Genomic DNA, 54,957 nt, shown 5'->3' with positions numbered 1-54,957 from the left:
GCAGTACCTGATGGTGGCGGGCATCCCGATGGCCGTGGCGACGCTGCTGGCCGGCTGGTTCATGTCGGGCCGCATCCAGAAAAAGACCGAGGCCAGCCACCAATACGAGGAAGCCGGCGCCGGCACGGCCGCCTTCGACCTCGATGCCGCGCCTTCGCGCAGCGCCATGCGGGCGGCGTGGGCGTTCTGCCTGACCATCATCCTCCTTGCGATCGTCGGCGTGCTCGCCAAGGCGGGTTATGCCTTCGCCATCATCGTCATGGTGGCGCTGGCCACCACCACCGGACTGGCCGGCGGCATGGGTCCGCGCGCGATCCTGCAGGCGATGTACGCGGGCGCCGGCAAGCTGATCTGGATCTTCTTCCTGTTCTGGCTGTTCAATCCGGTGCTGGTGCTGGTGGACCAGCTCAACGCCTACCACGCCGTGCTGGACCTCGCGACGCCTTACCTCGCCGGGATCAGCGGCGCCATGCTGTGCGTCATCGTGCTGTGGTTCAACGTGATCGGCCACATCCCCGGCGCCGCGGTCGCGCAGATGACCTTCACCGCCAAGATCTTCGGCCCGCTGCTGGCGGCCGCCGGCGTCGGCCCCGCGGCCACCACGGCCGTCATCCTCGGCAGCTCGCAGATCGACTGGTTCGGCCCGTTCCCCACCTCGGACATGTTCGGCCAGATGGGCCTGGCGCGCTCGGGTGAGCTCAAATACATGCTCTACAACGGATGGGCGGTGATCCTGGTGAACCTCTGCCTGTTCTCGTCCCTGTTCTTCTTCCTGGTTTGAGGAGATCGACCATGTTCCCCTTGGGATCGCAGCCGCTGGACCGCGACGCCTTGCGCCAGTACGTCGACGCGGCGCTGGCGCCTCTGCTGGCGGCCACGCCCGCGCGGGTCTCGCTGAGCCTGCGCGACCTGGATGGCGGCATCGTGCTGGCCCGCCAGGCCGACCGGCAGCAACCGTCGGCCAGCATCATCAAGATCCCCATCCTGCTGGCGCTGCTCGAGGTGGTGGCCGGCGGCCGTTACGCACTCGAACAGCCGCTGGTGCTGCCCGCGTGCGGCGACCGCGCCGGCGGCACCGGCATCCTGGCCCAGCTGCCCAGCGTCGCCACCCTGTCGCTGGCCGAACTGGCGCGGCTGATGATCGTGCTCAGCGACAACGTCGCCACCAACGCGCTGATCGAGCTGCTGGGATTCGACGAGATCAACCAATGGAGCCAGCGCGCCGGACTGACGGCGAGCCGCCTGCAACGCCGCATGATGGACGCCGCCGCGCGCGAGGCCGGCCGCGACAACTTCACCAGCGCCGACGACGCCACGGCCGCGCTCTGCTGGCTGCTGCGCGACGGCGCGCTGCCCGCGCCCCTGCGGACCTTCGCGCTCGACCTGCTGGCGGACCAGCGCGAACGCGCCCACTTCGGCGCCGCGCTGCCGGCGCCGGCCCACCTGGCCAGCAAAGCCGGCCAGTTGCCGGGCCTGCGCCATGATGCCGGCATCCTCACCGTGGCCGACCGCAGCGTGGTGCTGGCGGTGCTGGCCGACGGTTTCACCGACTGGCAGACCGCGCAGACTCTCCAGGGCGGCGAAGGCGCCGCGCTGCTGGGGCAGATCGCGCGCGCGGTCGCGCTGGGCCTGAAGGCCCAGTCGCGGGAACACTGAAAAGGAACCCACATGTCCATCAGAGTGGCAGCCATCCAGCTCGACAGCCGCCGGGACCGCGACGCCAACCTGGCCGCGCTGGAACACTGGATCACCGCCGCGGCCGACGACGGCGCGAAACTGATCGTCACGCCCGAGTACAGCGACGTGCGCGGCGAACCGTCGACGCTGCGCGCCGCCGCCAGCCCGATCCCCGGCGAGGTCACGGCGCGCCTGGCCGCGCTGGCGCAGCGCCATGAGTGCTGGATCCACCTGGGCTCGATGCATGAGCGGCTGGCGGACCAGGACCGGCTCGGCAACACCGGCGTCACCTTCGCCCCAAATGGCAGCATCGCCGCCACCTACCGCAAGGTGCACCTGTACGACGCGGTGGTCGACGGCACGCCCTACCGGGAATCCGCCGACTTCGCGCCGGGCGCGCACCTGCAGGCAGTCGAGGCCGCGGGCCTGACGCTGGGCCTGAGCATCTGCTACGACCTGCGCTTCGCCGAGCTCTACCGCACGCTGCGCGGGCGCGGCGCCAACGTGCTGGTGGTGCCCGCGGCCTTCAACCTGCACACCGGGCGCGACCATTGGGAAACCCTGCTGCGCGCCCGCGCCATCGAAAACCAGTGCTACGTGATCGCCGCCGCGCAGATCGGCGGCGACGGACCCGGCCTGCCTTGCCTCGGCCGCAGCATGATCGTCGACCCCTGGGGCACGGTGCTGGCCTGCATGCCGGACCGCACCGGCTACCTCCTGGCCGACCTCGACCCGGAACGGGTGGCCACGCTGCGCGCCGGACTGCCGGCCTGGGAACATCGCCGCACGGATCTCTATGACGGCGGCGCCATGACGGGCTGACCTTCGCGCCGCCGGGACTCGCGCCATCGGGTGCCATGTCGGGAAAACACGGTTGACTGTACTTGTATAGGCAAGTACAAAAGACTCCCTCCGACATTGCACTTTCTGGAACGAGTCCATGAATGCAACGCAGTGCGCTACGCCATCGTTTTCCCGTGCCCTTGCCGGGCCGCGCTCCCTCAGGAGCTTCCGACGAAAGCTGAGCCGGGTCTCGCGCAGGCTGGCGGGACCGCTGCTGCTGGCCCTGGCGGCAGCCTTGTCCGCCACGCCCGCCGCGGCCGCCGCGCCGCCCGGGGCGCAAGCGCGCGCCGCCGATAGCCAAAGCTCCCTGGCGCTGGACGGCGGGTCGCTCACCCCGTCGGACGTGATCGCGGTGGCCCGGGGCGGCCAGGCCGTGGCGCCCACCGATGCCGCCTGGCAGCGCGTGGCCCGCTCGCATGACCTGCTGCTGGCCTACGGTCGCCTGGGGCAGCCCGTCTACGGCCTGAACCGCGGCGTCGGCCAGAACAAGGACCAGACGATTTTCTCGGGCGACACGCTGTCCGACGAGGCCCGGGCGGCGTCGGCAGCCTTCAATCACCGCATGCTGCTGTCGCACACCGTCGCCTACGGCGAGCCGGCGAAGCCCGAAACCGTGCGCGCCGCCATGTTGATCCGGCTGAATACCGCGCTGTTCGGCGGCACCGGCATGAGCCCGCCCCTGGTGCGCCAATACGTCGACTTCCTCAACAAGGGCCTGACGCCCGTGGTGCTCGGGCAGGGGTCGGTCGGCCAGGCCGACATCACCATCCTGCCGCAGATCGGCCTGGCCATGATGGGCGAAGGCATGATCGAGCTCGACGGCAAAGCGCTGCCCGCGGCCGACGCGATGCGCCAGGCCGGCCTGGCGCCGGTCAAGCCCTACGCCAAGGACTCGCTGTCCCTGCTCAGTTCCAATGCCTACGGCGCCGCGCTGGCCATCCTGGCCGCGGACGATGCCCGGCGCATGCTCGACCGCGCGGACGAAGTGGCGGCCCTGTCGCTCGAGGGCCTGAACGGCAACGTCGCGCCGCTGCTGGCCATCACCCAGGCGCAGCGCCCCTATCCGGCCCAGCAACAGGTAGCCCAACGCATCCTGTCCCTGCTCGACGGCAGCGCGCTGTGGCTGGCGGACGAGCAGCGCTCGCTGCAGGACCCGCTGAGCTTTCGCACCGTGAGCCAGGTACACGGCGCCGCGCGCGAAGCCTTGCGGCAGCTGGATATCCAGTTGCGGGTGCAGATCAACAGCTCCGACGACAACCCGACCGTGATCCTGGACGTGGCGCCGCCGCCCGGCGTCACCTCCCAGGAAGCCCGCTATTACGTGACCCAGGGCCCGCAGCGCGGCGCCGTGGTGCCCAGCGCCGGGTTCGACCCCACGGCCTGGGTGGTGCCCCTGCAGTCGGTCGGCGTCGCGCTGTCACAGGTGGCGCAATCCTCGGCGCAGCGCGTGCTGCGCATGGGCGACCCCACCTTCACACGGCTGCCGCGCTTCCTGTCGCCCAACGACACCACGCTGGCCTACACCACCATCCAGAAGCCCGTATCGCTGCTGGCCACCGAGATCCGCGCGTTGTCGCAGCCCGTCTCGTCCGACGCGCTGGCGGTCGCCGGCAACATCGAGGACGTCGCCACCAACGGCCCGCTGGCCGCGCAACGCCTGGGCCAGCAGGCCGTGCGCCTGCGCACCTTGCTGGGCATCGAACTGATCCACGCGGCGCAGGCGGTGGACCTGCGCACGCGCGCCGACGCCCAGCGCCCGGTGGGCAAGGGAACCGGCGCCGTGCTGGCCGCGTTCCGCCAGCAAGTGCCGTTTCTTTCACAAGACAGGAGACTGGCCGACGACATTGCGCGCGCCGAACGGTTTCTTGATGAAGAGCGCGTCGTCACACCGTAGGCGCCGCGCCGCAGCCAGATCTGCCACAAGGGGAATGATCATGAACAAGTATGTCGCGTTGTGCCTGAGTAGTACCCTGCTAGCCACTGCCTTGTCCGCGCCCGCCGGCGCGGCCGACGGCAAGTATCCCGCCCGTCCCGTCACCATCGTCGTCCCGTTCGGCGCCGGCGGCATCGCCGACGCGCTGCCGCGCATCGTCGGCCAGGAACTCAACAGCAAATGGGGCGTGCCGGTCATCATCGAGAACAAGGTCGGCGCGTCCGGCAATATCGGCATGGACTATGTCGCGCGCGCCAACCCGGACGGCTACACGCTGGCCCTGGCGCCGGCGGGCAACCTGACGGTCAACCCGCTGCTCTACACCAAGCTGCCCTTCAATACGGCCAGGGACTTCGCGCCGGTGACCATGCTGGCCACCTCGCCCAACGTGCTGGTGGTCAACGCGCGAGTGCCCGCCCAGACCTTCACCGAACTGGTGGCCTACGCCCGCCAGCATCCGGACAAGCTCAACTACTCTTCCCCGGGGCCCGGCAGCGGCGCCCACCTGGCGGGTGAATTGCTCAACCAGTCGGCCGGCATCGTCACGCGCCACATCCCGTACAACGCCATGGCCGCGGCGGTCAACGACGTGGTGGCGGGCAACGTCGACATGATGTTCGCCGGCGTGTCCACCGTGCTGCCGCACATCCAGTCCGGCAAGCTGCGCGCGCTGGCCGTGGCCGGGCCGCAGCGCCTGCCGCAACTGAAGGACGTGCCCACCGTGGCCGAAAGCGGCTACCCGGGCTTTGACGTGACCTCCTGGTACGGCATCGTCGCGCCGGCCAAGGTGCCGCCCGAGATCCTCGACCAGTTGCAGGCCGATATCGCCGCCGTGCTGCAAAAGGAATCCGTGCGCCAGAAGTTCGCCGGCCTGGGCGTGGATCCGGCCGGGTCCAACCGCGCCGACTTCGGCCGCGCGATCAAGCAGGAAACCGACAAATGGGCGGCCATCGTCAAGCAGGCCGGCATCCAGCCAATTCAATAAACAAGGGAGAGACCATGCAATCCATCGACATCACCTACCTGAACGGCCCCGACGTGCGCGCGCTGGGCCTGACCGACGCCGAGATCCTGGCCGCCGTGCAAAGCGCGCTGGACGCCCAGGGCCGCGGCCAGACCGTCATCGAGCCGCGCGTGCACCTGGTGCCGGAATCCTCCGACAAGGGGCACTTCAACGTGCTGCGCGGCTACATCGCGCCGCTGCATGTGGCGGGCGTGAAGGTCGTCAGCGATTTCGTCGACAACTACAAGGTCGACCTGCCTTCCGAAATGGCCTTGCTCAACCTGTTCGACCCGGTCAACGGCAAACCGCTGGCCGTGGTGGACGCGACCGCCATCACCGACATGCGCACCGGCGCGGTCACCGCGCTGGGCGCCAAGTACCTGGCCCGCAAGGACAGCAAAGTGCTGGGCCACATCGGCGCGCGCGGCACGTCCTACTGGAACGTGCGGCTGCTCGACAGCCTCTACGACTTCGACGAGATCCGCGTGCATTCGCGCCGCCCCGAAAGCCAGCAGGCCTTCGGCGAACGCCTGTCGCGCGACCTGGGCAAGCCCGTGAAGGTCGTCAACGACTGGGAATCGTGCGTGCGCGGCGCCGACATCGTGGTGGAGGCCTCGCGCCTGCCCCAGCCCACGCCGCTGCTCAAGACCGAATGGATCAAGCCCGGCGCCCTGGTCATGCCCTACGGCACCATGAGCGCGGTCGAACTGAGCCTGACCGACATCATGAGCAAAGTGGTGGTCGATGACTGGGGCCAATGCCGCAAGGGCCTGCCCTACGGCGCACTGCGCGCCCACGTCGACAGCGACCGCATCACCGAGGAAAACCTGCACGCCGAACTGGGCCAGATCGTCGCCGGCCTGAAGCCGGGTCGCGAGCGCGATGACGAGACCATCCTGTTCTGGCACCGCGGCCTGTCCACCACCGACATCGCGCTGGGCCACGCCATGCTGGAGAAGGCCCGCAAGATGGGCCTGGGCCAGACCCTCAAGTTCGCGTAGGAAGCCGGCCATGGATTTCATCACCTCGACGCGCATGTACGACGTCGCGCCCGCGGCGCGGGCCGCCTGGCATGCGCTGCTGCGGGCCGCCCATGCCCGCGCCGGCCTGCGCGTGCAATTCGTCGAACATGGCTGGCCGGCCCCGATCGGCGAGCTCTGGGAACGGCCCGGCCTGTGCGGCGTCTTCATGTGCGGCTGGCCCTACGTGAGGGCGCTGGAGGCCGGAAGGGCCTTCGGCGCCATGGCCGCGGTGGTGCCCGACTGGCCGGCCTACGAGGGCCTGCCGCGCTACCGCAGCGAATTCCTGGTCCGCGCCGACTGCCCCTGGTCGTCGCTGGCCGACGCGGCCGGCAGCCGCTATGGCTGGATGGTGCAGGACTCGCAATCCGGCTGGAACGCGCCGCGCGCGGCGCTCGCCAAGGTCGCTCCGCCCGGCGGCGCCCTGTTCGCGGCCTCCAAGGGGCCTTACGGCAACCCGCGCGGCCTGTTGCGCGCGCTGGCCGACGGCGAGATCGACCTGACCGCCGCGGACGCCTGGTACCTGGATCTGCTACGCGAGCATGATCCGGCCGTGCTGGCCGGTCTGCGCACGCTGGCCTACACGCCCTGGACCCCGAACCCGTTGCTGGTGGCCGGCCCCGACGTGGATCCGGCCGCTGCGCAGGCCCTCTCGGACGTACTGCTGGCCATGCACGAGGATCCGGCGCACGGGCCGCTGCTACGCGCCGCCCACGTGGCGCGTTTCACCCGGCCCGACCCGGCCGCATACACGGTGCTGGATGAAATGGCGCGGGCCGCAGAGGTCGCCGGCTACGCGGCGATCCGCTGACCCGGCGGCGCCGATTCCGCCAACCACAGGCCCCAGACGCAAAAAAGCCGGCGCCGCTTTCGCGGATCCGGCTATTGCTGACGGTGTCGGGAACACCACCAAGAATTCGACCACATGAGTGGTCGGGGCGAGAGGATTCGAACCTCCGACTCCTGCGTCCCGAACGCAGTACTCTACCAGGCTGAGCTACGCCCCGAGTCTGGATATGGGGGGTTTATGGCTTGCGCGACCCCACACCCTACAGCTACTGACTTCGTTGCGCTCAGTGCAACCAAATCAACTTCCCGCTTCGGCTTGAAGGCTTTCGCCTTCCCGCCTTGTGAACTTCGACCTTGCTAAAGCCTCGCTACGGCACTGCTTTGAAAACTGCTGCAGCGCTGTTTTTCAGCTAGCGATCTCTATTCACCGCGAAAGCGCAGAATTCTAACAGAGAATTTAGAAAAGGGGAAACGGGATACGAAGAAAGTGCTTCGCGGGCCCGATTCGCCTCGACCACGGCAGCCTCGCGGGCGTGTTCCAGCGCGTCCGTCGCCTGGATGGCGGCGGCCACGGCGGCGAAATCGGCGTCGCCCGTCTTGATGGCGTCGCGGATCAATTGCTGCTGTTCAGGCGTGCCCACTTCCATCACGCGGATCAGCGGCAGCGTCGGCTTGCCCTCGCGCAGGTCGTCGCCCACGTTCTTGCCCAGCGCGGCGGCGTCGCCGCTGTAGTCCAGCACGTCGTCGACCAGCTGGAAGGCGGTGCCCACGTGGCGGCCGTACGCGGCGGCGGCGGCCTCCTGTTCGGGCGTGGCGCCGGCCAGCACCGCGCCCACCTGGGCCGCGGCCTCGAACAGCTTGGCGGTCTTGTAGCGCACGACCTGCAGGTAGCGCTCCTGCGAGACGTCCGGATCGTGCACGTTCAGCAGCTGCAGCACCTCGCCTTCGGCGATCACCGTGGTGGCCTCGGACAGGATGCTCATGATGCGCATCGAGTCGGCCTCGACCATCATCTCGAACGAACGCGAATAGAGGTAGTCGCCCACCAGCACGCTGGCGGCGTTGCCGAACACCGCGTTGGCGGTCTCGCGGCCACGGCGCAGGTCGGACTCGTCGACCACGTCGTCATGCAGCAGCGTCGCCGTATGGATGAATTCCACGACGGCGGCCAGCAACTGGTGATGCGTCCCTTCGTAGCCCAGCGCGCGCGCCACCATCAGCACCATCGCCGGACGCATGCGCTTGCCGCCGGCGCCAATGATGTAGTCGCCGATCGTACGGATCAGCACCACATCGGAATTCAGCCGCTCGCGGATAACCGCATCGACGGCTTTCATATCGTCAACTATGGGAGCAATGAGCGCGGGGAGATTCAAGACGTATCCGGAGAGTGAAACGAGCCGTATGTAACAGCTCTTACCGCTGGGCCGCCGGGATGGCGGGGGATTCGACCAGCGATTATACGGGCTGTCAGGAACCAAAGCCGGACCCGACGACGCCCCGCGCCCCGGGGCGGGCCCGCCCTCGACGGCCGCCATCCGTGTCGATCGGCCCCCATTTTTTCACCATCCGGAACGGCCATCGCGGCGCCCAGGCGACACCTAAGCCCTTACCCCGCAAGCGCTTTTTGACTTTTCCCCAGGCCCACGCTAATATCCCGGATTCGGTCAGTGATGGCCGAATTACGTCGGTGAATTACGCACTACGCGCCCGGTGAACCGCAGGGAAGCAAAAGCGCGGATAGCGGATGGACTCAGCTCATACAGAGCACGGAGTCCACACACGCTTGATACGCGGCCTTCCCACATGCAACACGGCCCCGAACATCCAGGGTCGTTCCAACCGCCAGGCAAGTACCGCCAGCCCAGCAGGGCCGGCAAGCGAATAAGCCCATTTACCTATTTAAGGAATACCCCATGTACGCGGTCGTAAAAACCGGTGGCAAGCAGTACCGTGTTGCCATTGGCGAAAAACTCAAGGTAGAACAGATACCGGCTGACATTGGGCAAGAAATCACCCTGGATCAAGTGCTGTCCGTGGGCGAAGGCGACCAACTGAAAGTTGGTACGCCCCTCGTCGCCGGCGCCGTGATCAAGGCAACGGTTCTTGCGCAAGGCCGCCACGACAAGGTCAAGATCTTCAAGATGCGCCGTCGCAAGCACTATCAGAAGCGTCAGGGCCACCGTCAGAACTACACCGAAATCCGCATCGAAGCCATCACGGCTTAAGACGCGACTCGGTACCACATTAGCAGGAGCTAAACATGGCACAGAAAAAGGGCGGCGGCTCTACGCGAAACGGACGCGACTCAGAATCGAAGCGTCTGGGCGTCAAGGCTTTCGGCGGTGAACTGATTCCCGCTGGTTCGATCATCGTGCGTCAGCGCGGTACCCGTTTCCACGCTGGCGTGAACGTCGGCATGGGCAAGGACCACACCCTGTTCGCGCTGATCGACGGCAAGGTTCAATTCGGCTTCAAGGGCGCGTTGAACAAGCAAACCGTTTCGATCGTCGCCGCCGAGTAATCCTCGACGCAGCACGATCCGGCCAGCGGCGTGGTCGCCTCAGCGATCCGCCGCCGGCCAGAACGGCAAAGCCCTGTCGCACGCGGCAGGGCTTTTTTTCCTTCCGGCCACCGCAAATGCGCGGTGACCCTCGCCGCATCGCGGCGAAGCCCCCTATCTCATACACGCGCAGACACCATGAAATTCGTAGACGAAGCCACCATTGAAGTCGTCGCCGGCAAAGGCGGCAATGGCGTGGCGAGCTTTCGCCGCGAAAAATTCATCCCCAAGGGCGGCCCGGACGGCGGCGACGGCGGACGCGGCGGCACCATCTTCGCGGTGGCCGATCGCAACATCAACACGCTGATCGACTTCCGCTACGCGCGCCTGCACCGCGCCAAGAACGGCGAAAACGGCCGCGGCTCGGACCAGTACGGCGCCGCCGCCCCGGACATCACGCTGCGCGTGCCCGTCGGCACCATCATCCATGACGCCGACACCGGCGAAGTCCTGTTCGACCTGAACCGCCACGAGCAGAAAGTCGTGCTGGCCGCTGGCGGCCAGGGCGGCATGGGCAACATGCACTTCAAGTCCAGCGTCAACCGCGCCCCGCGCCAGTGGACGCCCGGCAAGGAAGGCGAACACCGCTACCTGCGCATGGAACTGAAGGTGCTGGCCGACGTCGGCTTGCTGGGCCTGCCCAACGCCGGCAAGTCCACGCTGATCACCCGCATCTCCAACGCCAAGCCGAAGATCGCCGACTACCCGTTCACGACGCTGCACCCGAACCTGGGCGTGGTGCGCACCTCGCCGTCGCGCAGCTTCGTCGTGGCCGACATTCCCGGCCTGATCGAAGGCGCCTCGGAAGGCGCCGGCCTGGGCCACCTGTTCCTGCGCCACCTGGCGCGCACCCGCGTGCTGCTGCACCTGGTGGACGTGTCCACCCCCGATCCCGACGCGGATCCCGTGGAACAAGCCGTGGTCGATGCCCGCGCCATCGTCGAGGAACTGCGCCGCTACGACCCCGAGCTGGCCGCCAAGCCGCGCTGGCTGGTGCTGAACAAGCTGGACATGGTGACCGATCCCGAGGACACCAAGCGCCGCTTCATCGAGCTGTACGACTGGAAGGGCCCGGTGTTCGGTATCTCGGGCCTGTCGGGCGACGGCACCCAGGACCTGATCTACGCGCTGCAGGACTACCTCGACGCCGAACGCGAAAAGGAACAGCTGGCGCAGGACCAGGCCGACGGCACCTACGTCGCCGAAGACCCGCGCTTCGACGACACCCGCACCGACGCCGACAAGAAGCCGGCCGCGCCGCGTGGCGACGAATAAGCCATAATCGCAATCTCGTTCGATTACGCCTTTTTCGCGCCGCAGCCCGCCGCCATCATGTCTGCCGAATCACCCGCCGTTTCCGTCGTCACCAACGCCCAGCGCCTTGTCGCCAAGGTGGGCTCGTCGCTGGTCACCAATGAAGGCCGCGGCCTGGATCGCGCCGCCGTGGCGCACTGGGCCGCCCAGATCGCCGCGCTGCACAAGCAGGGCAAGCAGGTCGTGCTGGTCTCCAGCGGCGCCATCGCCGAAGGCATGGCCCGCCTGGGCTGGCGCAAGCGCCCGTCGGTGATGCACGAACTGCAAGCCGCCGCGGCCGTGGGCCAGATGGGCCTGTGCCAGGCCTACGAAGCGGCCTTCGCCGAATACGGCCTGCGCACCGCGCAGATCCTGCTGACCCACGAAGACCTGGCCGACCGCCACCGCTACCTGAATGCGCGCAGCACGCTGTTCGCGCTGCTGCGCCTGGGCGTGGTGCCGATCGTCAACGAAAACGACACGGTGGTCACCGACGAGATCCGGCTGGGCGACAACGACACACTGGGCGCGCTGGTCACCAACCTGATCGAAGCCGACACGCTCATCATCCTGACCGACCAGCGCGGCCTGTACGACTCCGATCCCCGCAAGAATCCCGACGCCAAGTTCATGGCGCACGCCCAGGCCGGCGATCCGGCGCTGGAAGCCATGGCTGGCGGCGCCGGCAGCGGCATCGGCACCGGCGGCATGCTGACCAAGGTGCTGGCGGCCAAGCGCGCCGCGCACAGCGGCGCACACACCGTGATCGCCTCGGGCCGCGAACGCAACGTGCTGACGCGCCTGGCGCAGGGCGAATGCATCGGCAGCGAATTGCGCGCCGTGCTGCCGGTCTGGTCGGCTCGCAAGCAATGGCTGGCCGACCACCTGCGCCTGCGTGGCCGCGTGGTGCTGGACGACGGCGCCGTGCAGGCGCTGCTGCGCGAAGGCAAGAGCCTGCTGCCGATCGGCGTGGTGGACGTGGAAGGCGAATTCGGCCGCGGCGACGTGGTCGCCTGCGTCGACGGCCAGGGCCGCGAATGCGCGCGCGGGCTGATCAATTATTCATCGGTGGATACGCGCCGCATCCTGCGCCAGCCGTCATCGCAGATCGCCCGCATCCTCGGCAGCATGACCGACCCCGAACTGATGCATCGCGACAACCTGGTCGTGCTCTGACGGACACCGCCGGCTGACAATCAAGAAGGCGCCCGCAGGGGCGCCTTTTTTTTGGCTGGGACCGCGCTTTCCCGCGACCGGAACAGCGTCATCGCAATGGCCGTTCGCACCGTGCCCCACGCCAGCCGGACCGCGCCGGCGGCAGGCCAGGCTACGGCTGTTCGGCCGGCACGCCCTGCGGCAACAGCATGTAGCCCCACCCTCGCACCGCCAGCACCGGCAGGTCGATATTGAGCCGGCGCGCCTTGGAACGCAGGCGCGATACCAGCACATCGACGCGCCGCGCGCCGTCCATGGGATCACGCGCGGCATCGGGGAAGAAGCCCTCGCGCGGCAGGCACTGGTGCGGCGCATTCAACAGGCTGACGAAAAAGGCGCGCTCCGTGTTGGTCAGGGGCAGCCGCTCACCAGCGGGCCCGGCCAGCATGCGGCCACGGCCATCGACCCGCCAGCGCGGCATGGCGTCGGCCGCGGGATGCTGGCAACGCATCAGGTTGCGCAGGACGGCGTCCCATTCGGGGATGTTCGCCTGCAGCGGCACGCACACATGGGCGCCCGCATCGAGCGCGGCAATACGGGCCGACGCGGAGTCTTCGGGCGACTGCCAGACCACGGCGCAACCCGGCGCGGCGCGACGCAGCGCGGCAATCAGCTGCGGCAGGTCGTCGACGGTGCCGCGTAGCACGACGGCATCGGCGGGCTCATTGCGCAGACGCGCCAACAGCCCTTCGGGCGATCGGCACAGACCGACCTCCCACTGAAATTGACGTAAGGTATGCACGAACTTGTTGCATGCCATTCCACCAAGTTGCACGACGAGGACGTAACCTCTTTCCTGCATGTGAGCGCCTCTTCGAACTTATCACTTAAGTAATATTTATATCCACCAAAGTGCCTACGGCGCAAGCTTCAATCGACGCGTGAAGACTTTTTCAGACCGACTGAAGCACGCCCGTCTTTTGCGTGGCCACACGCAGAAAACCTTGGCGCGCCTGACCCGCCTGTCGCAGAGCGCGATCGGCAGCTACGAGAGCGGGCTGCGGCATTCGAGCCGTTCCCTGCGCAAACTGGCGCAGGTGTTGAAGGTGGAACTCGAGTGGCTGGAGACCGGCAAGGGTCCCATGGAACTGCCCATGGAGAGCTACGACCTGAGCGATACGCTGCCGGCGACCGGCGTCTCGGAGCCCCTGCCCCGCGCCATCGCGCGGCGCGGGCGGCCGTTGGCGCCGTGGCCCTACGCCACGATCTCGCCCGCGATGCTCGACACGCTCACGGCCGAGGATCGGGTGGCGCTGGAAGCCGTGACGCTGGCCTTCATTGAAGCCATGACGGCGCGTCGCGGCGTCAAGCCACGCGGCCGCAAGGGCTGAGAAAACGCCCGAAGCAGGACAAAAAAAACCCGGCAGCGCCGGGTTTTTTTGTGCCTGGAAAGATCAGGGCTTGGCGGGAGCCGGGGCCGGCGCGGCGCCGGCAGCGGGCGCGCTTTCGCCACGGATCTTGGCGGCGATGTCGGAAGCGGCTTGCGCCGACGGCACGCCGAAGGCCAGCACGCCACGGTTCAGCGGTTCGCCGATGCGCGGCGCGGCGATCAGTTCACGATCGATCACCAGCGCCAGCATGTTGCCGACGTTCTGGGTGCTGATCTCGGTCAGCTTGCGCGTGCCGGCTTCCGAGAAACGCAGACCGACGAAATTGGCGCCTTGGCGATCGACCAGGGCGGCGGCTTCGGTCAGATCGGCGCGCGTCAGCACAGGCTGCTGCTGCATGTAGAGCTTGCCGTCGGGCAGGGCGACTTCGACCAGGCCAGGAGCGGACTGGGTCTGGGCCACGTAGAACTCGACCACCGAGGCGGTGGCGGGCTGCTGCTGCCCGGACGATTGCTGTTGGCCGGCCGCATCGGGCGTGGCGGCGGCGCCGGATTTGGTCGGGGCGGTCTTGCAACCCGCAAGCGCAAGGGTCATGACCACCAGGGCGGGTGCCAGTTTGCGTAGGGTAAGTTGCATGCTCGTTTCCTTCTTGAGTGGACTGAGCCGGGGGGCTGACCGCCGGCTGACGGAAAAAGTGTACAGAACCTATATGGCACTGTCTCCGCAGACTGATTCCAAATGTAAAGCGGTACTACGAGCATCCGCAACCGATCGGGGATCACGCTGCCGCAGCGCAGCATCGGCCGTCATTCGCGCCGGGGCCGGGCAGGCTCTATACTTCGCTTTCGCGCAGGGGTACTCGTCGCGCCGAATCGGCCCGACGTGTTGAGAGAGTCCCTTCGTACCAGTACGGATAATGCCGATGCTGGGAGCCGTATTCCCGCCATGCCCGCATGGCGGGAGTCCATTCCCGATCGGCTCCAAACCATTCGCTTGGAGCTTTCCATGAACGCCAATCCCAAATTCCTGGCCGCCACCGCCGAAGTCGACGCGGCCGCGGTCGCCCCGTTGCCCAAATCTCGCCGGGTCTACGAGGTCGGTTCCCGTCCCGACATCCGCGTCCCGTTCCGCGAGATCGAACAGGACGACACGCCCACCATGTTCGGTGGCGAAAAGAACCCGCCGCTGACCGTCTACGATTGCAGCGGCCCCTACACCGACCCCGATGCCAGGATCGACATCCGCCGCGGCCTGCCGGAAGTGCGCCGCGCCTGGATCGACGAGCGCGGCGACACGGAAGTGCTGTCGGGTCCGACCAGCGATTACGGCAAGGAACGCCTGACCGATCCCAAGCTGACGGCCATGCGCTTCGACCTGCAACGCCCGCCGCGCCGCGCCGTGGCCGGCGCCAACGTCTCGCAGATGCACTACGCGCGCCGCGGCATCATCACGCCCGAAATGGAATACGTGGCGATCCGCGAAAGCCTGCGCCGCGAGCACTACCTGCAGACGCTGCGCGACAGCGGTCCGGACGGCGAGAAGATGGTCAAGCGCCTGCTGCGCCAGCACCCGGGCCAATCGTTCGGCGCCGCCATCCCGGCCGCCATCACGCCGGAATTCGTGCGCGACGAGATCGCCCGCGGCCGCGCCATCATCCCCGCCAACATCAACCACCCGGAAGTCGAGCCGATGGCGATCGGCCGCAATTTCCTGGTCAAGATCAACGCCAACATCGGCAACTCGGCCGTCAGTTCGGGCATCGGCGAGGAAGTCGAGAAGATGACCTGGGCGATCCGCTGGGGCGGCGACACGGTCATGGACCTGTCGACGGGCAAGCACATCCACGAAACGCGTGAATGGATCATCCGCAATTCGCCGGTGCCGATCGGCACGGTGCCGATCTACCAGGCGCTGGAGAAGGTCGACGGCAAGGCCGAGGAACTGACCTGGGAGATCTTCCGCGACACGCTGATCGAGCAGGCCGAACAGGGCGTGGACTACTTCACGATCCACGCCGGCGTGCGCCTGCCGTTCATTCCGATGACGGCGGACCGCATGACGGGCATCGTCTCGCGCGGCGGCTCGATCATGGCCAAGTGGTGTCTGGCGCATCACAAGGAGAGCTTCCTGTACGAGCGCTTCGAGGAAATCTGCGAAATCATGAAGGCCTACGACGTCAGCTTCTCGCTGGGCGACGGCCTGCGCCCGGGCTCGGGCTACGACGCCAACGACGAAGCCCAGTTCGCCGAACTGAAGACGCTGGGCGAACTGACGCAGGTGGCCTGGAAGCACGATGTGCAGGTGATGATCGAAGGCCCCGGCCACGTGCCGATGCAGATGATCAAGGAAAACATGGAGTTGCAGCTGGAACACTGCCACGAGGCGCCGTTCTACACGCTGGGCCCCCTGACGACCGACATCGCGCCGGGCTACGACCACATCACCTCGGGCATCGGCGCGGCGCTGATCGGCTGGTACGGCACGGCGATGCTCTGTTACGTGACGCCCAAGGAGCACCTGGGGCTGCCGAACAAGAAGGACGTGAAGGACGGCATCATCACGTACAAGATCGCGGCGCACGCGGCGGACCTGGCCAAGGGCCATCCGGGCGCGGCGATCCGCGACAACGCGCTCTCGAAGGCGCGTTTCGAGTTCCGCTGGGACGACCAGTTCAATCTGGGCCTGGATCCGGACACGGCGAAGGAGTTCCACGACGAGACGCTGCCGAAGGACTCGATGAAGGTGGCGCACTTCTGCTCGATGTGCGGCCCGCATTTCTGCAGCATGAAGATCACGCAGGACGTGCGCGATTACGCGGCGTCGCAAGGCGTGAGCGAAAAAGACGCCCTCCAAAAAGGCATGCAGGAGAAGTCGATCGAGTTCGTGAAGAAGGGAGCCGAGGTTTATCACCGGCAGTGATCTTCTGAACGGATTTCGCCTTTGCCAGGCGGGTCGCTGATGGCGGCTGTTTGGTGGACTTGGGGCGGTATGAAAGGCCTGGATGCGTTGCTCCAGGCCTTTTTTGTTATTCGTGGTGTTTTTTTGCGGAGTTGGTCTGATCTTGGGTTGCGAGGGGTCGGTTCTTGGGCCGCCCGATGCGGCGGCCCTCGGGGGGAGGCGGGGCTACGATTGCGGTCCGGAGCGAACGCTCCGGACCGCAATCGTGGGCGCCCGCCATCGGGTCCGCCCGACCGAGGGGCGACCTACGAAGCAACCCCACACATCAACAAAACAAGCACCCCAAAAAACCTACAGCAACTTCCCAGGATTCATAATCCCCCTAGGATCCAAAACCCGCTTGATCTCCCGCATCAACCGCAACTCAACCGCATCCTTGCTATGCAGGAAATGCTCCCGCTTGAGCTGCCCGATCCCATGCTCCGCGCTGATGCTGCCCTCGTAGCGGTTGACCTCGTCCAGGACCGCGTCGGTGATCGCGGCGCCGTGTTCGGCGACCCAGCCGCGGTCCGCGCCCGCCGGGCGCGACAGGTTGTAGTGCAGGTTGCCGTCGCCGAAGTGGCCGAAGATGAAGGGGCGGATGTCCGGGTACAGCGCGCGCACGCGCGCCTCGGCCGACACCATGAAATCGGGAATGCTCTCGATCGGTAGCGACACATCGTGCTTGAGGTGCGGGCCGTCGGCGCGCTGGGCTTCGGAGATTTCCTCGCGCAGCTTCCACAGCGCCTGCAACTGCGCCAGCGACGCGGAGACCGCGGCGTCCAGGCACAGGCCGCGTTCCAGCGCCGTGCCGATCACGTTTTCCAGCAGCGCGGTCAGGGCCGCTTCATCGGTGGTGTCGGCCAGCTCGACCAGCACATAGGCGGGGTAGCGTTGCTCGAACGGCTCCTGCACGCCGGCGGCGTGCGTCAGGACCAGGTCGAGGCAGTCTCCCGAGAAATATTCGAAGGCCTGCAGGCGGGCGCCGCATTGCTCGAACAGGATCTCGAACAATTGCAGCGCCTGGGCCGGCGATTCGACCGCGGCCAGCACCACCGAGCGCACGTCGGTGCGCGGGTACAGGCGCAGCGCCACGGCGGTGATCACGCCAAGCGTACCTTCGGAGCCGATCAGCAGCTGCTTCAGGTCGTAGCCGGTGTTGTCCTTGCGCAGGGTGCGCAGGCCGTTGAAGATCTCGCCGCTGGGCAGCACCGCTTCCAGGCCCAGCACCAGTTCGCGCGCCATGCCGTAGCGCACGACGTTGACGCCGCCGGCGTTGGTCGCGACGTTGCCGCCGATCTGGCTGGAGTCTTCGGCGGCCAGGCTCAGGGGCAGCAGGCGGCCGGCGTCCTGCGCCGCGCGGCGCAGGTTGCCGAGGATGCAGCCGGCTTCGGCGACCAGGGTGTTGGCGACGGTGTCGATGGCGCGCACCGCGTTCATGCGGTCCAGGCTCAGGACGACATTGACGGGCGCGGCATCGGGCGTGGCGCCGCCGCACAGGCCGGTGTTGCCGCCGCGCGGCACCACCGGCACGCCGGCCTCGTTGCAGAGCGCCAGGCAGGTGGCGACCTCGGCGGTGGTGCGCGGACGGACCACCGCCTGCGCGTGGCCGTTGTACAGGCCGCGCCAGTCGGACAGCCAGGGCGCGATGTCCTCGCTGGCGGTGAAGACGGTGTCGGGGCCGAGGGCCTGGACCAGGCGCTGGGCGATGTCGGTTGTGCTCATGATGTCTGCCTGGAGGCGGGAAAGAGGGAATCGAGGCGCAGGCGGCTGGCCGCCTGCCGCAGGTGGCGTTCGGCCATCAGGCGCGCGCGCGGCGCATCGCGGTCGCGGATGGCCTCGAACACGGCGACGTGTTCGTGGTGCACGGCGTCCGTCATGCCCGCCAGCTGGCGGCTGTTGGCGCGCGCGGTGCTGACGGCCAGGCGCAATTGCAGGTTCAGGTACTGCAGCAGGTCCTGGTAGAACGGGTTGTGGGTCGCGGCCGCGATCGCCAGGTGGAAGGCGATGTCGTGCTCGACCCCGTGTTCGGGATGGTGCTGGTGATGTTCCAGGTCGGCCAGGGCGCGGGCCATGGCCTCCAGGTCGGCGGCGTTGCGGCGCTCGGCCGCGAGGGCGGCGGCGCCGCCTTCCAGTTCCATGCGCAATTCGTAGACGCTGGCCAGCTGCTCGCGGCTGACGGCGATGTCGGCGGGCACCTGGAAGCCCTGCGCGCCGGTGCGCGCCAGCACCACGCTGCCCGATCCCTGGCGGCTCTGCACCAGGCCCTGCGCGCGCAGACGCTCGGTGACCTCACGGATGACCGCGGCGCTGACGCCGTACTGCTCGGCCAGGATGCGGCCGGACGGCAGCTTGCCGCCCACGGGGTAGACGCCATGGGCGATGTCGTCCGCGATCTGGCGGGCGACCTGTTCGGTCAGGGTGAGGCTCTTGGTCAGCATAGCCACGCAGTATAGCGCGGACTTTTCAGGTTATCTGATAACTTTGGAGTGAAGTGAAGGAAATCCGCGATGCCGCGCACCCTCGGCTTGAGGCTTGAGGCTTGAGGCGTCAGGCCGTCGCGGCGGCGTCCCCGGTCTCCCGGACCACTTCCAGGTCTGGCGCCCCGGCGACCGCGCAGCGGCTACCGCCCTGCGCCTTGGCGCGGTACAGCGCCGCGTCGGCCGAATCCAGCACCGACTGGGCCTTGCGGTCGGCGCCGGAAATGATCGAGATGCCGATCGACAATCCCACGCTGACCCGCGTGCCATCGGCCAGCGTGATCGGCTGGATGGCGTCGCGCAGCAGGTGGTTGCCCAGGCGCAGCGCGGCGGTGGCGTCGATGCCGGTGGCCAGCACGATGAATTCGTCGCCGCCTATGCGGGCCGCGACGTCGTCCACCCGCAGCATGGCCCGCATGCGCTGGGCGATGGTCTTGAGCACGTGGTCGCCGGCGGCATGGCCGTGGGTGTCGTTGATGATCTTGAAGTCGTCCATGTCCATGTAGAACAGCGCGGCGGCGCTGTCCTGCCCGCGGGCGCTGGCGCAGATGCGTTCGAGCGCGGCTTCCAGCCCGGCGCGGTTGGCCAGGCCGGTCAGCGCGTCCTGGCTGGCGCGGCGTTCGTTCTCGCGCTCGGCCAGCATGGTGGACACCAGGATGCGCCGCAGCCGCTGCGAGGCGATGCTCATGCTGACCAGGTAGAACGGGATCTGGATGAAGACGATGGCGGTGACGTATTCGCCGGCGAACAGCGCGCCCAGGCACATCGGCCCCAGGCTCAGGAAGATCATCGCGGCCACCAGCCGCGGCGCGCCATAGTTGCGAAAGCAGATGCCGCCGGCCATGGCGCCGCAGGACACGCCGGCTAGCGTGGCCGCCAGCCAGTCATGGTTGAGGAAGGTGACGAAGACGCCGTAGCCGACGCTGAACGCCCACAGCAGCGCCAGCACGATGTAGATGTCGGTATGGGTGTTGCCGCCGCGGGTGGCGTTGCGCAAGGCCGAGCGCAGGATGGTGACCCGCACCACCGCCAGCACGATCTCCAGCACCAGCCAGGAGATATAGAGCGGCTCGGGACGGCGCCAGGCGACCACGCCCGAGATCATGAGGGTATTGATGACGCCGCCCGCGAAGATGGGCAGCGTGCCGAACAGGCTGGCAATCAACGCGGCGCGGATGTCCGCTGGCGTGTCCTGCCCGGAATCCGTCAACCATCGGGTCAGCCGCCACTTGGGCAGGCTGAAGCTCAATCCTGTTTCCACTCCGATACGTCCAAAGCTGCCCTGCCCTGAAAGGAGGGCTGGCTGGCGTTATAGCAGGTATTTCAAACCTTTAATATTGTTCGCACGGATCATGACATGCAGATTTTACGGGGACAGAATATCCACCGGGCGGACAGATCAATGCCCGCGGGTCCCGCAAACCGCGCACTCGGGATCGCGCTGCACATTGACGCTGCGCCACTGCATGGTGCGCACGTCGAGCCACAGCAGGCGTCCCGACAGGCTCTCGCCCACGCCCGAAAGCAGCTTGAGCGCCTCGGCCGCCTGCATGCTGCCGATGATGCCGACCACCGGCGCGAACACGCCCATGGTGGCGCAATTGGCCTCTTCGACGTCGTCCGCCTCGGGAAACAGGCAGTGGTAGCAAGGCGCCTCGGGGTCGCGCAGGTCGTAGACGCTGACCTGGCCGTCGAAGCGGATGGCCGCGCCCGACACCAGCGGCTTGCGATGCTGCACACAGGCGCGGTTGATGGCGTGGCGGGTGGTGAAGTTGTCGGTGCAGTCCAGCACCAGGTCGGCCTGCGCCACGGCGTCGGACAGCGCCTGGCCCTGCAGCCGCTCGACGCGGGCATGCACGCGGGTCTGGGGATTGAAAGCGGCCAACATGTCGCGGCCGGACTCGGCCTTGGGCCGGCCCACGCTCGCGGTGGTGTGGAGGATCTGGCGCTGCAGGTTGCTGAGCTCGACGACGTCGTCATCGGCCAGCGTGATCTCGCCGACGCCGGCGGTGGCCAGGTAGAGCGCGGCGGGCGAACCCAGTCCACCCGCCCCTACGATAAGCACACGCGCCGCCAGCAGTCTTTCCTGCCCTTCGATACCCAGCTCGTCGAGCAGGATATGGCGGGCGTAGCGCAGTAGTTGCTCGTCGTTCATTTGTCCTTGCTGGGCTCGACTCCGGTCGGCGTGATCTTCATGCGCTGGGCGGTGCCGGTGCCGGGCTTGGCATCCGCCTTGGCCTGGGCGCGGGCCGAGCCCTTCTGCACCGGCTTGCCGGCCAGCAGGTTGACCGCCTGCTGCAGCTGGAAGTCATCCTTGCCGCCGAACTCGAACACCTTGGTCGGCACGTCGACGTTGTCCTGGTCCGAGTTGGACTTCACTTCGTTGGCCGTGCCCGGGTTGGACAGGTGGCGTTGCAGGTCGGCTTCGCGCGGCAGGCGGAACAGGTCGCCGTCGGCGGTGTCGGCCACGACGTAGTCGGGCTCGATGCCGGTGGCCTGGATCGAACGGCCGCTGGGCGTGAAGTAGCGCGAGGTGGTGAGCTTGACCGCGGTGGTTTCCGACAGCGGCAGGATCACCTGCACCGAGCCCTTGCCGAAGGTGCGGTTGCCCAGCACCTTGGCGCGCTTGTGGTCCTGCAGCGCGCCGGCCACGATTTCCGAGGCCGAGGCCGAACCGACGTTGACCAGCACCACCATCGGCACGGTCTTGGTCCAGGCCGGCAGGCCCGACAGGTAGTTGCTTTCGCCGCGGGCGTATTCCGACGGGGTCGCCAGGTACTTGTGGCGGGCGTCCGGGGTACGGCCGTCGGTCGACACCACCAGGGCGTCGGCCGGCAGGAACGCGCCGGACACGCCGATGGCGCTGGTCAGCAGGCCGCCCGGGTCGTTGCGCAGGTCGAGCACCAGGCCCTTGGGGGCTTCCTTGGCGCCCAGGTCCTTGAGCTGCTTGGCCAGGTCGACGCCGGTCTTTTCCTGGAACTGGGCGATGCGCACGTAGGCCACGCCGTTGTCCAGCATCTTGCTGCGCACGCTGCGCACCTTGATGATGTCGCGCACGATCTTGAGCACGATCGGCTGCGGCCGGTCGGCGCGCATGATGGTCAGCGTGATGGGCGACTTGGGCGCGCCGCGCATGAGCTTGACGGCGTCGTTCAGCGACATGCCCTTGGTGGGCGTGTCGTCGATCTTGATGATGAGGTCGCCGGCCATGACGCCCGCGCGCGCGGCGGGGGTGTCCTCGATGGGCGAGATGACCTTGACGAAGCCGTCTTCGGCGCCGACTTCGATGCCCAGGCCGCCGAACTCACCCTGCGTGGCCGTCTGCATTTCGCGGAACGCGTCGGCATCCAGGTAGGCGGAGTGCGGGTCCAGGTTCGACACCATGCCGGAAATGGCATTGTCGATCAGCGTCTTGTCGTCCACCGACTCGACGTAGTTGTTCTTGATGGCGGCGAAGACGTTGCTCAGTTGCCTGAGTTCATCCAGCGGCAAGGGGCTGCCGCGCTGGGCGACAGCCGTCACGCCCACGCTGAGCAAGACACCTGCCACCGCACCGATGGCAATCAGACCGAAACCGCGAAACTTGCGAGTGCTCATGCACACTTCCCGAATGGTTTTCGCCCTTGAGGGTTTTTGGCTTTACTGGGCCAGCCACTGGGCTGGATCCACAGGAGCGCCGCGATGGCGAATTTCAAAGTATAGGCCGGATTCCACTTGGCCGCCGGTTGCGCCTACCGTAGCAATAGTATCTCCCGCCGCGACGGAATCGCCCACCCGTTTGAGCAGACTTTGGTTGTAAGCATAGACGGTCAAATATTGCTGGCCATGATCCACAATGATGAGATTGCCAAAACCCCTCAGCCAATCGGCATAGACCACCGTTCCGGGGGCCACCACCTTGACGGGCGTGCCTTCGGCCGCGCGCAGCACCACGCCGCGCCAGACGCCGCCATCCGGGCGGTCGACGCCGAAGCGTCCCTGCACCTGGCCCCGCACCGGCGCGGCCAGGCCATGGCGCAGGCCGTTGCCGCCGCCCACCGGGGCGGCGCGCGGGGTCTGCTGGGTCGACGCACTACGGGTTGGAGCGGCTTCCTCCTCGACAGGTTCCGCCTTTTTGGGGGGATCCGCGGGTTTTGTCGCGGGCGGCGTCTCGGCCGGGCCGGTCAGGCGCGGATGGCGCGTGTCGGCCGGGCGCAGGCCGGCGGCGTCCGGGTCGGCCACGACGACCGGGCCGCGGCCCTGGCGTGAGGCGGCCTCGACCTGTTCGCGTGCCTCGGCGGCCTCGCGGGCCTCGCGCGCGTTGCGGTCACGGCGGGCGTTGTCGGCCGTGGCCTTGTCGGCGGCCGCCTTGCGGTCGGCCTCGGCTTTCTTGCGGGCTTCCTCGGCGCGGCGATCGGCTTCGGCCTTCTTGCGCGCCTCTTCGGCGCGCCGGGCTTCCTCGGCCTTGCGCGCTTCCTCGGCGCGGCGTCGCGCCTCTTCGGCCTTGCGGGCCTCTTCGGCCTGCTTGACGATGGCCGCGTCCAGGTCGGTGATCAGGCGCGACAGGCGCTGGTCGTCGCGCCCCAGCTTGTTGGCCTCGGCGCGCTGGGCGGCGATCTGGCCTTCCAGCTGCGCCAGCAGGGTGCCGCGCTCTTTCTGCTGGGCGACCAGGGCGGTCTTCTGCTCGGAGGTTTCGGCCACCAGCTTCTCGATTTCGGCGCGACGGGCGTCGGCGCGGCCCTGCAGGGCCGCCAGGCGGTCGATATCGGCGCGCAGCGCCTCGACGGCGCGGGCGCGGGCCTGGGACACGTAATCGAGGTAGCCCAGGTTGCGGCCCAGCACCTGGGGATCATCGCCCGACAGCAGCGCGGTCCAGGGCGACAGGCCGCTGGTGTATTGCGTGCGCAACTGGTCGGCCAGTTCAACCCGGCGCTTGGCCAGCACGGCCTGCTGGGCCGTGATCTGCTTTTCCAGGCCGGACAGGTCGGTGCTTGCCTGGCGGCTGGACTCGGCCAGCTCCTTCAGGCGCAGGTTGATCCTGGAAATCGCCGATTCCGATTGCTTCAGGGCATCGGCGGCTTCCTTGCGGGCGGCTTCGCGCGTATCGATGTCCTTTTGCAGGTTCTCGATACGGTCGCGCAGCTGCGCCTGCTGCTTCTCGGCTTCGGACTGGCGGCCGGCGAGATCGTTGGGCGCGGCGCCCGCCGGCAGCACCCCGCCGGCCAGCATGACCGCCAACAACCACCCCGCCATGCGCACCATGGATATCAGTCCTTCTTAGCCTTGCCTTGAGCCGCGACCGCGGCCATGGCCGCCTCGATCTCGGCGGCATCGCCGAGATAATAGTGGCGGATCGGACGCAGGTCATCATCCAATTCATACACCAGCGGCTGGCCGGTGGGGATGTTCAGGTTGACGATATCGTCGTCCGAGACGTTGTCCAGGTGCTTGATGAGGGCGCGCAGGCTGTTGCCGTGGGCGGCGATCAGCACCTTGCGGCCGGCGCGGATGGCCGGGGCGATGGATTCGTTCCAGAACGGCAGCACGCGCGCCACGGTGTCCTTCAGGCACTCGGTGGCCGGCAGCTGGTCGGCCGGGATCTTGGCGTAGCGGCTGTCGAAACGCGGGTGGCGCTCGTCGTCCAGCGCCAGGGGTTCCGGGGCGATGGCGTAGGCGCGGCGCCAGACCAGCACCTGCTCGTCGCCGTACTTGGCGGCGGTCTCGGCCTTGTTCAGGCCCTGCAGGGCACCGTAGTGGCGCTCGTTCAGGCGCCAGTTCACGCCCACCGGGGTGTACATGGCGTCCATGGCGTCCAGGGCGATCCACAGGGTGCGGATGGCGCGCTTGAGCACCGACGAGTAGGCCAGATCGAAGGTGTAGCCTTCTTTCTTGAGCAGTTCGCCCGCCTTGCGGGCCTGTTCACGGCCGGTTTCGGTCAGGTCGACGTCAGTCCAGCCGGTGAAGCGGTTTTCCAGATTCCACTGGCTTTCGCCGTGGCGCATGAGAACGAGTTTGTGCATGGTTTGGCAGGCGTGTAACGCGGGTTAAAGTTGCGGAATGCGCTCATTTTATAATTGAGCGATTTTGCCCTTGATTTTGCCCCGGCGCACCCGTGAATTTCGCGGCGCGGCGCTTCAGGGTTCGCCCTTACCAGGCTAGACGCCGCACTTCAGGATGCCCCGTGGACCTTCTGCAATTCTTGCTCGATAAAAACAACATCTTCATTGTCGCCGTAACCGTCGTTTCCGGCGTCATGCTGGCCATTCCCGCCCTGCGCAAGGGCCGCACCGGCTCGGCCGTCAGCACCACGGAAGCCATCCAGATGGTCAACCAGCGCCAGGCCGTGTGGGTCGACGTGCGCCCCGCCGAGCAGTTCCAGGCCGGCCACATCGCCCAGGCCCGCAGCGTCCCGGCCGCCGATCTGGAACAGAAGGCCGCCTCACTGCCCAAGAACAAGCCGCTGGTCGTGGTTTGCGACAATGGACGTGATTCCGCCCGCGCCGCCGCCAAGCTGCGCGCGCAGGGCTTCGCCGACGTGGTGCCGCTCGACGGCGGCATGCGCGCCTGGCTGGCCGCCAGCCTGCCGGTCACCCAGAAGGGTTGAACGCGGGCGACGCGCCCCCATCTTATCGACAGAATCCGCCTGGAGCGCCTATGAATAAAGTTGTCATGTACAGCAAGGACTATTGTCCCTATTGCGCCCGCGCCAAGGCGCTGCTGGAGCAGCGCGGCGTGACCGACCTGGAGATCATCCAGATCGACCGCGAACCCGGCCAGCGCGATCGCATGATCGAACGCACCGGCCGGCGCACCGTACCGCAGATCTTCATCGGCGATACCCACGTCGGCGGTTGCGACGACCTGATGGCGCTGGACCGCTCGGGCGGCCTGACCCCATTGCTCAACGGCTAACGCCCCTTTTTGCCCCTCCCACCAACGGAAACACTCATGGCTGATCAAGACCAAAACACCCAGCAAGAAGGCGGCAACGACGCGCCCTCGTTCAATCTGCAACGCGTCTACCTGAAAGACCTTTCGCTGGAAATGCCGAACGCGCCCCACGTCTTCCTGGAGCAAGAAGCGCCCCAGGTTGAAGTGAGCATCACCGTGGGCGGCCAGCGCCTGGCCGAAACCGTGTTCGAGACCACGGTCACCGTCACCGTCACCACCCGCATCAACGACAAGGTCGTGTACCTGGTCGAGGGCACCCAGGCCGGCATCTTCGAAGCCGCCAATATCCCCGAAGAGCAGCTCGATCCGCTGCTGGGCATTGTCTGCCCGACGATGCTGTACCCGTACCTGCGCGCCAACATCGCCGACGCGATCACCCGCACCTCGATGCCGCCGCTGCACCTGACCGAAGTCAACTTCCAGGCCCTGTACGAACAACGCCTGGCGGAACTGCAACAGCAGCAAAGCAACGCCAACGGCAATGGCAGCGACTCGGGCATCATCCTGCCCGCCAGCGCCACCCGCCAATAAGGCAAACCGCGGCGCCCCATGAACCAGCCCACTCCGCCCAGCCTACGCGTCGCCGTCCTGGGCGCGGGCAGCTGGGGCACCGCGCTGGCGGCGGCCGCGAGCCGCCGCCACCCCACCGTACTCTGGGCGCGCGATCCGGCGCAGGCCGCCGACATGGCCGCCCGCCACGAAAACGCGCGCTACCTGCCTGACATCGCCCTGCCCCAGGCACTGACGATTGCCTCCGATCTCGACGCCACGCTGCGCAGCCTGCAACAGGACGGCGCGACGGGGCTGATCATCCTGGGCGTTCCGGTGGCCGGCCTGGCCGCCACCTGCGCCGAGCTCTCGCGCCGCCTGCCCGCCCTGGGCCTGCAAGACACCCCTATCGTCTGGACCTGCAAAGGCTTTGAAGCCGACACCGCCAGGCTGCCCCACGAAATCGTGCGCGAGGCCATGCCCGGCGCCGTCGGCGGCGTCCTGTCGGGTCCGTCGTTCGCCCGCGAAGTCGCCCAGGGCCTGCCCGTGGCGCTGACCGTCGCCAGTGAAAACGCCGCCCTGCGCGCCGCCACCACCCAGGCCCTGCACGGCGCCGCGCTGCGCGTCTACGCCAGCGCCGACCTGGTCGGCGTGGAAATGGGCGGCGCCCTCAAGAACGTCATCGCCGTGGCCTGCGGCATCGGCGACGGCCTGGCGCTGGGCACCAATGCCCGCGCCGCCCTGATCACCCGCGGCCTGGCCGAGATGACGCGCTTCGGCGTCGCGCTGGGCGCGCAGGCCGAGACCTTCGCCGGCCTGACCGGCCTGGGCGACCTGGTCCTGACCGCCACCGGCGAACTGTCGCGCAACCGCCGCGTCGGCCTGGAAATCGGCGCCGGCCGCAAGCTGGCCGACATCCTGGCCAGCGGCATCACCGCCGAAGGCGTGCGCTGCGCGCGCGCCGCGCTGGAACGCGCCCGCGCCATCGGCGTCGAACTGCCCATCACCGAAGCCGTGTGCGCCGTGCTGTTCGACGGCGTCGCGCCCATGACGGCCGTATCCGCCCTGCTGGCGCGCGACGCCCGCGACGAACACGGCAACGCGGGCTGACAGCGCCCGCGCCCCCCCGGCCCCCATCCCCGTCCTCATAACAACACGACGCACGACACCCAGGAGACATCCTTCATGACGCAAACCCGCACGTTCCGGGTCGGCCCCCTGCTGCGCGGCCTCTGCCTGAGCCTGGCGGCCATCCTGCCCGCCGCCGCCCACGCCGACTGGCCGGACCGCCCCATCCACATGGTGGTGCCGTTCCCGCCCGGCTCGTCGCCCGACATCCTGGCGCGCACCATCGCCGAGCCGCTGGGACAAGCGCTGGGACAGCCCATCGTCATCGATAACAAGACCGGCGCCGGCGGCAACATCGGCACCCGCATCGTCGCGCAGGCCAAGCCCGACGGCTACACCCTGCTCTATACGATCAACGGCCCGCTGGTCACCGCCCCCACGCTCTACAAGAAGACGCTGGGCTACGACCCGCTGCAAGACCTGGCGCCCGTGACGCTGGTCGGCACCAGCCCCAACGTGCTGACCGTGCCCGGCAACCTGAAGAACGTCAATTCCGTGCAGGACTTCGTCCGCATGGTGAAGGAACACGGCAGCTCGCTGAACTACGGCTCCGTCGGCCCCGGCAGCTCGGCCCACCTGGCCATGGAAATGTTCAAGGAACGCGCCGGCATCGACATGGCGCACATCCCCTACGCCGGCTTCCCGCAGGTCATCAGCGCCATCATCGGCGGCGACATCCAGGCCGGCTTCATGGTCCCCGCCATCGCCGTGCCCCAGACCCGCGACGGCAAGGTCAAGATCCTCGCCGTGACCAGCCTGCAGCCCAGCGACACCCTGCCCGGCGTGCCCACCATGGCCTCGCAGGGCTACCCCGACTTCGAAGCCATCTCCTGGAACGCCATCCTGGCCCCCGCCGAAACGCCGATGCCCATCATCGAGCGCCTGAACAGCGAACTGAACCGCATCATCAACAGCGACACGGTCCGCAAGCAGATGGCCCTGCAATACTTCACCCCCGCCGCCTCCACCCCCGAGGCCCTGACCGTCCGCATCCAGGACGAAAAGGCCCGCTGGGACCAGGTCATCCAAAAGCTGAACCTGTCACTGGACTAACTCTCCCCCCACCTGAGTATTGGCAAAAACGCCAAGCAACCGGCTGGCACCAACGGCCGCCGCCAAGCCTCATTGCGAGCGGGTGACGGGGCAGGCGGGGGATGGCGGGGCGTGTAGATGCGCCCGAGGGAAACCGAAGGGAGCCGCAGGCGGACGAGGTTGACGCAGGGGCAGTCCGGAGCGAACGCTCCGGACCGCAATCGTAGCCCCGCCATCCCCCGCCTGCCCCGTCACCCGCGCCTAAAGAACCCAACAGCACCCCCCAAAAAACTCACCCACCCCCCTCATACCCCAACTGCCGCCAAGCCTCAAACACCGTCACCGCCACGGCATTGGACAAATTCAAGCTCCGCTGCCCCGCCCGCATCGGCAACCGCAACCGCTGCTGCGGCGCGAACATCGCATGATGCTCCTCCGACAACCCGGCGCTCTCCCGCCCGAACACGAACACATCCCCCGCCTCGAACCGCACATCGCCCACGCTGCGCTGCGCATGCGTGGTCAGGGCATAGATGTGGGAAGCCCCCGCCCCCGTATCCGCCAGCGCCTCCTGCAGCGTGTCGTGCACGCGCACCGGCTGCCACTCGTGATAGTCCAGCCCCGCCCGCCGCATGCGGGCATCGTCCAGTTCGAAACCGAGCGGGCGCACCAGGTGCAATTGCGCGCCGGTATTGGCGCACAGGCGGATGGCATTGCCCGTGTTGGGCGGAATCTCGGGGCAGACGAGGATGACGTGGAACATGGTGAAGGGACGGAAAGACGTTGAATGACGGACGGCCGGCCGCGGCCGCGCAGCAGCGATTGTCGCCGATTTGGCCGGCTGCCCCGGCGCACGAGGCCGCATGGCGGGCCGCCCCGCGCCGGACATCAGGGCGCACGCGGCGTGCGCGCCGCCACCAGCACCGTCACGCTGACCGCCCCCGCGGCCAGCAACGCGCGCGCGGCCGCATCCGCGGTGCTGCCCGTGGTCATGACGTCATCCACCAGCCCGACATGGCGGCCGGACAGGTCACGCGCGCAATGGAACACGCCGCGGGCGCCGCTCAGCCTGGCGCGGCGTCCCAGGGCCGTCTGCCTGGGCGTTTCGCGCCGCCGCCGCAATGCCCCGCGCAGCAGCGGCCAACCCAGTCGCGCCGCCAGGCCGCGGGCGATCTCGGCCGCCGGGTTCATGCCGCGCCGGCGCAGCGATGCGCGGCTGGACGGCACCGGCACCAGCAGCAAGGACCCCGGCGGCGGCTCGGACCATACCGCATGCGCCAGCAGCCGCGCCAGGACCGGCGCCGCGCTGAGCCGCAGCTGGGTCTTGAGTTGGCGGATCAGCACCTCGGCGGGCGGCTCGTAGTCGAAGGCGGCGATCGTGCAGATGAAGGCCGGCGGCCGCGCCAGGCAGTCGGCGCAGTGCAGCGCATCCGGCGCCAGCCGCTGGGCGCAACGCGGGCAGCGCGGCGCCAGCGACGCTTCGGCCAGGTCGGTTTCGCAGCCCTCGCACAGGCGGGCGCCGCCGACCCGCGCCCCGCACAGCGGGCAGTCGCAGGGCACCCGGGCCAGCAGCCGCCGCCCCATGGCCTGTAGGGACAATCGGCCGCCGCGGCCGGGATGGGCAATAATGTGAGCCATCCCCCATGAAATCATGATCCGCCCGCGGCGCCGCCCCGGGCGCGACCGAAATGTCCCTGCCCGCACCCGCCACCCCGCCCTCGCTCCCGCTCGTCGCCGCCGACGTGCCGCGCCAATTCGCCCGCCGCGGCGACCTGTCGGACGCCCAGTTCCTATACGGCGAAGTCGCCCGCCGCATGCTGGGCCGGCTGCAGTACATCCGCGTGCAGCCCCAGGCCATGCTCGACGCCGGCTGCGGCGCCGGCGACAACCTGGCGCTGCTGCGCGAACGCTATGCCGAGGCCGCCTACACCGGCCTGGACAACTGCGAACCGCTGCTGGAGATCGCCCGCAAGCGCCACGCCCCGGCCGGCCTGTCGGCCTGGATCGGCAAGCTGGCGCGGCGCGGTCCGGCCAATGCCTTCGTCAACGCCGACCTGGCCGCCACCGGCCTGGCGCCGGAGTCGCTGGAACTGGTGTGGTCCAACCTGGCCCTGCACTGGCACCGCGAACCGCATGCCGTGCTGGCCGAATGGCGCCGCATCCTCAAGGTCGGCGGGCTGGCGATGTTCTCCTGTCTGGGGCCGGCCACGCTGCGCGAACTGCGCCAGGCGCTGGACGATGCCGGCCTGCGCACCGCCACGCCGGCCTTCGTCGACATGCACGACTTCGGCGACCTGCTGGTTGAAAACGGCTTCGCCGACCCGGTCATGGACCAGGAAATCCTGACGCTGACCTACCGCACGCCGGAAAAGCTGCTGCAGGACGTGCGCGCCCTGGGCGGCAACCCCGCCGCCGGCCGCCGCGGCGGCCTGGTCGGACGCGACTGGCAAGCGCGCCTGTGCGCCGCGCTGGAAGCCCAGCGCCGTCCGGACGGCGTCATCGCCCTGAGCATCGAAGTGGCCTACGGCCACGCCTGGCGCGCCGCCACCCACCGCGGCACCGCCGGCGAGACCCGGCTGTCGGTCAGCGCCATCGGCGGCCGCCAGCGCGGCACGCCCTGAAACAAGACGCCCCGGCGTACCGTCCACCGAAGCGGGACGGCCGGCCGGGGCGGATGGGCCCGGAAAGGCTTAGTGCAGGCGTTCGGGCAGCGGCGCGGTCACGCCCGGCTCCGCCGGCGAGAGGGGCTGCATCGGCTCGGACGTGGCGCGGATCCGCCGCCGCAACACCGCGGTCGGCTCGGCCGGCGCGGCCTGGGCAGCCTCGCCGCGCCAGGCCTGCGACATCGATTCCACCACCAGCGGCAGGTCGCGCAGGCGATGGAATTGGCTGCGCAGCCAGCGCGAATCGTTGCCGCTGCGCATGGCTTCGTCGCGCAGCGCCGCGATCATGTCGCCGGTCCCCAGCTCTTCGGCCACCGGCATCAGCCGCTGGAACAGCGCGCGCAGGTGATCCATCAGGCGCAGGCGCTGGCCGTCCGGCGTCACGTAGCTGCCCTGCAGGCCGAAACGGCAGGCCTGGAAGTGGTTGCTGCGGTAGGACAGCCAGGCCTTGTCGCTGGGATCGTCCTCGCGCATCAGCAGCACCGCCAGCGCCTGGGCGAAGGCCGCCATCTGGCAGGCGCGCTCCACGGTCAGCGGCGTGTCGCAGACGCGGATTTCCACCGTGCCGAATTCGGGCTTGGGGCGGATGTCCCAGTACAGGTCCTTGATGCTCTCGGCCAGGCCATAGGCGCGCAGTTGCGCCAGATGGGCCTCGAACTGGTACCAGTCCTTGACCTCGGCCGGCATGTGGCCGGCCAGGGGGAAGCTGTTGACCGCGTTCAGGCGCGAGCACGAGAACAGGGTATCGACGCCCTCGCAGTACGGCGACGAGGCCGACAGCGCGATGAAGTGCGGCACATAGGGCGACAGCCGGCGCAGCAGCTTGATGGCTTCGTCGCCGCTTTTCACGCCCAGGTGGATGTGCTGGCCGAACACCGTGAATTGACGCGCCAGGTAACCATACATTTCGGCCAGGTACTGGAAGCGCGGGGTATCCGAGATGGAGCGTTCCTGCCAGCGCATGAACGGATGGGCGCCGCCGCCGGCCACCGAAACGCCGACGGCGTCGGCCGCTTCGACCAGGGCATCGCGCATCTCGCGCATTTCCGCCAGCAGGCCCATGGGGTGCTCGTGCACTGAGGAATTCAGTTCGATCATGGAGCGCGTGATTTCCGGTTTCACGCGATCGGCGATGGGATGGTTGGCCATTTGGGCCAGCAGCTCGTCAGAGGCTGCGGTCAGGTCGAAACTGCGGGGGTCGATCAGTTGCAGCTCGAGTTCGATGCCCAGGGTGTTGGGGGCCGACGAAATGAACGGGATCTGTTCCATCTCGGACTCCTTCGGATATGTGATGAGGGGGTGCGCCGTTCGACCTTGAAGCCCGGCAACTTCCCGGGGGGCGCTAGACGGCGGCTTGTGAACGCATAATAGCCGCATGTTTGTGGCAAAACGATTGAAAATCGTGACATTTGTGTGCAACATCACGATGCATTCGGTTTTGCCCTATAGAACAAAGTGAGCGAGCACTCACAACGTAATGGCGGCGCGGCTCGCCGGACCGGAAGGCCCGCAAGCGCAGTCTGGGCGCGGCTTTTCAGCGAGGGTGGGATAACCCGAATCAGGGTTATCCCCTATGAAAGAGATCTGTCCCCAAGGGGGCCGCGGCGCGGCGGCCGAGGGCCGGAAATTCCGCCTGCCCCGCGGGCGGGTCATGCCGCCCTATTTGCGCCAGAAGATCGGCGTGAACAGCACCAGCACGGTCAGCAGCTCCAGGCGGCCGATCAGCATGGCGAAGGTGCAGACCCAGATCTGGAAGTCCGACAGCACCGCGAAATTCCCCATGGGCCCGACCGGTCCCAGGCCGGGGCCGGTGTTGTTGACGCTGGCGAACACGGCCGAAAACGCCGTGATCGGATCCAGCCCCGACAGCAGCAGCAGGCTGGTGAAGACAGCGATGGACAACCCGTAGAACAGCATGAACGCCAGCACCGACGACATGGTGCGGGCCTCGACCGCGCGGCCGTTGACCCGCACCGGACTGACGGCATGTGGATGCAACATTGTGACAAGCTCGTTGCGCGCCTGCTTGACCAGCAGGATGGCCCGGATCATCTTGATCCCGCCCCCGGTGGACCCGGCCGAGGTGGCGAACCCGGACAGCAGCAGCATGGTCAGGGGCGCGAACAGCGGCCACTGGGCGAAGTCGGTGTTGGCGTAGCCGGTGGTGGTGGCCATCGAGATGGTGTTGAACATGCCGTAGCGCAGGGCTTCCAGCGGCGCCTGGTAGACGCCCTTGACGTACAGGAACACCGAGATCACCAGCCCCACGCCCAGCACCACCACCAGGTACGGAATCGCCTCCGGGCAGCGCAGGTAGGCGCGTCCGCTGCGCTGGCGGAAGGCATTGAAGTGGGTGGCGAAGTTGATGCCGGCGATCAGCATGAACACCATGGCCACCATCTCGACCGCCACCGAATCGAAGTGCGCGAAGCCGTCGTCCCAGGTCGAGAAGCCGCCCAGCCCCATGGTCGTGGCCATGTGGCACCAGGCCTCGAACCAGGACAGGCCGACCGCGCGATAAGCCAAAAAGCACAGGATGGAGAAGGCGAAGTACACCGCGTACAGCGCCTTGGCGGTGCTGGCGATGCGCGGCGTCAGGCGCTCGTCCTTCATCGGGCCGGGCGTCTCGGCCCGCACCACCTGGTGCCCGCCCACGCCCAGCAGCGGCAGGATCGCCACCGCCAGCACCAGGATCCCCATGCCGCCGATCCACACCAGGGTGGCGCGCCACAGGTTGATCGACGGCGGCAGCGCGTCCAGGTTGGTCAGCACGGTGGCGCCTGTGGTCGTCAGCCCCGACATGGCCTCGAAATAGGCCCCGGTGAACGACAGGGGCAGGCCGGCGCGGTGGAAATAGATCAGCAGCGGGATCGCCGCCAGCAGCGGCAGGCCGGCCCACACCGCCGACACCAGCACGAAGCCGTCGCGGGCGCGCAGCTCGCTGCGGGCCCGCCGCGTCAGCGCCGCCAGCGCGACGCCGATGCCGACGGAAATCAGGAAGCCATGCAGGAAGGCGTCGCGCGCCGCGTCGCCGCCGATGTAGGCCACCCCCAGCGGGATCAGCATGGTCAGGGCGAACATCACCATGGTCAGGCCGAGGATGTGCAGGGTCGCCAGGACGCGCTTCATGCGGCCTCCCCGGCCGCCGCCGGTCCGTCGGGAAACGGGACGCGCGGGCTCATCAGAAGAACGACGCCGAGACTTGGAACAGCTTTTCCACGCGCGGCATTTGCTTGCGCGAGGGCACGAAGACGATGACGTGGTCGTCGGTCTCGATCACGGTATCGGCGTCGGGCAGGATGATCTCGTCCTCGCGCACCAGCGCGCCGATGCTGGCGCCCTTGGGCAGGCTGATCTCGCCGACCTTGCGGCCCACCACCTTGGAATTGGAGCGGTCGCCGTGGGCGATGGCCTCCAGCGCCTCGGCCACGCCCTGGCGCAGCCGGTGCACCGCCGCCACGTCGCCGCGGCGCACGTGGCGCAGCAGCTCGCTCATGGTGGCCTGCGACGGCGACACCGCGATGTCGATATGGCTGCCCTGCATCAGCTCGCCATAGGCCTGGCGGTTGATCAGCGCGATCACCTTGCGCGCGCCCAGCCGCTTGGCCAGCAGCGACGACATGATGTTGTCCTCGTCGTCGCTGGTGAGCGCCAGCCAGGTGTCCATGTCCTCGATGTTCTCGCGTTCCAGCAGGGCCTCGTCGGTGCCGCTGCCATGCAGCACCAGCACGCTGTCGGGCAGCTGCGTGGCCAGGTACTCGCAGCGCTTGAGGTCGCGCTCGATGATGCGCACGCTGTAGTTTTCCTCGGCCAGCGCGCGCGCCAGCCGCAGGCCGATATTGCCGCCGCCGGCGATCATCACGCGGCGCACGGCCTTTTCGGCTTCGCGCAGCTGCCGCACGGCGCGGCGGGCGTGGCGCGTATCCACCACCAGCACCACCTCGTCGCCCGGAGCGATCACGGTGCCCGAGCCGGCCCGCAGCGGGCGGCCGCCGCGCAGCACGTCGATCACCCGCGCCATGACGTCGGGCCAGACCTCGCGCAGCTTGTCGACGGGATGGTGCGCCATCGGGCTGCCATGGCTGACGCGGACGGTCACGACGCTGACGCGGCCCTCGGCGAACTCCACCACCTGCAGCGCCTCGGGGAACTCGATCAGGCTGTGCAGGTAGGTGGTGACGCTGCGCTCGGGGCTGATGATGGCGTCGATGCAGAAGCCCTCTTCGCTCATCAGCTCGGGATGCTCGGAGAATTCGCCCGAGCGGATGCGGGCGATGCGGCGGGGGATGTTGAACAGCTGGCGGGCGATCTTGCAGGCCACCATGTTGGCCGCGTCGGAGGCGGCGCAGGCGATCAGCAGGTCGGTGTCGGCCGCGCCGGCGCCTTCCAGCACCGACACCTGCGAGCCGTCGCCATGGACGACGCGCAGGTCGAAGTGTTCTTGCAGGTATTGCAGCTGCGAAGGATCCGAATCGATCACCGTGATGTCGTTCTGCTCGGACACCAGGTTTTCAGCCACGCTGGTGCCTACGCGCCCAGCGCCGATGATCAGGATCTTCATGCGCCCCGTTTGCGCGCCGACTCGATGCCCAATTGCTTGAGCTTGCGGTAGAGGTGGGTGCGCTCGAGGCCGGTGCGCTCGGAGACGCGGGTCATGCTGTGGCTTTCGCGGACCAGGTGATATTCGAAATAGATGCGCTCGAACTCGTCGCGCGCCTCGCGCAGCGGCTGATCCAGCGAGATGCTGCCCAGCTGGCCATTGGCGGTGACCGGGACTTCGTTGGCGGGAGCCGTCGACAGGGTCGGCGGATCGAGCTCGTCTTCGAGCGCCACGGCGGCGCTGGCCGCCGCGGGCGCCGCCACGGGCGCCGGATGCGGCACGCGGCCGCGGGCCAGGCCGGCCGCCACGGTCTTGAGCAGGCGTTGCAGCGTGATCGGCTTTTCGAGGAAATCCATGGCGCCGATGCGGGTGGCCTCGACCGCCGTGTCGATGGTGGCGTGGCCGCTCATCATGATGACCGGCATGTCCAGCAGGCCCTGCGAGCCCCATTCCTTGAGCAGGCTGACGCCATCGGTGTCCGGCATCCAGATGTCCAGCAGCACCAGATCGGGACGCATGCGAAGGCGCGCGGCGCGCGCTTGCGCCGCGTTTTCGGCCAATTCGACCGTGTGCCCTTCGTCGTAAAGGATTTCCGACAAAAGCTCGCGAATACCGACTTCGTCGTCAACCACCAGAATTCTGGCCATAAAGCATCCACCTATTGCGTAGCCGCATTATCCTTTTCTTGCGCGGTCGCGTCCATAGTATCGGCCCCGGGAGCAAGCCGGGTCAACAAGATGGAGATCCGCGCGCCTCCTTCCTTGCGATTCGCAAGGTCGATCCGCCCGCCATGCTCTTCAACGATCTTGCGTACGATTGCCAATCCTAACCCAGTCCCGTGGGACTTGGTGGTTACGTAGGGCTCGAAGGCGCGCTGCATGACCTGCGGCGGGAAGCCCGGCCCGGTGTCGGCCACCGTGAAACGCAGGGCCTGCTGGTCGGCGCGGTCGGGCTGCTCGCTGCGCATCAGCTGGGTGGTGACGCTGACCCGGCCTTCTCCGCCCTTCTCGGCGATGGCGTCGCGGGCGTTGGACAGCAGGTTGTGGATCACCTGGCGCAGCTGGGTCGGATCGCCCTCGATGGCCGGCAGGTCCGCGCCCAGATTGACATCCAGGTTCAGCGCCTTGCCGGAGGCCGAGCGCACCGAGGCGGCGCCGTCCGGCTCCCAGCCGTACAGGGACAGCACGTCCGCCACCAGCGCGTTGAAGTCGATGCGCTGCATCACCGCCGGCGGCGTGCGGGCGTATTCGCGGAAATCATCCACCATCTGCTTGAGCGAGGCCACCTGGTTGACGATGGTGTTGGTGGAGCGCGCGACGATCTGGGCCTCGGCCGGCGGCAGCTTGCCTTCCAGCTTCATCGCCAGGCGCTCGGCGGACAGCTGGATCGGCGTCAGCGGGTTCTTGATTTCATGGGCCAGGCGGCGCGCCACCTCGCCCCAGGCGACGGTGCGGTTGGCCGATATCACCTCGGTAATATCGTCGAACACCACCAGGTAGCCGTTGCCGCGGCCGTCCACCCGCAGGTGGGTGCCGCGCGCCAGCAACGTCAGCGCCTGCGGCCCGTTGGGCGTGTCGCCCTGCTTGGGCGCGATCTCGAACTGCTGCTGCCAGTGCTGGCGCTCGGACCCCACGGCGGCGTGGGTGGAAAAGGCCTGCCGCACGACATTCGCGAATTCGAGCATGCCGTCCACGGTTTCCAGCGGCCGCCCGATCACCGAGCGCAGGTCGGCCTGCAGGATGGTCTGGGCGCCCTGGTTGACGGTGGTGACGCGGAAGGCTTCGTCGAACACCAGCACGCCCGAGGACAGGTTCGACAGCACGCTTTCCAGGTAGACGTTGGAGCGTTCGAGCTGCTGGCGGTTGCTCTCGACCATGCGGCGGGCCTCGTCGAGCTGGCGCGTCATGGCGTTGAAGGAACGGGTCAGCTGGCCGACCTCGTCGCGCTCGGGCGGCTCGGGCAGCGGCCGGTAGTCGCCCACGCCCACGGCCTGGGTGCCGCCCGCCAGGCTCAGCAGCGGCCGCACCAGCCGCTTGGACAGCGACAGCGCCACGGCGATGGCGCCGAAGGCGGCCAGCAGCAGCGCCAGGGTCAGCGTGATGCCATAGAGCTTGCGCAGGCCGAGCCGCGACAGGGCCAGTTCCTGGTAGTCGCGAAAGCCCTGCTGCACCAGGTTGGCGTTGTGCGCGATCTGCTCGGGCACCGGCTGCAGCAGTTGCAGCCAGCGCGGTTCGGAGGCGGCGCCCAGCAGGTTGTCGTAGCGGTCGGGCCCGGTCAGCGGGATCACCACGCGCAGGTGCAGCCCGCCGTCAATGCCGGGCTTGACCGGATCGTCGGCCTCGGCCGCCGAATAGCCGCGCGACAGCCGCAGCTGGTTCATGACCGTGGACGGCGGCATCGCCGGCAGCAGCTGGCCGTACTGGCTGGTGGAAAACGCCACCATGCGGCCGCTGCCGGTGAAGACCATGGCTTCCTGCACGCCGTTGGCTTCGCGCAGCCGGGTCAGGGCCAGCGTCACGCCGGTATCGGAGTTGCGGTTCAGCTCGGCCGCCATCGAGCGGGCCCGCGCGTCCAGGTCGGCCAGCAGCGAGTCGAGCGCGGCGCGCCCCAGGTTCAGGCCGGCTTCCAGCGCGGTATCGACCCGCACGTTGAACCAGGACTCGATCGAGCGCGACATGAACTGCACCGAGACCGTGTAGATCAGGGCGCCGGGCACCACGCCGATCAGGGCGAAGGCCAGCGAGAAGCGGGCCGTCAGCCGGGCGCCGAACTGCCGCCGCCGGATCTGCCGCGCCAGCCGCACCGTCAGCGCCACCACCCACACGAACAGCGCCAGGGCGAAGATGCCGTTAAGAATCAGCAGGATGTCGTAATAACGGGCAAAGCGCGAGGCATTGCCCGTGGACCATGCCAGCAGGCCCAGCAACGCCAGGCCGCTCACCGCGCCGACCATCAGGGCCAGCCGAAGCAACAGCCTCATGAGGGGTCTTTCTCCTTGTCACCCAGCGAGAACGAGAAATCGGTCCACGGCGTGCCCTGGACCCAGGAGCTGCTGTTCAGGGCATTGACCTGGAACGGCCGGGGCAGCAGCGACGTGTCCAGCCGCAGCCGCAGCTGGCCGCCATAGACCACGCCCTCGTCGAAATCGTCGGCGTCGGCCACCTGCCAGTTGCGCACGTGGCGGATGACGCTCATGGCGTCATCCAGCGACGCCACCGGGAAGGACAGCTCGCCGACCCCGGCGCGCCACTGGCGCGTCAGCGCGTTGTAGATGACGCGCCAGGTGCGGGAGGTGTCCACCAGGGATTTGTCGAACCACCACCAGCGCTCGCGCGTGATGGTCAGGTCGGCGGTGAAGTACAGGGGCACGCCGCGCTGGGCGGCATCACGCAGTTGCTGGTTCAGTTCGAACTCGATGTCGGCGTCGATTTCAAGCTTGTCGCCACGCACGACCGGTTCGACGCGCACCACCTTCGGTTCGGACCCGTGTGCCTGGCCGGCCGGCGCCAACGACAGCGCGGCAGTTGCGAACAACAACCCCAGAAATAAGCGTGAAATGATGGACATACGACACCGAAACCCCGTCATGCCCCCTATTCTTGGCGATTCAGGACTGCTTGGCAAACAAGGCGTAGAAAAATCCATCGCGTTGCGCCGCGGGTGTTGCATCGACCGCAACTGGCAGCAATTGGCCCGGCGCGTCCAGGCGCTGGGCCTCGGGGTGGCGCTGCAGGAACTCGAGCGCCTGGCGCGTGCCCTCGATCGGGAAGATCGAGCAGGTCACGTACAGCAGGCGGCCGCCGGGCGCCACGGTGCGCCAGAGCGCGTCCAGGATCCGCGCCTGCAGCGTGGCGGTGCGGCGCACGTCGTTCTCGCGGCGCAGCCAGCGGATGTCGGGATGGCGCCGCACGATGCCCGAGGCGGTGCACGGCACGTCCGCCAGCACGGCGTCGAAGGGCTTGCCATCCCACCAGGCGTCCAGGTCGGCGGCGTCGGCGGCCTGCAGCCGCACCCGCTCGCCCGCCAGGCCCAGGCGGTCCAGATTCTGGCCGACCCGCACCAGGCGGTCGGCGTCGGCGTCCAGGGCCAGCAGGTCGATGTCGGCCAGCTCCAGCAGGTGGGCGGTCTTGCCGCCCGGCGCGGCGCAGGCATCCAGCACCCGCATGCCGTCCTGGGGCGCCAGCAGCTCGGCGGCCAGCTGGGCGCCGGCGTCCTGCACCGACCACCAGCCCTCGGCGAAACCGGGAAGCTGGGTCACGGGGCGCGGCGTGGCCAGCACCAGGCCGGCCTGGCCCACCGGCTCGGCGGCCAGGCCCGCGTCCTGGAACGCGGCCAGCACCTGCTCGCGGCTGGCGCGGCGGCGATTGACGCGCAGGGTCAGCGGCGCCGGCACGTTGGCCGCCCGCAGGATCTCCTGCCATTGCTGCGGATAGGCCACGCGCAATTGCTTGACCCACCAGCCCGGATGGTTCCATTCGGCCTCGGGGCTGTCGGCCACGGCGGCGTCCAGCGCCGCCCGCTCACGCAGGAAGCGGCGCAGGCAGGCGTTGAGCAGGCCCTTGAACGAGGCCAGGGAGCGATTCGAGGACGCGGCCGTGACGGCCTGGTCCACCACGGTGTGGGGCGCGTAGACCGGCATGCCCGGCAGCGCGGCGGCGGCCTCGCCCTCGGCCTTGAGCAGCGTCAGCGACACCAGCAGCAGCGACTCGAACAGCACATTGGGATAGCGCTGCACCAGCTCGCGGCCGACCGCGTCGGCCCAGCCCAGGTAGCGCATCGCGTGGAACGACACCGCCTGCGCCGCGGGGCGCAGGGCGCCGTCGACGTCGGCCAGGGCATCGGTCAACGAACGGCCTTCCAGGACGTCCTCCACCACGCGCGCGCTGGAAAGCAGGACGGCGGAAAGCGGGGGAGCCAGATGGGGGGTATCGGAACGCGTGGACATGGCAGCAAATCAAAGGACAAGACCGCTATGGTAGCCCGGCGCGGGCCGCCGCCCCCGCCGACGGTCCCACGGCGGGCGCTGGACGAACCGCGCCGGGCGCGTCACACTGGCCGCTTGCCTCGGAGCCCGCCATGTCCACCGCCACGCTGCTGCTGTTCATCCTGGCCTCGGCCGTCGCCATCGTGACGCCCGGCCCGACCGTCCTGCTCGCCATGAGCAACGGTTCGCGCCACGGCGTGCGCACCGCCTGCTGGGGCATGGGCGGCGCGGTGCTGGCCGACTTCATCCTGGTGGGCGCGGTGGCGTCCGGCCTGGGGGTGGTGCTGGCCGCTTCCGAGGTCGCCTTCCATGTCATCAAGTGGGCGGGCGCCGCCTACCTGGCCTACCTGGGCTGGAAGATGCTGCGCTCGGACGCCGCGCTGGTGCTGCCGGCCGCCGAACCGGGCGCCGCGCGGCCGGCGGGCCTCAAGCTGGGCCTGCGCAGCTTCGTGGTGGCGCTGACCAACCCGAAGGCGCTGCTGTTCATGTCGGCCTTCCTGCCGCAATTCATCAATACCCAGGCGCCGCTGCTGCCCCAGTACGCCACCGTGGCCGCCGTGCTGGCGCTGATGAACATCCTGACCATGCTGGCCTATGCCACCCTGGGCGCGCAGCTGGTGCGCGCCTTCCGCGGCTCGGGCCTGCGCTGGCTGAACCGGGTCTGCGGCTCGCTCATGATCGGGCTGGCCGGCACCCTGGCGCTGTATCGCCGCAGCGGCGCCTGACGATCGCCACGGCCCGGTCCCGAATATTGGGGACGCACAGCAGCCGGCCGCCGCCCCGGCAACCCGCTAAAATAACGGCCCCCCGCCCTGCCGCGCTAAAATTGCGCAGTATTTGATCATTGGCGCCGGCTCGCGCCCACCGAGGTATTCCATGTCTTCCCCCAAAGTCGGCTTCGTCAGCCTGGGCTGTCCCAAAGCCCTGGTCGACTCCGAACGCATCCTGACCCAACTGCGCACCGAAGGGTATCAAGTCACGCCCGAGTACAACGACGCCGACGTCGTGGTGGTCAACACCTGTGGTTTCATCGACAGCGCCAAGGCCGAGTCGCTGGAAGCCATCGGCGAGGCGCTGGCCGAGAACGGCAAGGTCATCGTCACCGGCTGCATGGGCGTCGAGGAATCGGTGATCCGCAACGTGCACCCCAGCGTGCTGGCCGTGACCGGTCCGCAGCAGTACGAGGAAGTGGTGCGCGCCGTCCACAATGCCGCGCCGCCCAGGAAAGACCACAACCCCTACCTGGACCTGGTGCCGCCGCAGGGCGTCAAGCTGACCCCGCGCCACTACGCCTACCTGAAGATCTCGGAAGGCTGCAACCACCGCTGCAGCTTCTGCATCATCCCGTCGATGCGCGGCGACCTGGTCAGCCGCCCGGTGGGCGACGTGCTCAGCGAGGCCGAGCGCCTGGTCAAGGCCGGCGTCAAGGAACTGCTGGTGATCTCGCAGGACACCAGCGCCTACGGCGTCGACGTCAAGTACCGCAGCGGCTTCTGGAACGGCCGCCCGGTGCGCACCCGCATGACCGAGCTCTGTACGGCCTTGTCCGAAATGGGCGTCTGGACGCGCCTGCACTACGTCTACCCGTACCCGCACGTGGACGAAGTGATTCCGCTGATGGCCGAGGGCAAGATCCTGCCCTACCTGGACATCCCGTTCCAGCACGCCAGCCCGCGCATCCTCAAGGCCATGAAGCGTCCGGCGTTCGAGGACAAGACGCTGGCGCGCATCAAGAAATGGCGCGAGATCTGCCCTGACCTGACCATCCGCTCGACCTTCATTGTCGGCTTCCCCGGCGAGACCGAGGAAGACTTCCAGTACCTGCTGGACTGGATGCAGGAAGCCCAGCTCGACCGCGTCGGCTGTTTCCAGTATTCGCCGGTGGAAGGCGCACCCGCCAACCTGCTCGACAATCCGGTGCCGGACGAGGTCAAGCAGGAACGCTGGGAACGCTTCATGGAACTGCAGCAGTCGATTTCCACCGCGCGCCTGGCGCGCAAGGTCGGCCGCGAGATCGACGTGCTGATCGACGAAGTGGACGAAGACGGCGCCGTGGGCCGCAGCGCCGGCGACGCGCCAGAAATCGACGGTTGCGTCTACGTCAGCTCGGACCGCACGCTCAAGGCCGGTGACATGGTGCGCGTGCGCGTCACCGATTCCGACGAATACGACCTCTGGGCCGAGACGGTCTGAGCGTCATGCGCGCCGGCGGCATCCGCCGCCGGCTGCCTTCAGGCTTCCAGCAGTTTCAGTCCCGCCACGCCGCCCACGATCAGCGCGATGCACGCCAGGCGCGCGACGGACGGCGAATCCCCGAACAGCACGATCCCCAGCACCGTGATGCCCACGGAACCGATGCCGGTCCAGACCGCGTAGGCGGTGCCGGCCGGCAGGTGCCGCATCGCCAGCGTCAGCAGGAAGATGCTGCCCAGTGCCGCGGCGATGCCGATGGCGCTGGGCCAGAAGCGCGTCCAGCCGTCCGCGTATTTCAACGCCAGCGCCATCACGATCTCCACCGCGCTCGCGGCCAACAGGATCCACCAGGCCATCGCGGCCTCCCTTCGATATTGGAATGCGGCCAGCTTAGGGCCTATAGTTACCCAGGCACAAGTACGCACCTTTTGGTAACCATGAAGGGCTCACCATGGCTGTCTCCTCCGCTTCCCCGGGCGACGTCTTCGACGCCGCCTGTCCGTCGCGCCGCGCGCTCGAACTCATCTCGGGCAAGTGGGTGCCGCTGGTGCTGCCCGCGCTGGCGCGCGGTCCGCTGCGCAACAGCGAACTGCTGCGCAAGCTCGATGGCATTTCACAGAAGATGATGACGCAGACGCTGCGCGACCTGGAGCGCCACGGGCTGGTGCGGCGCGAGGACATGCGCACCGTGCCGCCGCACGTGCGCTATCACCTGACCGACCTGGGAACATCGCTGAACGTGGCCCTGGTGGCGCTGGACCGCTGGGCCGAAAGGCACCACGCGCAGCTGGACGCGGCGGCGCGCCGCCACGATGCGGCCGCCGCGCGCCGGGCGTGAACGCCGGCCGCGGGCAGGCCATGGCAAGCCGGCCTGGCGACAGGCCGGCGCTACCCGCGGACCCGCGTCCCGTAAAGACCGGCGCGGGCCCGCAATCTCTCAGTGCTTGGCCAGGAAATCGGACATATCGTCGGCATGCTCTTCCTCGACCGCCAGGATTTCTTCCAGCAGGCGGCGCGTGGTCGAGTCCTGCTCGCCGATGTAGTCGATCATCTGCCGGTAGCTGTCGATGGCGATGCGCTCGGCGATCAGGTTTTCCTTGATCATTTCCTCGAGCGTGGCGCCCTCGATGTACTCGGAGTGGCTGCGATCGAGCAGGCCCTTGGGCGACAGGTTGGGCTCGCCGCCCAGCTGCACGATGCGTTCGGCCAGCTTGTCGGCGTGATCCTGTTCCTGGGTGGCGTGCTCGGCGAATTCCGCCGCCACCGGCTCGGCGTTCAGGCCGCGGGCCATGAAGAAGTGGCGCTTGTAGCGCAGCACACAGACGATCTCGGTGGCCAGCGCTTCGTTCAGCAGCTTGAGCACGGTCTTGCGGTCGGCGCGGTAGGTGTCGGTGACGGCGCCGGACTCGATGTCCTGGCGTGCCTTGGCGCGGATCGCCTTCACATCCATGTCGAAGGGGCGGCTCGCCTTGTCGTGGTTACGGGTCGTGTTTTCCATATCGTTAGCTCCTTGTGGGGTTGGCAATACGACGCTGGACTTCCAGTCGTTCCGAACAACCCAGTCTACCGGCCATGCGAAAAGATGCTGTGTCCAAACATTGCCCATGACCCCGAATCCGGCCGTCACGCGCCCCGAAAAAACCCGTCCGGCGCTTCTCGTAAACTATCGGCTTCCCGGACGGCCCGTGACGCAATCTGTAACGGGCCCGGCAATAAGTAGCTTCATATGACCCTGAAGAACATCTGCGTGTATTGCGGCTCCAATCCCGGCGCGCGCCCCGAATACCTGGAACAGGCCCGCGTGCTGGCCCGTGAGCTGGTCAAGCGCGACCTCGGCCTGGTCTACGGCGGCTCGGTCGTCGGCATCATGGGCGTGATCGCCAACGAGGTGCTGGCCGGCGGCGGCCGCGTGATCGGCGTGATCCCGGAATTGCTGCAGAAGAAGGAACAGGCCCATCGCGGCCTGACCGAACTGCACCTGGTGCAGAACATGCACGAGCGCAAGGCCATGATGATGGAAAAGGCCGACGGCTTCATCGCGCTGCCCGGCGGCGCCGGCACGCTGGAGGAGTTCTTCGAGGTCTGGACCTGGGCCCAGCTCAGCATGCACCAGAAGCCCTGCGGCCTGCTCAACATCGCCGGCTACTACGACGCGCTGATGCAGTTCGTCGACCACGCCGTCGACGAAGCCTTCATGCGCCCCCAGCACCGCGACATGCTGGTGGTGGAAAGCGACCCGGCGACGCTGCTGGACCGCTACGCCATCTACGAGCCGCCCAACGTTTCCAAGTGGTTCGAGCCGGTCAAGCCCGAGCATCGCGCCCCCTAACCCGCCCCCAAGGAAAGCCCCGCAATGACCACCGGTTCGTCGTCTCCCGCCAGCACCGAGTCCATATTGCGCGATTACTTCCACGCCAAGGACGAAAACCGCCCACATTACATGGCGCGCGCCTTCGCGCCGCAAGCGGTGCTGAAGATGGCGCTGCGCACGCAGGCCATCGCGTTTCCGCCCGAGTCCCACGGCCTGGCCGCGATCACCGACACCTTGGTGCGCAAGTTCGGCCAGACCTACGACAACGTCTACACCTTCTACCTGGCGCGGCCCGAGGCCGATGCGCGTCTGTCCGATTATTCCTGTGACTGGATCGTCGGCATGACCGAAAAGGCCACGGGCAATGTGCGCGTGGGCTGCGGCCGCTACGCCTGGACCTTCCAGCCGGAGCCGTACCGCGCCACCCACCTGACCATTACGATCGAGACCATGGTGACGCTGCCGCCCGCCGACACCGAAGCGGTGTTCGGCTGGCTGCTGGCCCTGGACTACCCCTGGACCAACGCCCAGCGCGTCGTCGCGGGCGCCCCGCCGCTTGAAGACCTGGCGCCGGTGGTGCAGTATCTGCTTCACCCCATGTAGATCGGCATCGGATTTTTTTCTTGAAATACGACATCGCAGCTTTTGATTTCGACGGAACCCTGGCGGACACCATGCCCTGGTTCAATTCCATCCTCAACACGGTGGCCGACAAGTACGGCTTTCGCAAGATCGACGCCGCCGAGCGCGACCAGTTGCGTCACCGCGATGCCGGCGAGATCCTGAAGTTTCTCGGCATCCCGCTGTGGAAACTGCCCGCCATCATGGCGCACGTGCGCACCTTGATGCAGGAGATCGATCCCGGCGTGCACCTGTTCGACGGCATCCCCGACGCGCTGGCCCGCCTGAAGGCGGGCGGGCTGCGGCTGGCGGTGGTCAGCTCGAATTCGCTGGAGAACGTGCAGCGCGTGCTGGGACCGGACACCGCCGCGCTGTTCGACGACTATGAATGCGGCACCGACCTGTTCGGCAAGGCCGCCAAGATCGACCGCCTGCTGCAGCGCCACGGCACCCCGCCGGAACGCTTCCTGCTGGTGGGCGACGAGATGCGCGACATCGACGCGGCCCGCAAGGCCGGCGTGCGCGTGGGATCGGTGGCCTGGGGCTACAACCACGTCGACGCGCTGCGCGACCGCGGCCCCGACGAACTGTTCATGCAGGTCGCGGAACTGCCCGCCGCGCTGGCCTGACGCGGCGCCCCCACAAGGACACGCCCATGGCCCGCAACGTCGAAATCAAGGCAAGGGTCGCCAGCCTGGCGGCCGTCGAATCGCTGGCCGCGGCGCTGTCCGGCAAGGCGCCGGTCGCCATCGCGCAGGACGACACCTTTTTCGCCTGCCCCGACGGCCGGCTCAAACTGCGCGTGTTCGCCGATGGCAAGGGCGAACTGATCTTCTACCGCCGCGCCGACGACACCGGTCCCAAGGAAAGCTTCTACGTCATTTCGCCGACCGCCTCGCCCGACACCCTGCGCGACGCGCTGGGGCTGGCCTACGGTGTGATTGGCCGCGTGCGCAAGCAGCGCCTGCTGTTCATGGCCGGCCGCACCCGCATCCACCTGGATCGGGTCGAGGGACTGGGGGAATTCGTGGAACTGGAAGTGGTGCTGCGCGACGGCGAAAGCGTCGAGGCCGGCATGGCCGAGGCCCATGAGCTGCTGGCCAGCCTGCAGATCGCGCCGGACCAGCTGTTATCGGGCGCCTACCTGGACCTGCTGGCCCAGCGCCCCTGAGAACGGGCCGCCCGCCCCACGGCGGCCGGCCCATGGCGGCAATGGCGAAGACCGGCCTCAGGCCGGCTGCCAGCCCCGCACGAACACGTCCACCGGCTGGCGCTTGCCGCCGGCCTTCTGCAACTCCAGCAGGCGCAGCACGCACTCGCCGGTCGCGATGTCGATGCCTTCGGCATCCGCGCGCAGCACGCTGCCGGGCGCGGCCGCGGCGGGCTGCGACAAGGCCTGGGCACGCCACACCTTCACGGGATCGGCCAGGCCGGGCAGGCGAACGCTGGCGCCCGGCACCGGGTTGAAGGCGCGCACGCGGCGCGCCAGCAATTCGGCCGGCTGGCTGCAATCGAGCGCGGCCTCGGCCTTGTCCAGCTTGGCGGCATAGGTCACGCCGTCCTCGGGCTGCGGGGTCGGCGTCAGGCCGCCCTGGGCCAGCGCGGCCAGGGCCGCGACGATCGCCTCGCCGCCGGCCAGCGCCAGCGCGTCGTGCAATTGCGCGGCATTGGTGTCGGCGCCGATCGGCACGATGCGTTCCAGCAGCATGTCGCCGGTATCCAGGCCCGCGTCCATCTGCATGATGGTGACGCCGGTGCGATCGTCGCCCGCCTCGATGGCGCGCTGGATCGGCGCCGCGCCGCGCCAGCGCGGCAGCAGGCTGGCGTGGATGTTCAGGCAGCCCAGGCGCGGCAGGTCCAGCACCCACTGCGGCAGGATCAGGCCATAGGCCGCGACCACCATCACGTCGGGCGCGATGCGCTCGAGCAGGGCGCGGGCCTCGGCGGCTTCCTCGGGATAGCGGCCGTCCAGCCGCAGGCTGCGCGGCTGGGCGACCTCGATGCCGGCGTCGAGCGCGGCCTGCTTGACCGGGCTCGGGGTCAGCTTGAGCCCGCGTCCGGCCGGACGGTCGGGCTGGGTCATGACCAGGGGGATATCGTGGCCGGCAGCCCGCAGGGCGTCGAAGGCGATACGGGCGAATTCCGGCGTGCCGGCGAAAACTAGGCGCATGGGGAAGCGGACCGGAAAGAAGGGAACGAGGAAACGGGCGTCAGGCGCGCAGCGCTTCGCGCTCGGCCTTTTTCAGCTTGGTCTTGATGCGGTTCTGCTTCAGGTTGGACAGGTATTCGACGAACACCTTGCCTTCCAGGTGGTCAAGCTCGTGCTGCACGCACACGGCCAGGAGGCCGTCGGCCTCGAACTCGAACGGCTTGCCGTCGATGTCCAGCGCCTTGCAGCGGATGCGCGAGGCGCGCTCGACTTCGTCGTAGATGCCGGGGACCGACAGACAGCCTTCCTCGTAGATCTTGTAATCGTCGCTGTGCCAGGTGATCTCGGGATTGATCAGCACCAGCAGCTGATTGCTTTCTTCGGAGACGTCGATGACGACCACGCGCTCGTGCACGTCGACCTGCGTCGCGGCCAGGCCCACGCCCGGCGCGTCGTACATGGTGTCGGCCATGTCGCGCACCAGTTGGCGGATGCGGTCATCGACCTCGGCGACCGGCTTGGCCTTCTTGTGCAAGCGCGGATCCGGGTAGCGAAGAATAGGGAGTAATGCCATTGAAAAGGAATCGTCGGTAATAGTGCCTGACCAACAGTTTAATTCATTAGATTTTTGATTTCTAATAGTTTTCGGCTAACCCGGGGATTATCCGGCTCCACCCGCCCCCGATTCACCAGGCCATCCGGCCGGGACCAATCGGTCCCCTTTGGCGGGACCTCCGCCGCGGCCGTGCGACACTCTCGAACGATCGGCGCCCCCGAACGCCCGCCCACCCGTATTCCCCGCGCCGGTCCGCCGGCGCCGTTGCCATGCCGCTCACCCACACCCCCGCTGAATTGTCCGCCTGGTTGCGTCTGTCCCTGCAGCCCGGTATCGGCTCGGCCACCGCCTGCACCCTGCTGGGCGCGCTGGGCCTGCCGGAACAGATCTACGCGCAGCGCGCCTCGGCCCTGGCGCGCCAGCTGCCGGACGCGCTGGCCCGCCAGCTGGCCGCACCCATGCCGGCCGAGATGGCCGCGCAGGTCGACAGCGCGCTGCAGTGGGTCGAGGCGCCCGGCCACCACATCCTGACGCTGGCCGATCCCACCTATCCGCAAAGCCTGCTCACCATCGCCGACCCGCCCATCCTGCTCTACGTGAACGGCGACCCGGCCTATCTGCAGGGGCCGGCGCTGGCGGTCGTGGGCGCGCGCAACGCCACGCCAGGCGGCCAGGAAAACGCCCGCGCCTTCGCCCGCTACCTGGCCGGCAATGGCTGGCGCGTGGTCAGCGGGCTGGCGCTGGGTATCGACGCGGCGGCCCATGAGGGCGCGCTGGACGCCGGCCCCGGCGGCGCCGGCACGGTCGCGGTGATGGGCACCGGCATCGACCGCATCTACCCGGCGCGGCATCGCGACCTGGCGCATCGCATCGCCGCGCACGGCGCGCTGGTGTCCGAATTGCCGATGGGGACCGGCGCCCTGCCGCAGCACTTTCCCAAGCGCAACCGCATCGTGGCCGGACTGGCGCGCGGCGTGCTGGTGGTCGAGGCCGCGAAACAGAGCGGCTCGCTCATCACCGCGCGGCTGGCGGGCGAAAGCGGGCGCGAGGTGTTCGCCATTCCCGGCTCGATCCACTCGCCGCTGTCGCGCGGTTGCCATGCGCTGATCCGCCAGGGCGCCAAGCTGGTGGAAACCGCGGCCGACATCACCGACGAACTGGGCGGCGGCCCGCGGCCCGGCGCCCGCCCGGCCGAGGAAGCCGCGCCCAAGGAAGCCGCCCCGCATCCGGTGCTGGAGGCGCTGGGCTTCGACCCGCTGCACCTGGACGCGATCCAGGCCCGCTGCGGCCTGGATACCGCCGACCTGCAGGCGCAATTACTGGAACTGGAACTAGCCGCGCGCGTGGCGCGCCTGGACGACGGCCGCTTCCAACGCCTGAAATAAGGGACCGCCCAAGGGGCCAATCCCGGGGCCGGCCAGCGCCCGGACAGCCCTCGGCCCGGCGGCGAGCGGGGCCGGATGCGATGGCGCTAATATTGGCGTTGGCGCCGAGCCGCCGCCGCGGCCGCCCCCGATACCGATACAGGAAGAGACATGGCATTGCCCACACGCGTCAAGATCGTCGAGGTTTCGCCCCGCGACGGTCTGCAGAATGAAAAGGAATTCGTCCCCACCGACATCAAGGTGGAACTGATCGACCGCCTCGCGGCCGCCGGTTTTCCCAACGTCGAGGCGGCCTCGTTCGTGTCGCCCAAGTGGGTGCCGCAGATGGCCGACGGCGCCGACGTCATGGCGCGCATCCAGCGTCGCCCGGGCACGATCTATTCGGTGCTCACGCCCAACATGAAGGGCTTCGAGGGCGCGCTGGCCGCCGGCGCGGACGAGATCGTCATCTTCGGCGCGGCCAGCGAGGCCTTCTCGCAAAAGAACATCAACTGCTCGATCGCCGAATCCATCGCGCGCTTCGAACCCGTGGTGCAGGCCGCCCGCGAAGCCGGCATCCGCGTGCGCGGCAGCATCAGCTGCGCGCTGGGCTGTCCCTACCAGGGCGAAGTGCCGATCGAATCCGTGGTCGACGTGGCCCAGCGCTACCTGGCCATGCAGGTCGACGAGATCGACGTGGCCGACACCATCGGCGTGGGCACGCCGCAGCGCGTGCGCGACGTGATGGCCGCGGTCACCCGCGTGGTCGATCCGGCGCGCGTCTCGGGCCATTTCCATGACACCTACGGCCAGGCGCTGGCCAACATCCTGGCGTCGCTGGAGACCGGCATCTCGATCTTCCACGCCTCGGTGGCCGGCCTGGGCGGCTGCCCCTACGCCAAGGGCGCGACCGGCAACGTCGCGACCGAAGACGTGCTGTACATGCTGCGCGGCCTGGATATCGACACCGGCGTCGATTTCGACGCGGTGGTGGACATCGGCCAGTGGATGTCGGCCAACCTCAATCGCAAGGGCTCCAGCCGGGCCGGCAACGCCATTGCCGCCAAGCGGGCCGCCTGACGCGAAACGCCGTAGAATGGCTGCGCGCGTTTCGCGTGAGCGCCCGGGTCGACCGGCGCAAGTCTTTCCGCAACGCTACCGGAACTCCGCAGCCGCATGACGTCCCCCGTCCCGCCCCCCTCGCCCGAGGAACACGCCGCCCTGCTTCGCGCCATCGGCCCGCTGCCCCTGTCGGGGCAGGCATGGCCCGATTGGGTGCGCATCCTGACCTGGGTGATCCTGGCGGTGCTGGGCGTGCAGGTGGTCACCACCGCCATCCGCGCGCCGGGCCAGCCGCTCGAAAGCTCGATGGCGCTGGTGGTGGGACTGTGCTTCATCGGACTGCTGTTCGTGTCCTGGCACATGCAGACGTCCATCACCACCATCGACGAGCGCGGCTTGCGCCAGACCTGGTTCTCGCGCCGCGAGGTGGCCTGGGAAGACGTGCGCGAAGCGCGCTTCGTGCCGATGATCTTTTCCAAGCGGCTGGTGGTGTTCACGCACCGCGGCCGGCCCGTGATCTTCCAGGGCGGCACGCGCGAGCTGCGCGCCGCCTTCAGCCAGATCGCGCAGGTGTACCGGCGCCGCTGACGGCCCGGGCAGAAGGCCCGCGACGCCATGCGCGCCCAATAAAAAAACCGATGCCGCGGCATCGGTTTTTCATTGGCGGATCCGACCGGTGCGCCGGATCACGCCCCGCTCAGCGGATCGGCAGCGCGTACATCAGGCCGCCCTGCGTCCATTGCGCATTCAGGCCGCGCTTGATCTTCAGCGGGCTGCCCTCGCCGACGTTGCGCTCGAAGCTCTCGCCGTAGTTGCCCACCTGCTTGACGATGTTGTAGGCCCACTTCTCGTCCAGCCCCAGGTTGGCGCCGCCGCCGGGCGTCACGCCCAGGATGCGCTTGATGTTGGGGTTGTCGCTCTTGGCCTGCTCGTCGACGTTCTTGGAGGTCACGCCGTATTCCTCGGCCTCGATCATGGCCGACAGCGACCAGCGCACGATGTTCAGCCAGGCGTCGTCGCCCTGGCGCACGAACGGACCCAGCGGCTCCTTCGAGATGATCTCGGGCAGCACCACGTAGTCGTCGGGCTTCTGCAGCTTGGAGATGCGGATCGAGGCCAGGCCCGAGGCGTCGGTCGAGAACACGTCGCAGCGGCCCGCGGCAAAGGCGTTGACCACTTCGTTGAAGGTCTCGATCACCACCGGCTTGTAGGTGACCTTGTTGGCGCGCGCCCAGTCGGCCAGCGTGTTCTCGTTGGAGGTGCCGGTCTGCAGGCAGATGGTCGCGCCGTTGATTTCCTTGGCGCTCTTGACGCCCAGCGACTTGGGCACCAGGAAGCCCTGGCCGTCGTAGAAGTTGATGCCCGCGTGGATGATGCCCAGCGCGGTGTCGCGCTGCTGCGTCACGGTGGTGTTGCGGGTCAGCACGTCGACTTCGCCGGACTGCAGCGCGGTGAAGCGTTGCTGCGAGTTCAGCGGAACGACCTTGATCTTGTCGGCGTCGCCGAACACGGCCGCGGCGATGGCGCGGCACAGGTCCACGTCCAGCCCCTGCCACTTGCCCTGCGCGTCGGGCGCGGAGAAGCCCGCAAAACCCGTGGTGGTGCCGCAGGTGACCGCCCCGCGCTGGCGCACGACGTCCAGCGTCGCGGCCTGTGCCCCTTGTGCCGCGGCAAACAACAACGCCGCGCCCGCCAACCCTTTTGCAATGTTCATGACTTGTTTTCCTGTTGTACCGGGACGCGCAGGCGCCCTGTTGTAGCGGGGCGCGCAAGCGCGCCGAGGCGAGAAGCTTATCGGCATGAAGCGCCCGCGCCAAATAACAAGCGCTTATTTGGGTATATCACGCCGCCAGCGAAATCGACACCGGCTGGTTGGCCTCGCAGGCGTCCAGCGCGCGGCTGAGCCGCTGCATGCCCTGCGCGATCTGGCTTTCGTTCATGGTGGCGAACGACATGCGCATGGCGTGCAGGTCGGCCTTGGCCGCGTCGGCGTAGAACGCCTTGCCAGGCACATAGACCACTTCGTGCTCGATCGCGTACGGCAGCAGGCGGGTGGCATCGACGTCGCCGGTCAGGCGCGCCCAGAAGAACATGCCGCCCTCGGGCTTGCTGAACGTGATGCGGCCGTCGAGCTCGCGCGTCAGGCCTTCGGCCATGGCGTCGCAACGCAGGCCATAGGCGGCGCGGATGCGCGGCACGTGTTCTTCGTAGCGGCCGTTGGCCAGGTATTGGGCCACCACTTCCTGGATCCAGGCGGACGAGGCCATGTCGTCGGCGGCCTTGGCGCCGACGCAGCGGCGGCGGATCTCGGGCGGGGCCACCAGCCAGCCGATGCGCAGCGCCGGCGCCATGGTCTTGGACATGCTGGCCAGGTACACGGCCCAGTTGCGGGCCTCGCCCTCGGCCAGCGCCATGATGGGCGGCACCGCTTCGCCGGCAAAGCGCAGTTCGCTGTAAGGATCGTCCTCGACGATCAGGAAGCGGTGCTTGACCGCCAGTTCCAGCAGCCGCAGACGGCGCTGGCGCGAGATGGTGGCGCCACAGGGATTGGAGAACGAGGCCACCACGCAGACGATCTTGGGCTTGATGCGCGCGGCCAGTTCGTCCAGCGCGTCGATGTCGACGCCGTCCGGACCGGACGGCACGGTGTGCACGGTGGCGCCGGTGTAGCGCAGCGCCTGCACGGAATTGGGAAAGGCCGGCGATTCGATGATGGCGTGGTCGCCGGGCTGCAGCATCACGCGGCTGAGCAAGGCCATGGCCTGCTGCGAACCGCCGGTGACGGCCAGTTCGGTGTCCGGATTGCAGTGCAGGCCGCGCGCCGCCGACAGGCGCGCCAGTTCGTTGCGCAGGCTGGCCTGGCCGTCGATGTTGGAGTACTGCAGGCAGGCGCCCAGGCGCGCCAGCACCTGGGTCGACGCGATCGTCAGGCCGTCCACGTCGAACAGCTCCTGCGCGGGATAGCCGCCCGCCAGCGAGATGGTGCCGGGGCGCATCGCGTAGGGCATCAGCGAGCGGATCGGGGAAGCGGGGGGATTCAGGAAAGGCGTGGCAAAAGCGTACTCGGGCGCGGCGCTGGACATGGCGGAAGGGACGACGAGGAGAAAGGAAGGACCCGCGCCATGCAGGGACGGCGCCGGCGGGTTTAGAACATTGAAATCTAAACAAATATCGACAAATTCTAAGCCTGCCACTCAGACAGGGTCAACGAAGACGCTTCCTGCCCGCGGCCCGGTGTGGCGAAACGGTGCACGCGCGTCCTACACTATGGGACATTCCGTTCCCAAGAGACCCGCATGACCGATGTAGACACCATGGCCAGCCGCCTGGCCCGGATCCGGCAACGCATCGCCCAGGCCTGCGAACGCGCCGGCCGGACGCCGGACAGCGTGACGCTGCTGCCCGTCAGCAAGACGTTCGAGGTGGATGCCGTGCGCGAGGCCATGGCCCTGGGCCTGACCCGTTTCGGCGAGAACAAGACCCAGGAACTACGCCAGAAGGCGGCCGCGCTGGCGGGCCAGGGCCTGCAATGGGTCCTGATCGGCCACTTGCAGACCAACAAGGCCAAGGACGCGGCGCGCGACGCCACCGAGCTGCAGTCGCTCGACCGGCTCGACCTGGCCGAGGCCCTGCACCGCCGCCTGGTCAATGAGGGCCGGACCCTGGACGTGCTGGTGCAGGTCAAGACCTCCAGCGAACCCAGCAAGTACGGCATGGCCCCCGACGACGTGGCGGCGTTCCTGCGCCGCGTCACGGCGGACTTCCCCACCCTGCGGGTACAGGGCCTGATGACGA

55 protein-coding genes and 1 tRNA gene (2 of these 56 running past the window's edge) are annotated in these 54,957 nt (G+C 68.2%); 30 read left to right on the top strand and 26 right to left on the bottom strand.

Annotation, left to right across the window (positions count from 1 at the left end):
- The 7 genes from AC1HFW_RS23240 to AC1HFW_RS23210 all read left to right on the top strand — a co-directional run.
- Nucleotides 1-781 carry the 3' portion of a gluconate:proton symporter gene (locus tag AC1HFW_RS23240; RefSeq protein ID WP_479285311.1) on the top strand. The gene continues 665 nt to the left of window position 1, outside the view, so the window shows 781 of its 1,446 coding nt (coding positions 666-1,446); its start codon lies off the left edge, out of view; its stop codon occupies nucleotides 779-781.
- An 11-nt stretch (nucleotides 782-792) separates the two neighbouring features.
- Nucleotides 793-1,656 (top strand): serine hydrolase, encoded by an 864-nt coding sequence (locus AC1HFW_RS23235; protein ID WP_479285310.1) that lies wholly within the window; start codon nucleotides 793-795, stop codon nucleotides 1,654-1,656.
- Between the two features lie 12 nt (nucleotides 1,657-1,668).
- Nucleotides 1,669-2,499 (top strand): carbon-nitrogen hydrolase family protein, encoded by an 831-nt coding sequence (locus AC1HFW_RS23230; protein ID WP_479285309.1) that lies wholly within the window; start codon nucleotides 1,669-1,671, stop codon nucleotides 2,497-2,499.
- 256 nt (nucleotides 2,500-2,755) lie between these two features.
- Nucleotides 2,756-4,414 (top strand): HAL/PAL/TAL family ammonia-lyase, encoded by a 1,659-nt coding sequence (locus AC1HFW_RS23225; protein WP_479285308.1) that lies wholly within the window; start codon nucleotides 2,756-2,758, stop codon nucleotides 4,412-4,414.
- Between the two features lie 40 nt (nucleotides 4,415-4,454).
- Nucleotides 4,455-5,438 carry a Bug family tripartite tricarboxylate transporter substrate binding protein gene (locus tag AC1HFW_RS23220; protein ID WP_035359647.1) on the top strand — a complete coding sequence of 328 codons (984 nt, stop codon included), beginning with the start codon at nucleotides 4,455-4,457 and terminating at the stop codon, nucleotides 5,436-5,438.
- Nucleotides 5,439-5,452: 14 nt separating this feature from the next.
- A complete protein-coding gene (locus AC1HFW_RS23215; RefSeq protein ID WP_061073080.1) occupies nucleotides 5,453-6,457 on the top strand; it encodes an ornithine cyclodeaminase family protein in 1,005 nt (334 codons plus the stop codon).
- A gap of 10 nt (nucleotides 6,458-6,467) precedes the next feature.
- Complete coding sequence (locus tag AC1HFW_RS23210; RefSeq protein WP_061073079.1) at nucleotides 6,468-7,286, top strand: phosphate/phosphite/phosphonate ABC transporter substrate-binding protein; 819 nt, start codon at nucleotides 6,468-6,470, stop codon at nucleotides 7,284-7,286.
- A gap of 119 nt (nucleotides 7,287-7,405) precedes the next feature.
- On the opposite strand, the gene AC1HFW_RS23205 is transcribed toward AC1HFW_RS23210, so the two are convergent.
- Nucleotides 7,406-7,482: transfer RNA gene (locus AC1HFW_RS23205), tRNA-Pro, on the bottom strand.
- A 192-nt stretch (nucleotides 7,483-7,674) separates the two neighbouring features.
- The gene (ispB, locus tag AC1HFW_RS23200; protein WP_061073078.1) at nucleotides 7,675-8,640 is read right to left on the bottom strand and encodes an octaprenyl diphosphate synthase; all 966 of its coding nucleotides are present in this window, start codon (nucleotides 8,638-8,640) and stop codon (nucleotides 7,675-7,677) included.
- A 540-nt stretch (nucleotides 8,641-9,180) separates the two neighbouring features.
- On the opposite strand from ispB, the gene rplU reads away from it, so the two are divergent.
- From rplU to proB, 4 genes are all read left to right on the top strand, one after another.
- Nucleotides 9,181-9,492: a 50S ribosomal protein L21 gene (gene rplU / locus AC1HFW_RS23195; RefSeq protein WP_006389960.1), complete on the top strand. Its 312-nt coding sequence runs from the start codon at nucleotides 9,181-9,183 to the stop codon at nucleotides 9,490-9,492.
- A 35-nt stretch (nucleotides 9,493-9,527) separates the two neighbouring features.
- On the top strand, nucleotides 9,528-9,788 hold the full coding sequence (gene rpmA / locus AC1HFW_RS23190; protein WP_006216229.1) for a 50S ribosomal protein L27: 261 nt from the start codon (nucleotides 9,528-9,530) through the stop codon (nucleotides 9,786-9,788).
- 177 nt (nucleotides 9,789-9,965) lie between these two features.
- Entirely contained in the window at nucleotides 9,966-11,102 is a 1,137-nt protein-coding gene (obgE, locus tag AC1HFW_RS23185) for a GTPase ObgE (protein ID WP_061073077.1), read from the top strand.
- A gap of 57 nt (nucleotides 11,103-11,159) precedes the next feature.
- A complete protein-coding gene (proB, locus tag AC1HFW_RS23180; RefSeq protein WP_006391741.1) occupies nucleotides 11,160-12,296 on the top strand; it encodes a glutamate 5-kinase in 1,137 nt (378 codons plus the stop codon).
- A 151-nt stretch (nucleotides 12,297-12,447) separates the two neighbouring features.
- Here proB and AC1HFW_RS23175 read toward each other — a convergent pair whose 3' ends face one another.
- Nucleotides 12,448-13,017 carry a winged helix-turn-helix domain-containing protein gene (locus AC1HFW_RS23175; protein ID WP_479285307.1) on the bottom strand — a complete coding sequence of 190 codons (570 nt, stop codon included), beginning with the start codon at nucleotides 13,015-13,017 and terminating at the stop codon, nucleotides 12,448-12,450.
- Nucleotides 13,018-13,216: 199 nt separating this feature from the next.
- On the opposite strand from AC1HFW_RS23175, the gene AC1HFW_RS23170 reads away from it, so the two are divergent.
- Nucleotides 13,217-13,666, top strand: a complete 450-nt coding sequence (locus AC1HFW_RS23170) for a helix-turn-helix domain-containing protein (RefSeq protein ID WP_050813108.1) — start codon at nucleotides 13,217-13,219, stop codon at nucleotides 13,664-13,666.
- Nucleotides 13,667-13,729: 63 nt separating this feature from the next.
- Here the strand turns inward: AC1HFW_RS23170 and AC1HFW_RS23165 are convergent, their stop codons facing one another.
- A complete protein-coding gene (locus AC1HFW_RS23165; RefSeq protein ID WP_006391744.1) occupies nucleotides 13,730-14,299 on the bottom strand; it encodes a SecDF P1 head subdomain-containing protein in 570 nt (189 codons plus the stop codon).
- A 369-nt stretch (nucleotides 14,300-14,668) separates the two neighbouring features.
- On the opposite strand from AC1HFW_RS23165, the gene thiC reads away from it, so the two are divergent.
- Nucleotides 14,669-16,582 carry a phosphomethylpyrimidine synthase ThiC gene (gene thiC, locus AC1HFW_RS23160; RefSeq protein ID WP_006391745.1) on the top strand — a complete coding sequence of 638 codons (1,914 nt, stop codon included), beginning with the start codon at nucleotides 14,669-14,671 and terminating at the stop codon, nucleotides 16,580-16,582.
- A gap of 330 nt (nucleotides 16,583-16,912) precedes the next feature.
- Here thiC and AC1HFW_RS23155 read toward each other — a convergent pair whose 3' ends face one another.
- From AC1HFW_RS23155 to gpmA, 7 genes are all read right to left on the bottom strand, one after another.
- Nucleotides 16,913-18,325 (bottom strand): FAD-binding oxidoreductase, encoded by a 1,413-nt coding sequence (locus tag AC1HFW_RS23155; RefSeq protein ID WP_479285306.1) that lies wholly within the window; start codon nucleotides 18,323-18,325, stop codon nucleotides 16,913-16,915.
- Nucleotides 18,322-19,041 (bottom strand): FadR/GntR family transcriptional regulator, encoded by a 720-nt coding sequence (locus AC1HFW_RS23150; RefSeq protein ID WP_006391748.1) that lies wholly within the window; start codon nucleotides 19,039-19,041, stop codon nucleotides 18,322-18,324. The genes AC1HFW_RS23155 and AC1HFW_RS23150 overlap by 4 nt, the downstream gene beginning before the upstream one ends.
- 109 nt (nucleotides 19,042-19,150) lie before the next feature.
- Nucleotides 19,151-20,329 (bottom strand): GGDEF domain-containing protein, encoded by a 1,179-nt coding sequence (locus tag AC1HFW_RS23145; protein ID WP_479285305.1) that lies wholly within the window; start codon nucleotides 20,327-20,329, stop codon nucleotides 19,151-19,153.
- Nucleotides 20,330-20,479: 150 nt separating this feature from the next.
- Nucleotides 20,480-21,235, bottom strand: a complete 756-nt coding sequence (locus AC1HFW_RS23140) for a HesA/MoeB/ThiF family protein (protein WP_116523070.1) — start codon at nucleotides 21,233-21,235, stop codon at nucleotides 20,480-20,482.
- A complete protein-coding gene (locus tag AC1HFW_RS23135) occupies nucleotides 21,232-22,677 on the bottom strand; it encodes a S41 family peptidase (RefSeq protein WP_035359660.1) in 1,446 nt (481 codons plus the stop codon). The genes AC1HFW_RS23140 and AC1HFW_RS23135 overlap by 4 nt, the downstream gene beginning before the upstream one ends.
- A gap of 42 nt (nucleotides 22,678-22,719) precedes the next feature.
- Nucleotides 22,720-24,321 carry a murein hydrolase activator EnvC family protein gene (locus AC1HFW_RS23130; protein ID WP_006391752.1) on the bottom strand — a complete coding sequence of 534 codons (1,602 nt, stop codon included), beginning with the start codon at nucleotides 24,319-24,321 and terminating at the stop codon, nucleotides 22,720-22,722.
- Nucleotides 24,322-24,326: 5 nt separating this feature from the next.
- Nucleotides 24,327-25,079, bottom strand: coding sequence for a 2,3-diphosphoglycerate-dependent phosphoglycerate mutase (gpmA, locus tag AC1HFW_RS23125; RefSeq protein ID WP_035359662.1), 753 nt, complete (start codon nucleotides 25,077-25,079; stop codon nucleotides 24,327-24,329).
- A 161-nt stretch (nucleotides 25,080-25,240) separates the two neighbouring features.
- Between gpmA and AC1HFW_RS23120 the strand changes: the two genes are divergently transcribed.
- From AC1HFW_RS23120 to AC1HFW_RS23100, 5 genes are all read left to right on the top strand, one after another.
- Entirely contained in the window at nucleotides 25,241-25,663 is a 423-nt protein-coding gene (locus tag AC1HFW_RS23120; RefSeq protein WP_006391754.1) for a rhodanese-like domain-containing protein, read from the top strand.
- A gap of 50 nt (nucleotides 25,664-25,713) precedes the next feature.
- Nucleotides 25,714-25,971 (top strand): glutaredoxin 3, encoded by a 258-nt coding sequence (grxC, locus tag AC1HFW_RS23115; protein WP_006391755.1) that lies wholly within the window; start codon nucleotides 25,714-25,716, stop codon nucleotides 25,969-25,971.
- A gap of 36 nt (nucleotides 25,972-26,007) precedes the next feature.
- A complete protein-coding gene (gene secB / locus AC1HFW_RS23110) occupies nucleotides 26,008-26,541 on the top strand; it encodes a protein-export chaperone SecB (RefSeq protein ID WP_006391756.1) in 534 nt (177 codons plus the stop codon).
- A gap of 18 nt (nucleotides 26,542-26,559) precedes the next feature.
- On the top strand, nucleotides 26,560-27,609 hold the full coding sequence (locus AC1HFW_RS23105) for an NAD(P)H-dependent glycerol-3-phosphate dehydrogenase (protein WP_479285304.1): 1,050 nt from the start codon (nucleotides 26,560-26,562) through the stop codon (nucleotides 27,607-27,609).
- 75 nt (nucleotides 27,610-27,684) lie between these two features.
- Nucleotides 27,685-28,680: a Bug family tripartite tricarboxylate transporter substrate binding protein gene (locus AC1HFW_RS23100; protein ID WP_006391758.1), complete on the top strand. Its 996-nt coding sequence runs from the start codon at nucleotides 27,685-27,687 to the stop codon at nucleotides 28,678-28,680.
- A 271-nt stretch (nucleotides 28,681-28,951) separates the two neighbouring features.
- Here the strand turns inward: AC1HFW_RS23100 and AC1HFW_RS23095 are convergent, their stop codons facing one another.
- Nucleotides 28,952-29,422, bottom strand: coding sequence for a tRNA (cytidine(34)-2'-O)-methyltransferase (locus AC1HFW_RS23095; RefSeq protein ID WP_006391759.1), 471 nt, complete (start codon nucleotides 29,420-29,422; stop codon nucleotides 28,952-28,954).
- A 125-nt stretch (nucleotides 29,423-29,547) separates the two neighbouring features.
- The gene (locus AC1HFW_RS23090) at nucleotides 29,548-30,297 is read right to left on the bottom strand and encodes a ComF family protein (protein WP_479285303.1); all 750 of its coding nucleotides are present in this window, start codon (nucleotides 30,295-30,297) and stop codon (nucleotides 29,548-29,550) included.
- Between the two features lie 50 nt (nucleotides 30,298-30,347).
- Here AC1HFW_RS23090 and AC1HFW_RS23085 point away from each other — a divergent pair, with 50 nt between their 5' ends.
- Nucleotides 30,348-31,280, top strand: coding sequence for a methyltransferase domain-containing protein (locus AC1HFW_RS23085; protein WP_061073069.1), 933 nt, complete (start codon nucleotides 30,348-30,350; stop codon nucleotides 31,278-31,280).
- 69 nt (nucleotides 31,281-31,349) lie between these two features.
- Here AC1HFW_RS23085 and AC1HFW_RS23080 read toward each other — a convergent pair whose 3' ends face one another.
- From AC1HFW_RS23080 to rsmB, 7 genes are all read right to left on the bottom strand, one after another.
- Complete coding sequence (locus AC1HFW_RS23080) at nucleotides 31,350-32,591, bottom strand: YbdK family carboxylate-amine ligase (RefSeq protein ID WP_006391762.1); 1,242 nt, start codon at nucleotides 32,589-32,591, stop codon at nucleotides 31,350-31,352.
- 390 nt (nucleotides 32,592-32,981) lie between these two features.
- Nucleotides 32,982-34,451, bottom strand: a complete 1,470-nt coding sequence (locus AC1HFW_RS23075) for a TrkH family potassium uptake protein (RefSeq protein ID WP_479285302.1) — start codon at nucleotides 34,449-34,451, stop codon at nucleotides 32,982-32,984.
- Nucleotides 34,452-34,503: 52 nt separating this feature from the next.
- Nucleotides 34,504-35,883, bottom strand: coding sequence for a Trk system potassium transporter TrkA (gene trkA, locus AC1HFW_RS23070; protein WP_479285301.1), 1,380 nt, complete (start codon nucleotides 35,881-35,883; stop codon nucleotides 34,504-34,506).
- On the bottom strand, nucleotides 35,880-36,569 hold the full coding sequence (locus AC1HFW_RS23065) for a response regulator (protein WP_241069691.1): 690 nt from the start codon (nucleotides 36,567-36,569) through the stop codon (nucleotides 35,880-35,882). The genes trkA and AC1HFW_RS23065 overlap by 4 nt, the downstream gene beginning before the upstream one ends.
- Before the next feature lie 11 nt (nucleotides 36,570-36,580).
- Nucleotides 36,581-38,902, bottom strand: coding sequence for a sensor histidine kinase (locus AC1HFW_RS23060; RefSeq protein ID WP_006391766.1), 2,322 nt, complete (start codon nucleotides 38,900-38,902; stop codon nucleotides 36,581-36,583).
- Entirely contained in the window at nucleotides 38,899-39,489 is a 591-nt protein-coding gene (locus tag AC1HFW_RS23055; protein WP_104021675.1) for a DUF4390 domain-containing protein, read from the bottom strand. Before AC1HFW_RS23055 ends, AC1HFW_RS23060 begins: the two co-directional genes overlap by 4 nt.
- Before the next feature lie 40 nt (nucleotides 39,490-39,529).
- Nucleotides 39,530-40,867, bottom strand: coding sequence for a 16S rRNA (cytosine(967)-C(5))-methyltransferase RsmB (gene rsmB, locus AC1HFW_RS23050; RefSeq protein WP_006391768.1), 1,338 nt, complete (start codon nucleotides 40,865-40,867; stop codon nucleotides 39,530-39,532).
- 131 nt (nucleotides 40,868-40,998) lie between these two features.
- Here rsmB and AC1HFW_RS23045 point away from each other — a divergent pair, with 131 nt between their 5' ends.
- Nucleotides 40,999-41,631 (top strand): LysE family translocator, encoded by a 633-nt coding sequence (locus AC1HFW_RS23045; RefSeq protein WP_006391769.1) that lies wholly within the window; start codon nucleotides 40,999-41,001, stop codon nucleotides 41,629-41,631.
- Nucleotides 41,632-41,782: 151 nt separating this feature from the next.
- Entirely contained in the window at nucleotides 41,783-43,099 is a 1,317-nt protein-coding gene (rimO, locus tag AC1HFW_RS23040) for a 30S ribosomal protein S12 methylthiotransferase RimO (RefSeq protein WP_006391770.1), read from the top strand.
- A 38-nt stretch (nucleotides 43,100-43,137) separates the two neighbouring features.
- Here rimO and AC1HFW_RS23035 read toward each other — a convergent pair whose 3' ends face one another.
- Entirely contained in the window at nucleotides 43,138-43,455 is a 318-nt protein-coding gene (locus AC1HFW_RS23035) for a DMT family transporter (protein ID WP_006389925.1), read from the bottom strand.
- Nucleotides 43,456-43,550: 95 nt separating this feature from the next.
- On the opposite strand from AC1HFW_RS23035, the gene AC1HFW_RS23030 reads away from it, so the two are divergent.
- Nucleotides 43,551-43,937, top strand: a complete 387-nt coding sequence (locus AC1HFW_RS23030; RefSeq protein WP_479285300.1) for a winged helix-turn-helix transcriptional regulator — start codon at nucleotides 43,551-43,553, stop codon at nucleotides 43,935-43,937.
- Between the two features lie 99 nt (nucleotides 43,938-44,036).
- On the opposite strand, the gene AC1HFW_RS23025 is transcribed toward AC1HFW_RS23030, so the two are convergent.
- Complete coding sequence (locus tag AC1HFW_RS23025; protein WP_479285299.1) at nucleotides 44,037-44,597, bottom strand: ferritin-like domain-containing protein; 561 nt, start codon at nucleotides 44,595-44,597, stop codon at nucleotides 44,037-44,039.
- A 228-nt stretch (nucleotides 44,598-44,825) separates the two neighbouring features.
- Between AC1HFW_RS23025 and AC1HFW_RS23020 the strand changes: the two genes are divergently transcribed.
- The 4 genes from AC1HFW_RS23020 to AC1HFW_RS23005 are packed head-to-tail and all read left to right on the top strand — an operon-like array spanning nucleotide 44,826 to nucleotide 47,202.
- A complete protein-coding gene (locus tag AC1HFW_RS23020; protein ID WP_006391774.1) occupies nucleotides 44,826-45,428 on the top strand; it encodes an LOG family protein in 603 nt (200 codons plus the stop codon).
- A 24-nt stretch (nucleotides 45,429-45,452) separates the two neighbouring features.
- The gene (locus AC1HFW_RS23015; protein ID WP_479285298.1) at nucleotides 45,453-46,013 is read left to right on the top strand and encodes a hypothetical protein; all 561 of its coding nucleotides are present in this window, start codon (nucleotides 45,453-45,455) and stop codon (nucleotides 46,011-46,013) included.
- Between the two features lie 20 nt (nucleotides 46,014-46,033).
- Entirely contained in the window at nucleotides 46,034-46,660 is a 627-nt protein-coding gene (locus AC1HFW_RS23010) for an HAD hydrolase-like protein (protein WP_479285297.1), read from the top strand.
- A gap of 26 nt (nucleotides 46,661-46,686) precedes the next feature.
- Nucleotides 46,687-47,202, top strand: a complete 516-nt coding sequence (locus tag AC1HFW_RS23005; protein WP_006391777.1) for a class IV adenylate cyclase — start codon at nucleotides 46,687-46,689, stop codon at nucleotides 47,200-47,202.
- A gap of 57 nt (nucleotides 47,203-47,259) precedes the next feature.
- On the opposite strand, the gene fmt is transcribed toward AC1HFW_RS23005, so the two are convergent.
- Both fmt and def read right to left on the bottom strand, forming a co-directional pair.
- On the bottom strand, nucleotides 47,260-48,201 hold the full coding sequence (gene fmt, locus AC1HFW_RS23000; protein ID WP_479285296.1) for a methionyl-tRNA formyltransferase: 942 nt from the start codon (nucleotides 48,199-48,201) through the stop codon (nucleotides 47,260-47,262).
- Between the two features lie 40 nt (nucleotides 48,202-48,241).
- A complete protein-coding gene (gene def / locus AC1HFW_RS22995) occupies nucleotides 48,242-48,754 on the bottom strand; it encodes a peptide deformylase (protein ID WP_006391779.1) in 513 nt (170 codons plus the stop codon).
- Nucleotides 48,755-49,005: 251 nt separating this feature from the next.
- Between def and dprA the strand changes: the two genes are divergently transcribed.
- The 3 genes from dprA (at nucleotide 49,006) to AC1HFW_RS22980 (ending at nucleotide 51,750) form a co-directional block, all read left to right on the top strand.
- Nucleotides 49,006-50,121 (top strand): DNA-processing protein DprA, encoded by a 1,116-nt coding sequence (gene dprA / locus AC1HFW_RS22990; RefSeq protein ID WP_479285295.1) that lies wholly within the window; start codon nucleotides 49,006-49,008, stop codon nucleotides 50,119-50,121.
- 150 nt (nucleotides 50,122-50,271) lie between these two features.
- Nucleotides 50,272-51,180 carry a hydroxymethylglutaryl-CoA lyase gene (locus AC1HFW_RS22985; RefSeq protein WP_006389909.1) on the top strand — a complete coding sequence of 303 codons (909 nt, stop codon included), beginning with the start codon at nucleotides 50,272-50,274 and terminating at the stop codon, nucleotides 51,178-51,180.
- Between the two features lie 96 nt (nucleotides 51,181-51,276).
- On the top strand, nucleotides 51,277-51,750 hold the full coding sequence (locus AC1HFW_RS22980) for a hypothetical protein (RefSeq protein WP_479285294.1): 474 nt from the start codon (nucleotides 51,277-51,279) through the stop codon (nucleotides 51,748-51,750).
- Nucleotides 51,751-51,859: 109 nt separating this feature from the next.
- On the opposite strand, the gene AC1HFW_RS22975 is transcribed toward AC1HFW_RS22980, so the two are convergent.
- Both AC1HFW_RS22975 and AC1HFW_RS22970 read right to left on the bottom strand, forming a co-directional pair.
- Nucleotides 51,860-52,876, bottom strand: coding sequence for an amino acid ABC transporter substrate-binding protein (locus AC1HFW_RS22975; protein ID WP_006391783.1), 1,017 nt, complete (start codon nucleotides 52,874-52,876; stop codon nucleotides 51,860-51,862).
- A 127-nt stretch (nucleotides 52,877-53,003) separates the two neighbouring features.
- The gene (locus tag AC1HFW_RS22970) at nucleotides 53,004-54,245 is read right to left on the bottom strand and encodes an aminotransferase-like domain-containing protein (protein WP_116522267.1); all 1,242 of its coding nucleotides are present in this window, start codon (nucleotides 54,243-54,245) and stop codon (nucleotides 53,004-53,006) included.
- Between the two features lie 213 nt (nucleotides 54,246-54,458).
- Between AC1HFW_RS22970 and AC1HFW_RS22965 the strand changes: the two genes are divergently transcribed.
- A protein-coding gene (locus AC1HFW_RS22965; RefSeq protein ID WP_006391785.1) for a YggS family pyridoxal phosphate-dependent enzyme crosses the window boundary here: on the top strand, nucleotides 54,459-54,957 show its 5' portion. 221 nt of this gene lie beyond the right edge of the window; only the first 499 of its 720 coding nucleotides appear in the window; it begins with the start codon at nucleotides 54,459-54,461; the stop codon falls past the right edge of the window.

Source organism: Achromobacter sp. ISS7, from assembly GCF_056523125.1.
This window is presented reverse-complemented; position numbering and strand designations above follow the sequence as displayed.

What these genes read in the sequence shown, in the direction of transcription:
- AC1HFW_RS23235 (WP_479285310.1), top strand. Translation starts at nt 793, where the DNA reads ATGTTCCCCTTGGGATCGCAGCCGCTGGACCGCGACGCCTTGCGCCAG.
- AC1HFW_RS23230 (WP_479285309.1), top strand. Translation starts at nt 1,669, where the DNA reads ATGTCCATCAGAGTGGCAGCCATCCAGCTCGACAGCCGCCGGGACCGC.
- AC1HFW_RS23220 (WP_035359647.1), top strand. Translation starts at nt 4,455, where the DNA reads ATGAACAAGTATGTCGCGTTGTGCCTGAGTAGTACCCTGCTAGCCACT.
- AC1HFW_RS23215 (WP_061073080.1), top strand. Translation starts at nt 5,453, where the DNA reads ATGCAATCCATCGACATCACCTACCTGAACGGCCCCGACGTGCGCGCG.
- AC1HFW_RS23210 (WP_061073079.1), top strand. Translation starts at nt 6,468, where the DNA reads ATGGATTTCATCACCTCGACGCGCATGTACGACGTCGCGCCCGCGGCG.
- rplU (WP_006389960.1), top strand. Translation starts at nt 9,181, where the DNA reads ATGTACGCGGTCGTAAAAACCGGTGGCAAGCAGTACCGTGTTGCCATT.
- rpmA (WP_006216229.1), top strand. Translation starts at nt 9,528, where the DNA reads ATGGCACAGAAAAAGGGCGGCGGCTCTACGCGAAACGGACGCGACTCA.
- obgE (WP_061073077.1), top strand. Translation starts at nt 9,966, where the DNA reads ATGAAATTCGTAGACGAAGCCACCATTGAAGTCGTCGCCGGCAAAGGC.
- proB (WP_006391741.1), top strand. Translation starts at nt 11,160, where the DNA reads ATGTCTGCCGAATCACCCGCCGTTTCCGTCGTCACCAACGCCCAGCGC.
- AC1HFW_RS23165 (WP_006391744.1), bottom strand. Translation starts at nt 14,299, where the DNA reads ATGCAACTTACCCTACGCAAACTGGCACCCGCCCTGGTGGTCATGACC.
- thiC (WP_006391745.1), top strand. Translation starts at nt 14,669, where the DNA reads ATGAACGCCAATCCCAAATTCCTGGCCGCCACCGCCGAAGTCGACGCG.
- AC1HFW_RS23155 (WP_479285306.1), bottom strand. Translation starts at nt 18,325, where the DNA reads ATGAGCACAACCGACATCGCCCAGCGCCTGGTCCAGGCCCTCGGCCCC.
- AC1HFW_RS23150 (WP_006391748.1), bottom strand. Translation starts at nt 19,041, where the DNA reads ATGCTGACCAAGAGCCTCACCCTGACCGAACAGGTCGCCCGCCAGATC.
- AC1HFW_RS23140 (WP_116523070.1), bottom strand. Translation starts at nt 21,235, where the DNA reads ATGAACGACGAGCAACTACTGCGCTACGCCCGCCATATCCTGCTCGAC.
- AC1HFW_RS23135 (WP_035359660.1), bottom strand. Translation starts at nt 22,677, where the DNA reads ATGAGCACTCGCAAGTTTCGCGGTTTCGGTCTGATTGCCATCGGTGCG.
- AC1HFW_RS23130 (WP_006391752.1), bottom strand. Translation starts at nt 24,321, where the DNA reads ATGGTGCGCATGGCGGGGTGGTTGTTGGCGGTCATGCTGGCCGGCGGG.
- gpmA (WP_035359662.1), bottom strand. Translation starts at nt 25,079, where the DNA reads ATGCACAAACTCGTTCTCATGCGCCACGGCGAAAGCCAGTGGAATCTG.
- grxC (WP_006391755.1), top strand. Translation starts at nt 25,714, where the DNA reads ATGAATAAAGTTGTCATGTACAGCAAGGACTATTGTCCCTATTGCGCC.
- secB (WP_006391756.1), top strand. Translation starts at nt 26,008, where the DNA reads ATGGCTGATCAAGACCAAAACACCCAGCAAGAAGGCGGCAACGACGCG.
- AC1HFW_RS23105 (WP_479285304.1), top strand. Translation starts at nt 26,560, where the DNA reads ATGAACCAGCCCACTCCGCCCAGCCTACGCGTCGCCGTCCTGGGCGCG.
- AC1HFW_RS23100 (WP_006391758.1), top strand. Translation starts at nt 27,685, where the DNA reads ATGACGCAAACCCGCACGTTCCGGGTCGGCCCCCTGCTGCGCGGCCTC.
- AC1HFW_RS23095 (WP_006391759.1), bottom strand. Translation starts at nt 29,422, where the DNA reads ATGTTCCACGTCATCCTCGTCTGCCCCGAGATTCCGCCCAACACGGGC.
- AC1HFW_RS23090 (WP_479285303.1), bottom strand. Translation starts at nt 30,297, where the DNA reads ATGGCTCACATTATTGCCCATCCCGGCCGCGGCGGCCGATTGTCCCTA.
- AC1HFW_RS23085 (WP_061073069.1), top strand. Translation starts at nt 30,348, where the DNA reads ATGTCCCTGCCCGCACCCGCCACCCCGCCCTCGCTCCCGCTCGTCGCC.
- AC1HFW_RS23080 (WP_006391762.1), bottom strand. Translation starts at nt 32,591, where the DNA reads ATGGAACAGATCCCGTTCATTTCGTCGGCCCCCAACACCCTGGGCATC.
- AC1HFW_RS23075 (WP_479285302.1), bottom strand. Translation starts at nt 34,451, where the DNA reads ATGAAGCGCGTCCTGGCGACCCTGCACATCCTCGGCCTGACCATGGTG.
- trkA (WP_479285301.1), bottom strand. Translation starts at nt 35,883, where the DNA reads ATGAAGATCCTGATCATCGGCGCTGGGCGCGTAGGCACCAGCGTGGCT.
- AC1HFW_RS23065 (WP_241069691.1), bottom strand. Translation starts at nt 36,569, where the DNA reads ATGGCCAGAATTCTGGTGGTTGACGACGAAGTCGGTATTCGCGAGCTT.
- AC1HFW_RS23060 (WP_006391766.1), bottom strand. Translation starts at nt 38,902, where the DNA reads ATGAGGCTGTTGCTTCGGCTGGCCCTGATGGTCGGCGCGGTGAGCGGC.
- AC1HFW_RS23055 (WP_104021675.1), bottom strand. Translation starts at nt 39,489, where the DNA reads ATGTCCATCATTTCACGCTTATTTCTGGGGTTGTTGTTCGCAACTGCC.
- rsmB (WP_006391768.1), bottom strand. Translation starts at nt 40,867, where the DNA reads ATGTCCACGCGTTCCGATACCCCCCATCTGGCTCCCCCGCTTTCCGCC.
- AC1HFW_RS23045 (WP_006391769.1), top strand. Translation starts at nt 40,999, where the DNA reads ATGTCCACCGCCACGCTGCTGCTGTTCATCCTGGCCTCGGCCGTCGCC.
- rimO (WP_006391770.1), top strand. Translation starts at nt 41,783, where the DNA reads ATGTCTTCCCCCAAAGTCGGCTTCGTCAGCCTGGGCTGTCCCAAAGCC.
- AC1HFW_RS23035 (WP_006389925.1), bottom strand. Translation starts at nt 43,455, where the DNA reads ATGGCCTGGTGGATCCTGTTGGCCGCGAGCGCGGTGGAGATCGTGATG.
- AC1HFW_RS23030 (WP_479285300.1), top strand. Translation starts at nt 43,551, where the DNA reads ATGGCTGTCTCCTCCGCTTCCCCGGGCGACGTCTTCGACGCCGCCTGT.
- AC1HFW_RS23025 (WP_479285299.1), bottom strand. Translation starts at nt 44,597, where the DNA reads ATGGAAAACACGACCCGTAACCACGACAAGGCGAGCCGCCCCTTCGAC.
- AC1HFW_RS23020 (WP_006391774.1), top strand. Translation starts at nt 44,826, where the DNA reads ATGACCCTGAAGAACATCTGCGTGTATTGCGGCTCCAATCCCGGCGCG.
- AC1HFW_RS23015 (WP_479285298.1), top strand. Translation starts at nt 45,453, where the DNA reads ATGACCACCGGTTCGTCGTCTCCCGCCAGCACCGAGTCCATATTGCGC.
- AC1HFW_RS23005 (WP_006391777.1), top strand. Translation starts at nt 46,687, where the DNA reads ATGGCCCGCAACGTCGAAATCAAGGCAAGGGTCGCCAGCCTGGCGGCC.
- fmt (WP_479285296.1), bottom strand. Translation starts at nt 48,201, where the DNA reads ATGCGCCTAGTTTTCGCCGGCACGCCGGAATTCGCCCGTATCGCCTTC.
- def (WP_006391779.1), bottom strand. Translation starts at nt 48,754, where the DNA reads ATGGCATTACTCCCTATTCTTCGCTACCCGGATCCGCGCTTGCACAAG.
- dprA (WP_479285295.1), top strand. Translation starts at nt 49,006, where the DNA reads ATGCCGCTCACCCACACCCCCGCTGAATTGTCCGCCTGGTTGCGTCTG.
- AC1HFW_RS22985 (WP_006389909.1), top strand. Translation starts at nt 50,272, where the DNA reads ATGGCATTGCCCACACGCGTCAAGATCGTCGAGGTTTCGCCCCGCGAC.
- AC1HFW_RS22980 (WP_479285294.1), top strand. Translation starts at nt 51,277, where the DNA reads ATGACGTCCCCCGTCCCGCCCCCCTCGCCCGAGGAACACGCCGCCCTG.
- AC1HFW_RS22975 (WP_006391783.1), bottom strand. Translation starts at nt 52,876, where the DNA reads ATGAACATTGCAAAAGGGTTGGCGGGCGCGGCGTTGTTGTTTGCCGCG.
- AC1HFW_RS22970 (WP_116522267.1), bottom strand. Translation starts at nt 54,245, where the DNA reads ATGTCCAGCGCCGCGCCCGAGTACGCTTTTGCCACGCCTTTCCTGAAT.